The sequence below is a fragment of the Almyronema sp. genome (genome assembly GCF_052168255.1).
GTDB classification, from domain to species: Bacteria; Cyanobacteriota; Cyanobacteriia; order Phormidesmidales; family Phormidesmidaceae; genus Sphaerothrix; species Sphaerothrix epifaneia.
This window is the reverse complement of the sequence record NZ_JBQLZL010000016.1, coordinates 1-56,936: the sequence shown is the minus strand read 5'-3', so window position 1 is coordinate 56,936 and position 56,936 is coordinate 1. Positions and strand designations below refer to the sequence as shown.

The 56,936-nt window shown below is 50.7% G+C and carries 57 protein-coding genes and 2 tRNA genes (1 of these 59 running past the window's edge); 36 read left to right on the top strand and 23 right to left on the bottom strand.

Annotation, left to right across the window (positions count from 1 at the left end):
• From ACTS3T_RS02945 to ACTS3T_RS02925, 5 genes are all read left to right on the top strand, one after another.
• On the top strand, positions 1–942 hold the 3' portion of the coding sequence (locus ACTS3T_RS02945) for a M16 family metallopeptidase (protein WP_377967340.1). Its footprint begins 312 nt before the window's first position; 942 of the gene's 1,254 nt are visible here — the last part of the coding sequence; its start codon lies beyond the left edge, outside the window; its stop codon occupies positions 940–942.
• A 68-nt stretch (positions 943–1,010) separates the two neighbouring features.
• Positions 1,011–2,285, top strand: coding sequence for a M16 family metallopeptidase (locus ACTS3T_RS02940; protein WP_377967342.1), 1,275 nt, complete (start codon positions 1,011–1,013; stop codon positions 2,283–2,285).
• 78 nt (positions 2,286–2,363) lie between these two features.
• The gene (locus tag ACTS3T_RS02935) at positions 2,364–2,639 is read left to right on the top strand and encodes a hypothetical protein (RefSeq protein WP_377967344.1); all 276 of its coding nucleotides are present in this window, start codon (positions 2,364–2,366) and stop codon (positions 2,637–2,639) included.
• 87 nt (positions 2,640–2,726) lie between these two features.
• Entirely contained in the window at positions 2,727–3,698 is a 972-nt protein-coding gene (locus tag ACTS3T_RS02930) for a CobW family GTP-binding protein (protein WP_377967346.1), read from the top strand.
• Positions 3,695–4,762 (top strand): WD40 repeat domain-containing protein, encoded by a 1,068-nt coding sequence (locus tag ACTS3T_RS02925; RefSeq protein WP_377967348.1) that lies wholly within the window; start codon positions 3,695–3,697, stop codon positions 4,760–4,762. The genes ACTS3T_RS02930 and ACTS3T_RS02925 overlap by 4 nt, the downstream gene beginning before the upstream one ends.
• A gap of 40 nt (positions 4,763–4,802) precedes the next feature.
• Here ACTS3T_RS02925 and ACTS3T_RS02920 read toward each other — a convergent pair whose 3' ends face one another.
• Entirely contained in the window at positions 4,803–5,705 is a 903-nt protein-coding gene (locus ACTS3T_RS02920; protein ID WP_377967350.1) for a ferritin-like domain-containing protein, read from the bottom strand.
• A gap of 112 nt (positions 5,706–5,817) precedes the next feature.
• Here ACTS3T_RS02920 and ACTS3T_RS02915 point away from each other — a divergent pair, with 112 nt between their 5' ends.
• Positions 5,818–6,504: a transaldolase family protein gene (locus ACTS3T_RS02915; RefSeq protein WP_377967352.1), complete on the top strand. Its 687-nt coding sequence runs from the start codon at positions 5,818–5,820 to the stop codon at positions 6,502–6,504.
• 5 nt (positions 6,505–6,509) lie between these two features.
• Here the strand turns inward: ACTS3T_RS02915 and ACTS3T_RS02910 are convergent, their stop codons facing one another.
• The 3 genes from ACTS3T_RS02910 to ACTS3T_RS02900 are packed head-to-tail and all read right to left on the bottom strand — an operon-like array spanning position 6,510 to position 8,925.
• The gene (locus ACTS3T_RS02910; RefSeq protein WP_377967354.1) at positions 6,510–7,928 is read right to left on the bottom strand and encodes an AAA family ATPase; all 1,419 of its coding nucleotides are present in this window, start codon (positions 7,926–7,928) and stop codon (positions 6,510–6,512) included.
• Positions 7,918–8,358 (bottom strand): VOC family protein, encoded by a 441-nt coding sequence (locus ACTS3T_RS02905; protein ID WP_377967356.1) that lies wholly within the window; start codon positions 8,356–8,358, stop codon positions 7,918–7,920. Before ACTS3T_RS02905 ends, ACTS3T_RS02910 begins: the two co-directional genes overlap by 11 nt.
• A gap of 57 nt (positions 8,359–8,415) precedes the next feature.
• On the bottom strand, positions 8,416–8,925 hold the full coding sequence (locus ACTS3T_RS02900) for a TIGR02652 family protein (protein WP_377967358.1): 510 nt from the start codon (positions 8,923–8,925) through the stop codon (positions 8,416–8,418).
• Between the two features lie 124 nt (positions 8,926–9,049).
• Between ACTS3T_RS02900 and ACTS3T_RS02895 the strand changes: the two genes are divergently transcribed.
• On the top strand, positions 9,050–9,598 hold the full coding sequence (locus ACTS3T_RS02895) for a gamma carbonic anhydrase family protein (protein ID WP_377967450.1): 549 nt from the start codon (positions 9,050–9,052) through the stop codon (positions 9,596–9,598).
• A 104-nt stretch (positions 9,599–9,702) separates the two neighbouring features.
• Positions 9,703–9,828 carry a photosystem II protein Y gene (locus ACTS3T_RS02890; RefSeq protein ID WP_377967360.1) on the top strand — a complete coding sequence of 42 codons (126 nt, stop codon included), beginning with the start codon at positions 9,703–9,705 and terminating at the stop codon, positions 9,826–9,828.
• 81 nt (positions 9,829–9,909) lie between these two features.
• Here the strand turns inward: ACTS3T_RS02890 and pheS are convergent, their stop codons facing one another.
• Positions 9,910–10,911, bottom strand: coding sequence for a phenylalanine--tRNA ligase subunit alpha (pheS, locus tag ACTS3T_RS02885; RefSeq protein WP_377967362.1), 1,002 nt, complete (start codon positions 10,909–10,911; stop codon positions 9,910–9,912).
• A 263-nt stretch (positions 10,912–11,174) separates the two neighbouring features.
• On the opposite strand from pheS, the gene surE reads away from it, so the two are divergent.
• The 7 genes from surE (at position 11,175) to ACTS3T_RS02850 (ending at position 18,186) form a co-directional block, all read left to right on the top strand.
• Positions 11,175–12,059 (top strand): 5'/3'-nucleotidase SurE, encoded by an 885-nt coding sequence (gene surE / locus ACTS3T_RS02880; protein ID WP_377967364.1) that lies wholly within the window; start codon positions 11,175–11,177, stop codon positions 12,057–12,059.
• 210 nt (positions 12,060–12,269) lie between these two features.
• Positions 12,270–13,139 carry an MBL fold metallo-hydrolase gene (locus ACTS3T_RS02875; protein WP_377967366.1) on the top strand — a complete coding sequence of 290 codons (870 nt, stop codon included), beginning with the start codon at positions 12,270–12,272 and terminating at the stop codon, positions 13,137–13,139.
• A gap of 275 nt (positions 13,140–13,414) precedes the next feature.
• Entirely contained in the window at positions 13,415–14,491 is a 1,077-nt protein-coding gene (locus tag ACTS3T_RS02870) for a bifunctional riboflavin kinase/FAD synthetase (protein WP_377967368.1), read from the top strand.
• Between the two features lie 42 nt (positions 14,492–14,533).
• Entirely contained in the window at positions 14,534–15,445 is a 912-nt protein-coding gene (locus ACTS3T_RS02865; protein WP_377967370.1) for an AAA family ATPase, read from the top strand.
• A gap of 117 nt (positions 15,446–15,562) precedes the next feature.
• A complete protein-coding gene (locus ACTS3T_RS02860; RefSeq protein WP_377967372.1) occupies positions 15,563–16,336 on the top strand; it encodes an HAD-IA family hydrolase in 774 nt (257 codons plus the stop codon).
• A gap of 17 nt (positions 16,337–16,353) precedes the next feature.
• Complete coding sequence (locus ACTS3T_RS02855) at positions 16,354–16,974, top strand: TenA family protein (protein ID WP_377967374.1); 621 nt, start codon at positions 16,354–16,356, stop codon at positions 16,972–16,974.
• 81 nt (positions 16,975–17,055) lie between these two features.
• Positions 17,056–18,186: a histidinol-phosphate transaminase gene (locus ACTS3T_RS02850; RefSeq protein WP_377967376.1), complete on the top strand. Its 1,131-nt coding sequence runs from the start codon at positions 17,056–17,058 to the stop codon at positions 18,184–18,186.
• Between the two features lie 68 nt (positions 18,187–18,254).
• Here the strand turns inward: ACTS3T_RS02850 and ACTS3T_RS02845 are convergent, their stop codons facing one another.
• Positions 18,255–18,830: a hypothetical protein gene (locus ACTS3T_RS02845; protein ID WP_377967378.1), complete on the bottom strand. Its 576-nt coding sequence runs from the start codon at positions 18,828–18,830 to the stop codon at positions 18,255–18,257.
• 271 nt (positions 18,831–19,101) lie between these two features.
• The gene (locus ACTS3T_RS02840; RefSeq protein ID WP_377967379.1) at positions 19,102–19,692 is read right to left on the bottom strand and encodes a GNAT family N-acetyltransferase; all 591 of its coding nucleotides are present in this window, start codon (positions 19,690–19,692) and stop codon (positions 19,102–19,104) included.
• A gap of 247 nt (positions 19,693–19,939) precedes the next feature.
• Here ACTS3T_RS02840 and ACTS3T_RS02835 point away from each other — a divergent pair, with 247 nt between their 5' ends.
• From ACTS3T_RS02835 to ACTS3T_RS02820, 4 genes are all read left to right on the top strand, one after another.
• On the top strand, positions 19,940–23,416 hold the full coding sequence (locus ACTS3T_RS02835; protein WP_377967381.1) for a response regulator: 3,477 nt from the start codon (positions 19,940–19,942) through the stop codon (positions 23,414–23,416).
• Positions 23,417–23,423: 7 nt separating this feature from the next.
• Positions 23,424–24,485, top strand: a complete 1,062-nt coding sequence (locus ACTS3T_RS02830; RefSeq protein ID WP_462934745.1) for a hypothetical protein — start codon at positions 23,424–23,426, stop codon at positions 24,483–24,485.
• 68 nt (positions 24,486–24,553) lie between these two features.
• Positions 24,554–24,624 (top strand) — tRNA-Gly (locus tag ACTS3T_RS02825).
• Positions 24,625–24,684: 60 nt separating this feature from the next.
• On the top strand, positions 24,685–25,119 hold the full coding sequence (locus ACTS3T_RS02820; protein ID WP_377967385.1) for a GAF domain-containing protein: 435 nt from the start codon (positions 24,685–24,687) through the stop codon (positions 25,117–25,119).
• 142 nt (positions 25,120–25,261) lie between these two features.
• On the opposite strand, the gene ACTS3T_RS02815 is transcribed toward ACTS3T_RS02820, so the two are convergent.
• The 4 genes from ACTS3T_RS02815 to ACTS3T_RS02800 form a co-directional block, all read right to left on the bottom strand.
• A complete protein-coding gene (locus ACTS3T_RS02815) occupies positions 25,262–25,513 on the bottom strand; it encodes a hypothetical protein (RefSeq protein WP_377967387.1) in 252 nt (83 codons plus the stop codon).
• A 140-nt stretch (positions 25,514–25,653) separates the two neighbouring features.
• A complete protein-coding gene (locus ACTS3T_RS02810) occupies positions 25,654–26,109 on the bottom strand; it encodes an HNH endonuclease (RefSeq protein ID WP_377967389.1) in 456 nt (151 codons plus the stop codon).
• A 19-nt stretch (positions 26,110–26,128) separates the two neighbouring features.
• Positions 26,129–26,554 carry a hypothetical protein gene (locus tag ACTS3T_RS02805; protein ID WP_377967391.1) on the bottom strand — a complete coding sequence of 142 codons (426 nt, stop codon included), beginning with the start codon at positions 26,552–26,554 and terminating at the stop codon, positions 26,129–26,131.
• Between the two features lie 12 nt (positions 26,555–26,566).
• Entirely contained in the window at positions 26,567–27,151 is a 585-nt protein-coding gene (locus tag ACTS3T_RS02800; RefSeq protein WP_377967393.1) for a hypothetical protein, read from the bottom strand.
• A gap of 259 nt (positions 27,152–27,410) precedes the next feature.
• Between ACTS3T_RS02800 and ACTS3T_RS02795 the strand changes: the two genes are divergently transcribed.
• Together ACTS3T_RS02795 and ACTS3T_RS02790 are read left to right on the top strand one after the other, a co-directional pair.
• Positions 27,411–29,156 carry a hypothetical protein gene (locus ACTS3T_RS02795; RefSeq protein WP_377967395.1) on the top strand — a complete coding sequence of 582 codons (1,746 nt, stop codon included), beginning with the start codon at positions 27,411–27,413 and terminating at the stop codon, positions 29,154–29,156.
• A gap of 258 nt (positions 29,157–29,414) precedes the next feature.
• Positions 29,415–30,182, top strand: a complete 768-nt coding sequence (locus ACTS3T_RS02790) for an ABC transporter ATP-binding protein (protein WP_377967397.1) — start codon at positions 29,415–29,417, stop codon at positions 30,180–30,182.
• Positions 30,183–30,382: 200 nt separating this feature from the next.
• Here ACTS3T_RS02790 and ACTS3T_RS02785 read toward each other — a convergent pair whose 3' ends face one another.
• Together ACTS3T_RS02785 and ACTS3T_RS02780 are read right to left on the bottom strand one after the other, a co-directional pair.
• The gene (locus ACTS3T_RS02785) at positions 30,383–30,853 is read right to left on the bottom strand and encodes a DUF6714 family protein (protein ID WP_377967399.1); all 471 of its coding nucleotides are present in this window, start codon (positions 30,851–30,853) and stop codon (positions 30,383–30,385) included.
• A 127-nt stretch (positions 30,854–30,980) separates the two neighbouring features.
• Positions 30,981–31,943: a glutathione S-transferase family protein gene (locus ACTS3T_RS02780; protein WP_377967401.1), complete on the bottom strand. Its 963-nt coding sequence runs from the start codon at positions 31,941–31,943 to the stop codon at positions 30,981–30,983.
• Positions 31,944–32,159: 216 nt separating this feature from the next.
• Here ACTS3T_RS02780 and ACTS3T_RS02775 point away from each other — a divergent pair, with 216 nt between their 5' ends.
• Complete coding sequence (locus ACTS3T_RS02775; RefSeq protein WP_377967403.1) at positions 32,160–33,224, top strand: c-type heme family protein; 1,065 nt, start codon at positions 32,160–32,162, stop codon at positions 33,222–33,224.
• A gap of 4 nt (positions 33,225–33,228) precedes the next feature.
• Here ACTS3T_RS02775 and ACTS3T_RS02770 read toward each other — a convergent pair whose 3' ends face one another.
• Entirely contained in the window at positions 33,229–33,870 is a 642-nt protein-coding gene (locus tag ACTS3T_RS02770) for a chorismate lyase (protein ID WP_377967405.1), read from the bottom strand.
• 291 nt (positions 33,871–34,161) lie between these two features.
• Positions 34,162–34,243: transfer RNA gene (locus tag ACTS3T_RS02765), tRNA-Leu, on the bottom strand.
• A gap of 36 nt (positions 34,244–34,279) precedes the next feature.
• Between ACTS3T_RS02765 and ACTS3T_RS02760 the strand changes: the two genes are divergently transcribed.
• A complete protein-coding gene (locus tag ACTS3T_RS02760; protein WP_377967407.1) occupies positions 34,280–34,462 on the top strand; it encodes a hypothetical protein in 183 nt (60 codons plus the stop codon).
• A gap of 46 nt (positions 34,463–34,508) precedes the next feature.
• Positions 34,509–35,858, top strand: a complete 1,350-nt coding sequence (gene accC, locus ACTS3T_RS02755; RefSeq protein ID WP_377967409.1) for an acetyl-CoA carboxylase biotin carboxylase subunit — start codon at positions 34,509–34,511, stop codon at positions 35,856–35,858.
• Positions 35,859–35,863: 5 nt separating this feature from the next.
• Here the strand turns inward: accC and ACTS3T_RS02750 are convergent, their stop codons facing one another.
• Entirely contained in the window at positions 35,864–36,145 is a 282-nt protein-coding gene (locus ACTS3T_RS02750) for a YggT family protein (protein WP_377967411.1), read from the bottom strand.
• A gap of 391 nt (positions 36,146–36,536) precedes the next feature.
• Between ACTS3T_RS02750 and psbX the strand changes: the two genes are divergently transcribed.
• The 5 genes from psbX to ACTS3T_RS02725 all read left to right on the top strand — a co-directional run bounded on the left by psbX (position 36,537) and on the right by ACTS3T_RS02725 (position 43,784).
• Positions 36,537–36,656: a photosystem II reaction center protein PsbX gene (psbX, locus tag ACTS3T_RS02745; protein WP_377967413.1), complete on the top strand. Its 120-nt coding sequence runs from the start codon at positions 36,537–36,539 to the stop codon at positions 36,654–36,656.
• Positions 36,657–36,790: 134 nt separating this feature from the next.
• Complete coding sequence (locus ACTS3T_RS02740) at positions 36,791–37,558, top strand: Ycf66 family protein (protein ID WP_377967415.1); 768 nt, start codon at positions 36,791–36,793, stop codon at positions 37,556–37,558.
• 320 nt (positions 37,559–37,878) lie between these two features.
• Complete coding sequence (gghA, locus tag ACTS3T_RS02735; RefSeq protein ID WP_377967417.1) at positions 37,879–40,395, top strand: glucosylglycerol hydrolase; 2,517 nt, start codon at positions 37,879–37,881, stop codon at positions 40,393–40,395.
• A 295-nt stretch (positions 40,396–40,690) separates the two neighbouring features.
• Positions 40,691–42,748, top strand: coding sequence for an excinuclease ABC subunit UvrB (gene uvrB, locus ACTS3T_RS02730; protein WP_377967419.1), 2,058 nt, complete (start codon positions 40,691–40,693; stop codon positions 42,746–42,748).
• 223 nt (positions 42,749–42,971) lie between these two features.
• Entirely contained in the window at positions 42,972–43,784 is an 813-nt protein-coding gene (locus ACTS3T_RS02725) for a mechanosensitive ion channel family protein (protein ID WP_377967421.1), read from the top strand.
• A 434-nt stretch (positions 43,785–44,218) separates the two neighbouring features.
• Here ACTS3T_RS02725 and ACTS3T_RS02720 read toward each other — a convergent pair whose 3' ends face one another.
• A complete protein-coding gene (locus tag ACTS3T_RS02720) occupies positions 44,219–45,577 on the bottom strand; it encodes an acetamidase/formamidase family protein (protein WP_377967423.1) in 1,359 nt (452 codons plus the stop codon).
• 111 nt (positions 45,578–45,688) lie between these two features.
• Positions 45,689–47,113, bottom strand: coding sequence for a septal ring lytic transglycosylase RlpA family protein (locus ACTS3T_RS02715; RefSeq protein WP_377967425.1), 1,425 nt, complete (start codon positions 47,111–47,113; stop codon positions 45,689–45,691).
• Positions 47,114–47,400: 287 nt separating this feature from the next.
• On the opposite strand from ACTS3T_RS02715, the gene ACTS3T_RS02710 reads away from it, so the two are divergent.
• The 5 genes from ACTS3T_RS02710 to ACTS3T_RS02690 all read left to right on the top strand — a co-directional run bounded on the left by ACTS3T_RS02710 (position 47,401) and on the right by ACTS3T_RS02690 (position 50,880).
• Positions 47,401–48,264 (top strand): M28 family peptidase, encoded by an 864-nt coding sequence (locus tag ACTS3T_RS02710; protein ID WP_377967426.1) that lies wholly within the window; start codon positions 47,401–47,403, stop codon positions 48,262–48,264.
• 250 nt (positions 48,265–48,514) lie between these two features.
• A complete protein-coding gene (locus tag ACTS3T_RS02705) occupies positions 48,515–48,907 on the top strand; it encodes a response regulator (protein ID WP_377967428.1) in 393 nt (130 codons plus the stop codon).
• A gap of 129 nt (positions 48,908–49,036) precedes the next feature.
• Positions 49,037–49,741: a Crp/Fnr family transcriptional regulator gene (locus ACTS3T_RS02700; RefSeq protein WP_377967430.1), complete on the top strand. Its 705-nt coding sequence runs from the start codon at positions 49,037–49,039 to the stop codon at positions 49,739–49,741.
• 169 nt (positions 49,742–49,910) lie between these two features.
• Positions 49,911–50,291, top strand: a complete 381-nt coding sequence (locus tag ACTS3T_RS02695; RefSeq protein WP_377967432.1) for a response regulator transcription factor — start codon at positions 49,911–49,913, stop codon at positions 50,289–50,291.
• A gap of 322 nt (positions 50,292–50,613) precedes the next feature.
• Positions 50,614–50,880: a hypothetical protein gene (locus tag ACTS3T_RS02690; protein ID WP_377967434.1), complete on the top strand. Its 267-nt coding sequence runs from the start codon at positions 50,614–50,616 to the stop codon at positions 50,878–50,880.
• An 86-nt stretch (positions 50,881–50,966) separates the two neighbouring features.
• Here the strand turns inward: ACTS3T_RS02690 and ACTS3T_RS02685 are convergent, their stop codons facing one another.
• Positions 50,967–51,206: a ferredoxin-thioredoxin reductase variable chain gene (locus ACTS3T_RS02685; protein ID WP_377967436.1), complete on the bottom strand. Its 240-nt coding sequence runs from the start codon at positions 51,204–51,206 to the stop codon at positions 50,967–50,969.
• 127 nt (positions 51,207–51,333) lie between these two features.
• Positions 51,334–53,157, bottom strand: coding sequence for a PP2C family protein-serine/threonine phosphatase (locus ACTS3T_RS02680; RefSeq protein WP_377967438.1), 1,824 nt, complete (start codon positions 53,155–53,157; stop codon positions 51,334–51,336).
• 242 nt (positions 53,158–53,399) lie between these two features.
• Between ACTS3T_RS02680 and ACTS3T_RS02675 the strand changes: the two genes are divergently transcribed.
• Together ACTS3T_RS02675 and ACTS3T_RS02670 are read left to right on the top strand one after the other, a co-directional pair.
• On the top strand, positions 53,400–53,762 hold the full coding sequence (locus ACTS3T_RS02675; RefSeq protein ID WP_377967440.1) for an NfeD family protein: 363 nt from the start codon (positions 53,400–53,402) through the stop codon (positions 53,760–53,762).
• A gap of 15 nt (positions 53,763–53,777) precedes the next feature.
• Entirely contained in the window at positions 53,778–54,755 is a 978-nt protein-coding gene (locus tag ACTS3T_RS02670; protein WP_377967442.1) for an SPFH domain-containing protein, read from the top strand.
• Between the two features lie 199 nt (positions 54,756–54,954).
• On the opposite strand, the gene ACTS3T_RS02665 is transcribed toward ACTS3T_RS02670, so the two are convergent.
• From ACTS3T_RS02665 to ACTS3T_RS02655, 3 genes are all read right to left on the bottom strand, one after another.
• Entirely contained in the window at positions 54,955–55,266 is a 312-nt protein-coding gene (locus ACTS3T_RS02665; protein ID WP_377967444.1) for a carbon dioxide-concentrating mechanism protein CcmK, read from the bottom strand.
• 30 nt (positions 55,267–55,296) lie between these two features.
• On the bottom strand, positions 55,297–55,884 hold the full coding sequence (locus ACTS3T_RS02660) for a hypothetical protein (RefSeq protein WP_377967446.1): 588 nt from the start codon (positions 55,882–55,884) through the stop codon (positions 55,297–55,299).
• A gap of 71 nt (positions 55,885–55,955) precedes the next feature.
• Positions 55,956–56,891, bottom strand: coding sequence for a nucleoside hydrolase (locus ACTS3T_RS02655; RefSeq protein WP_377967448.1), 936 nt, complete (start codon positions 56,889–56,891; stop codon positions 55,956–55,958).
• Positions 56,892–56,936 lie beyond the last annotated feature (45 nt).

The window sequence follows — 56,936 nt, the reverse complement described above, 5'->3', positions numbered from 1 at the left end:
TTGCCCTATTTAGCCGATCTGCTGCTACATGCGGCGATTCCGGCGGATGAATTTGTGCGAGAACGCTGTGTGGTGTTAGAAGAAATTCGACAGTCGATGGATGATCCCGACTGGTTGGGCTTTCAGGCGATGTCTGAGCTGATTTATCAACAGCATCCCTATGGTCGCCCTATTTTGGGTACAGAAGCTATTCTCAACCAGCGATCGCCCGAAGAAATGCGGCATTTTCACCAAGCTTATTACCAACCAGAAAATATGACGGTGGTGATGGTGGGGGGAATTGCCTTGGAAAAGGCGGTAGAAATGGTGCTACACGCCTTTCGTCCCTTTGCCCATCAGGTAGAGCATCCGGTGAAAGAAACGGTGGCGCTGCCCCAAATCAAAGGCATTCAACGGCAGGTGTTGCAGCTACCCCGGCTAGGACAAGCCCGTTTGACCCTGGCTTGGACGGGGCCTGGTGTTGATCAGCTCCGTCAGGGCTATGGTCTGGATTTATTGTCAGTGCTGCTGGCAGAGGGGCGATCTTCGCGGCTGGTGCGAGAGCTTAGAGAAGAACGCCAATTGGTTCAAGACATCAGCAGTAGTTTTTCGCTACAGCGTGATGGCAGCCTGTTTACGCTCAATGCTTGGCTGTCGCCTGAATATGTCGCCACCGTTGAGGCGATTATTCGCGATCGCTTGGCTGACTTAGCAACAACGCCAATTGGCGAAGCTGAACTCAGCCGCTGTCGCCGTTTGCTATGTAACGACTACGCTTTTTCAACCGAAACGCCAGGGCAGCTAGCCGGACTGTATGGCTACTACAGCACCATTGCTCAGCCAGAAGTCTGCGTTACCTATCCGCAAGCGATTCAGGCTTATACGCCTGCTGATTTACAGCAGTTGGCGCAGCAGTATCTCTCTCCTGACAATTATGTCGCAACGATTCTGCAACCAGCCTGAACGTTGAGATCGCTCGTTCGCTATGATGCTTCCTGAGTGCTAAAATCTCTATCCCTCTTTTTTTGCGAGTGACTGTATCAACCTCTATCAGCCAACCTTTGACCCATCGCACTGTTTTATCCAATGGTTTAACTGTTCTCGTGGCAGAAAACCCGGTGGCTGATATCGTCTCAGCCCGGATTTTTGTGAGAGCCGGAACCGGATACGAAGCGCGATCGCAAGCCGGACTGTTTAACCTGCTGGCCGCGCTGCTGACCAAAGGAGCCGCCGATCTCAGCTCTATGGATATTGCCGAGCAAGTCGAGTCAGTCGGCGCTAGCTTAGGCACCGATGCCTCTGCCGATTACAGCTTACTCAGCCTCAAAACCGTTTCTAGCGACTTTGCGGACATGTTGGGGCTAGCCGGAAAAATTCTGCGTTTTCCCAGTTTGTCACAGGCTGAATTTGAACTAGAACAGCGGTTGGCTCTGCAAGGCATTCAGTCCATGCAAGAGCAGCCTTTTACGGTAGCTTACAATCAGTTGCGCCACCTACTTTACGGCGATCATCCCTACGCGCTACCCGCCATTGGCACCGCCGAGAGCTTAGCAGCGCTCAAGCGCACTGACTTGCTGCAAGCGCACCAAACCTATTTCCGCCCCGACAATATGGTCGTGAGCATTGCAGGGCGCATTACCCGCAATCGCGCTGTTGACCTAGTCAGTGCCGTTTTTGGCGACTGGTCAGCCCCGACTGAACCCATTCCCGCTTTACAGTTTCCGCCGCAGCCCACCCAACCCACTCGCTCTATTTTGGTACAGGAAACACATCAGTCAATTGTGATGTTGGGCTATCAGGCGGCTGCCGTCAAACATCCGGCCTATGCTGCCCTTAAGCTTTTAAACACCTATCTAGGTAACGGACTTTCCAGCCGTTTGTTCGTTGAGCTGCGAGAAAAGCGCGGACTGGCTTATGACGTTTCGGCCTTCTACCCCACGCGAATTGGCGGTTCTCAGTTTGTCGCCTATATTGGCACAGCACCCAGCAACACCGCGATCGCCCTCGAAGGACTGCAATTTGAGCTAGCCCGCCTGCGAACCGTATCGCTGCTGCCGGAAGAACTGCAAACTGCGAAAAATAAGCTGTTGGGGCAGTATGCCCTGGGCAAGCAAACCAATGCCCAAATTGCTCAACTGCTGGGCTGGTATGAAATCATTGGGTTAGGGATGGAATTTGATCAGCAGTTTTCCCAGGCGATCGCTGCGGTCACCCTTGAGCAAGCCCAAGCGGCAGCCGCCGACTTTTTTACAGTGCCTTACGTTTCAATTCTCGGTCCGGCTGAAGCGGTTGAACCGCTAAAGTAGCGATGATAGACTGACGCGTAACTGGCTCTGCTTTAGCTCAACCTGATGGCGCTCTCCCAGTAGCGCTACATCCCCGCCATGAACCTGTTCAAACAGCAACGTCCTCAGGCTGATTCTAGCCAGATTGGACAACTCAAGACTTGGACACAAGCAGCGCTCGATTTGTCTGCTGATATTCCGGTTTCTATCAGCCAGCTTCAGTGCCAAGAGCCAGGTTGTCCGCCGCTGGAAACCGTCATCACCGTTATGACCCAGCCGCCGCAGATGTTCAAAATTCATCGAGCCGCTAGCGAAATTACGTTTGCGGAAGTTCAACACGCCATCAGGTCAGCCCCCCAGCACCCGCCTGACTAAACTGTTCGTGGCAAACTTTTCTGGGGAAACGGCGTCAGGGATAATGCCGAAATTCTGAGGTTCCCAAAGTTTAAAGGTAAATAGAACGTGATCACGACAGCAGCAACAGCAGGCGTACCCGTCACGGTGCTGACCGGATATTTAGGTGCTGGCAAAACCACTTTGCTCAACCGCATTTTGACTTACGAACACGGAAAGAAAGTGGCCGTCATTGTCAATGAATTTGGTGAAGTGGGGATCGACAATCAACTGGTGATTGATGCTGACGAAGAAATTTTTGAAATGAACAACGGCTGCATCTGTTGCACCGTACGGGGCGACCTGATTCGCATCATTGGTAACCTGATGCAGCGGCGCGATCAGTTTGACCATTTAGTTATTGAAACGACTGGATTAGCCGATCCGGCTCCCGTCATTCAAACCTTTTTTGTGGATGAAGACGTTCGGGCCCAACTGGCTTTAGACGCTGTGATTACTGTCGTCGATGCCAAGCATATCTGGCAGCATTGGGATAGCGACGAGGCTCAAGAGCAAATCGCTTTTGCCGATGTCATTTTACTCAACAAAATCGATCTGGTGGCTGAGGAAGAACTGGTGGAGCTAGAGCGACGCCTTCTCGACATGAACGCAATGGCCAAAGTTTACCGCACTCAAAAGGCGGAACTGGCGATCGAATCGATTTTAGGGGTTCAGGCATTTGATTTAGACCGAGCCTTACAAGTGGATCCAGAATTTCTCAACGAAGCTGCCCACGAGCATGACGAATCGGTCTATTCGTTTGCCATTGTGGAAGAGCGTCCTCTCGATAGCGATAAGCTCAGCACTTGGGTTAACGAGCTGTTACAAAGCAAAGGCCCCGATATCTTTCGGATGAAAGGCATTCTCAATCTGGCAGGTGAAGCCAATCGCTATGTGTTTCAGGGGGTACACATGATTTTTGATGGCCGCAGCGATCGCCCCTGGAAAGCGAACGAAACCCGCCGCAGCGAACTCGTCTTTATTGGCCGCAACCTGAATCAAGCTGAGCTGCGCGAGGGCTTTCGGACTTGTCTAGCGTGAGATCAACGGCCTCGATCACTGCGACCGCCACCTGGCAAACAACCCTCGCTGATTATGTAACGGCGATCGCCTGGTCGCCCAACGGTCACTGGCTAGCAGCCGCATCGGCGGCTGGTGAGGTTATGATGGGTAGCCCCCCCGGTCAATTAATCGCGCTGCGATCGCCTCAAAATGCTGCCATTAGTAGCCTAGCTTTTTCTGCCGATAGCCAATTTTTAGCCGCCGTAGGACAAGCGGGTGAAGTAACTGTCTGGCAGGTAGCATCATCTGCGCATCGCATCCAATGGCAGCAGACGTATGCAGGGGTTTGGCTAGATCAGCTGGCGTGGCATCCGCAGCAAAACCTTCTGGCTGTTGGCGTGGGTTCTCAGGTTGAGCTTTGGCAAATACCAACGGGCGATCGCTTGGCATCGCTAGACTTTCAGGCTTCGTCTGTCTTGAATTTAGTCTGGCATCCAAGCGGCGACTCCTTAGCGGTGAGCGGTCATGGGGGCATCAAAGTCTGGCAGACTCACCAGTGGCAAAAAGCGGCACAGTTAATCCAGGTGCCGGGGGCTAGCATTGCCGCTGCTTGGTCGCAGGAGGGGCGTTATTTGGGGTCTGGCAATTTAGATCGCACCTTAACGGTGGTGGAATGGGGTAGCCCTCCCCCCTGGCTGATGCAGGGGTTCCCCGGCAAAGTGCGGCAGGTTTGCTGGTCAATGCCTCCTACGAGCGGCTCAGCGCCGCTGCTCGCGGCGGCCTGTGCTGAAGGCATTACGGTATGGGAGCGAGAAACGACGCAAAGGGGATGGCGATCGCGGGTTTTACAACATCATCAAGACACAGTTATCGCGATCGCGTTTCAACCCCATTCCCAACTCCTGGCATCCGCTAGCCGCGAAGGACAGATTGCCCTCTGGCAAAACGGCAAGCAGCTAGCCCAAACGCTGAAAAATTTCCGCCAAGGCGTCTCCTGTTTAGTCTGGCATCCTGCTGGCGATCGGCTGGTAGTCGGTGGCTCAGCTGGCAAATTACAAATCTGGCACCTGACTCAGCGACAAGCCAAAGGTTTTGGCGCTTAAGCGATCGCTTCACGGCCTGATCAGGGCTGTAGCGGTGACGTTACGCCACTTTAGAGCCTTTTTCAGCCGACTTGGCAGGATTCAAGCCACTTAAAAACATCGGAACTAGCTTTTCAACAAAAGCCTGCGGATCACGCTGCCAAACTCTTTGAGCCGCAGTCAGGCGAGTTTGCTGCAAATCAGGGGCTAGCAAAGTCAGCGGCAATCGCTCCATCAAATACTGAGGACGCTGCCAAACAGGTAGCGTGTTGGCAATTTCAACCAGCTTGCTAACGCGGCGCAGTTCAGCCCCCAATGTAATATCCATCCCTGATTCATAAGCGGCTTGCTCAATGGCTGCATATTTCAGCCTTGCCTGCTCTACCTGACGCCGATGCGCCGGACTTTTCTTAGCAATTTCAGCCAAACGACGGGTACCCCAGCGCACATGTCCAGCCTCTTCTGGCAAAATTTGCTCAATGGTTTGGCGAATTTTGATATTTTCTTCTGTCTGCGGTGCTTGCTTTAGGGCGTGAATATGGGCTGAAAAATACTCGCAGCCGCGCTTTTCCGTAACGTTAATTGCCGCCAAAGCAGCGATAATACCCGCTTCTTTTTGCTCAGCAGAGCTGAACTGATCTTGGTCGAGTAGCCGCTCAAACTCGTCAATATAAGAGGATCCAGGGGGCGTGTTGACCTCGGCACCCAATTCAATCAGTAAGTCGGTTAGCCAAAAAGCATGACGCGCTTCATCAGCAACGTGGTGAGACAAATCTTGTACCAGGTCGCGGGGTTCGCCATTGAGTGATTCGATTAAATCAGTTAAGTCTTTGCAACTGCGCTGTTCGTTGTAGCGGTAGCGATTGAGCGTGATGAGGTGAATTTCGCGATCGCTGACGACGCGGCTGAGAATATCACGAGCACTCAAGGCGTTTTGCAATTTGCGGGGATAAACGACAGTCATGGGGATATTTCAGTTTGTAAATCATTATTTCTGATCGTAACGCACTTCTTTTTTTCGAGGGGTCGGCGGCAGGCGATCATTGAAGAACCGTTAACACCGCGCCAGCTTACCTATGTCTGTCTCGACAGTACCTCCAACCCTACGGCTATTTTTAGACTGTGCTGATCCCCCGCAGTGGACTGACTGGTTAGCCACGGGTCTGTTTTATGGCATAACCACCAATCCGCTGCTGCTAGCCCGCTCAGGAACGGCTTGTAGCCTAGATAAGCTCCATTCTCTGGCAGAAACCGCTTTTGCTTTAGGGGCACAAGAGGTGCAGTTGCAAACCTGGAGAGACACGGTTCCAGCCTTGGTGGAACGGGGGCAACAGCTTGCTGCTGGCGATCGCCGGATTGTCGTCAAAGTTCCTATCACCCAGCTTGGTACCCTAGCGGCCACAAAGCTGATTCAGCAGGGCATCCGCGTCACCTTGACGGCAGTTTATGCCCCCCAGCAAGTGTTGATGGCGGCGGCGTTGGGAGCCGACTACGCGGCTCCTTACCTAGGGCGCATCAACGATCTGAGCGGACAAGGACGCGAGACTTTAGTGACAATGCAGCAAGCGATCGCAGCGTTACTGAGTCCGACTCGGCTATTAGTAGCCAGCATTCGCAGCATTGAAGAAGTGACCTTTTTAGCGACGCAAGGGTTGAACACTTTTACGCTTGCACCTGCGATCGCCGCCGAATTTTTTAATGTAGCCGCTACTCAACAAGCCACGGCGGATTTTGAACGGGCAGCTGAGCAAATGAGCCAATAGCGCTGCTATAGCCGCAGCGTTTTACCCCGCAGCGCTGCCGCCTGTCGCAGGTGCTTTGCCTGCAGCCGGGATGGCTCAGCTAGGCGAGCATAAGCCAGGGCTGCCTGGGCGATCGCTTGAATTTCACCCCCGGTTAGCGCTAATCGCGCCACCTTTGCCCAATCAACTTCATCTGCCACTTCGATATCGTCCGGCAACATTTGCTGCCAGAGCTGCCGTCGCTGCAACTGATTGGGTAAGGGAAATTCTAAAACCCCCTCTAGCTGATAGCGCCAGCGAGGTCGAATCGATTGCATAAAATGGGTGGTCAATAGCGTCAGACTCGGCACCTGTCGCCGCTGCGACAACCAACGGCTAATCAGGTTGTCGTTAGTTTCTTGCCGTCCTAACCACTGCTGGGCGGCTCGAATTAGAACCAAAGGAGCTGTTTGCAGCGCCGGATGGCTGAGTAAAGCCTGACACTCTGTTGCAGAGCGGTGGGTTAAGTCAACTAGCGTCAAAGGTTGTTGCAGCGCTTGAGCGATCGCTTTAGCTGCATAGGTTTTACCCGTTCCGGCTGCGCCAGCAAACAAAACGACCTGACCCAATGCCGTCTCTGCTCCCGTAGCTGACAGACTGAGGTTAAACTGCATCTGCTGAACTAATCCCTGCAAGCTTTGCAGAAGCGGACGTGGCAAAACAACCTCGTGCCAGTGCGGAGCGCTATAAATTTGCGGTTGAGCGATCGCTTCTGTGACGACGGCAGCAGGCACCAGCCGATGAAGCTCGTCGCCTTGCGGTGCTTCGGCCAGCAGATAATTAACCAGTTCGGGCGATAGTTGCAGATAGCGATCGAGTAACGGCGCTGGCTCCGCTTCTAGCGTATGCAAAAGCTGATGGATAAAAGCACTTGGCTTGGCCAGTTGTGCCCTCAGGCGACGCCATTCTAAATCGTTGCGGCAAAAAAGCCTTAGACCCAAGTCTACAGTCGGTATCCCCATCAGGCGGCTGGTGTCGGCCTGCAAATAACGATACAGCCGACTATAGCGCCGATTAATTTCCGGGGCGAGAGCCAACAGCACCAAATTTTTTTCTGGAATGGAAAGCTGAAAGCGATCGCATAGTAACGGTAGCGCTAGCACAATGCCCTGAGACTGGCTAGCTTGAATGCGGGCAGCTAAAAGCTGCTGATAGCTCTGCTTGTGAGACTTGATCGCTTTGGGCGGCACGCGGCAGTCGTCTTGAAAAGCAGGCGGAGTGAGGGTAATAATACCTTTCCACCAGTGGCTTGTAGCTCGATCAGCCGGAGACTGGGCAATCTGGTTCACCTCACGATTGTCTTGCCGTTGCTTGGCAACTGCAGCTAACAGCAACCGTTCCAGCCAGCCCAGTTCTGTTTTTAAATAAGCCCAGTTATCGGCAAAGGGAGCCACCTTAGCTGACATGACCTAGCATCCGCATAAACTCCAAGGGCAAACCATCCGCATCGGCAATAAACATCACTTCATAAACGTGATTACCAATCATTTGCTGCTGAGGGGGTAACAAAATCTTGAGCGGGTCTACTGGCACTGAAGCTTGGGCGGCTTGCTCAAAACGCTGCTGTAAGGCTGCTAGCCAACTGGGCAAATCTGTGGCCACCTCAGTTAAGTCAAAAGACAAATGGTAATATCCGGTGTAATGTTCGTCAGTAAACGCATCTGCGGCGGGTCGTGGCTCAGGAATCTGAAGTAGCTCAATGCGACCATTTAGACCTTCCATCCAGCAGGCTAAGGTAATGCCGGCTGTAAAGCGCTCGGTTACCGCAAAGCCTAGCTGCTCATAAAAGGCGATCGCTCGATGAATATTAGCGGTTCGGATAGAGGTATGATGCATAGCTAACCTCAAGACTTAGGTCATTAAGTCTCACCCACCCAGTCATCAGGTCAAGACTCACTCAAAAAGACGAAAATAGGGATAGCGCACCGGAGCGCCAGGTTCCTTTTCTAAATCGAAATTGATCACGTCCCAGCAGGGTTCATCCTCAGAAGGCGGGCTAAACTCAACGGGCAAACCATACAGTCGTGGAGACGCTGTTTCTGCTTTGCCTCGCCAAGGCGTACTGCGCTCAAGGTAGGCACTGACTAGGTCTTTATAGCGGCGGGCAATAATAACACGGGTGGCCCGATATCCCTGAGTATACAAGCGGTCTAGAGCCTCGTGAATTTCAAAGCGAATGCCGTCTGGGTGAGTATGTTGCCGATACCATTCTTCTTGCCATTGCCGCCAGTGCCGCCCCGACTGTAAATGCACCAGTTCCCGCGTTTCTGGATCCGCTTCAAAAGCGCCATGACGAGTACACAGATAAGTATCGGTGAGCGTCAGGGCTGGAATGGTTTGACGACAGTGGGGGCACTGAATTTCAGGGCCAAAGATGGGATATTGTAGGGCTGGATTCACCATTGAGTCTTAAACGAGACGGTTCTACACAACACCAGTCCCACATGTTCTGGTGGCCTTATTATAACTGGGAGGACTCGGTCACTTGCGGTTTCTCGGCTGCATTCTGTCATAACTTTAAGGAACTATCGTGGATTATGCCCAGCCCTTGTTAGTCACCCCTGGAAAATTTTGGCCTGCGCCTGATATCACAGCAGCCACGTTTGTAGCTCCAAACGCCACTGTAGTTGGCCAAGTCACCCTAGCGGCAGGCGCTAGCATCTGGTATGGTGCGGTGCTGCGAGGCGATGTTGAGCGGATTCAGGTAGGCGGCTATAGCAACGTGCAAGATGGAGCCGTGCTCCATGGTGATGTCGGTTTTCCAACGGTTTTAGAAGATTACGTTACAGTCGGTCATCGAGCAGTCATCCACGGTGCTTGGGTGGAGCGAGGCAGTCTTATAGGGATTGGCGCAACGCTGCTCAACGGGGTGCGTATTGGTACAGGCAGTATCGTGGGGGCTGGCGCTGTTGTCACCAAGTCGGTACCACCGCGATCGCTGGTGATGGGTCTACCGGGTAAAGTCGTGCGATCGCTGACTGACCTAGAAGCCACCGATCTAATTGAACATGCCCAAAAGTATTGTCAACTCGCAGCAGTCCACGCGGGTACAGGGCAACAGCTCGGTTTTGCCTGAAGCCTGAACTTTCGCCTAGAACCTGTGGGAAATAGAATTAATTATGAGAGAATTATTACACCGCTTAAAGTTACAAGATTTTTTAGCAATAGGAGGATTCGGAAATGGATCTGGATTTCCGCGTTTTGGCAGTGCTAGCTCCCATCATTTTGGCCGCTAGCTGGGCGGTGTTCAACATCGGTCGGGCTGCCATTGGGCAAATACAAGAATTCCTTAATCGGGAAGCTTAATATTTTCAGGATTTTAGGATACAGGGGTAAGGAGCGCGATCGCGCTCCTTACCTTATTTTTGTAGGCTTTTTAGCTCACCCTTAAAACTGGCGCAAAAAGCGTAAATCACTACTGTAAAGACGACGAATATCGTCAATCTTGTTTTGCACCATAGCTAGCCGCTCAACCCCTAAGCCCGCAGCAAACCCCGAATAAACCTCTGGGTCATAGCCGACAGCCTGCAAAACATTGGGGTCAATCATGCCACAGCCTAAAATTTCGAGCCACTGCCCTTGCCATTGCACATCGACCTCAGCAGACGGTTCCGTAAACGGAAAAAAGCTAGGGCGAAAGCGAACTGGAATTTCACCAAACAACGCCTCCAAAAACACCTTAATGGTGCCTTTCAGGTCGCTAAAAGTTAGGTTTTTATCTACGGCAAAAAACTCAATCTGGTGAAACACAGCGGCATGGGTAGCATCTACCGTGTCGCGTCGGTAACAGCGCCCTACCGCCACAACCCGCATCGGTGGCTCATGCGCCTTCATGTAACGAATTTGCACATTTGACGTGTGCGTACGCATGAGTTGACCATCGGTGAGGTAAAGCGTATCTTGCATGTCTCTGGCCGGATGGTCAGGCAAGAAATTCAGCGCTTCAAAGTTGTAGTAATCTGTTTCAACTTCAGGGCCTTGAGCTACGGTATAGCCCAAACCCACAAAAATATCGACGATTTGGTCAATAATGCTGTTGATCGGGTGTATCCGTCCCTGAGAGACAAAAACCCCCGGCATCGTCACATCTAGCGCTTCGTCTGCAAGCTGAGCGGCAATTGCCGCCGTTTGTAGCGTTGCTTTCTTCTCCTCTAAAGCTGTTTGCAAAGCCGTTTTGGTGGTATTGGCTAATGCCCCAATATGGGGACGCTCGGCGGCTGGTAGCCGCCCCATTCCCCCTAATACTTTAGAAAGCTGGCCTTTTTTACCCAAGTAACCAACTCGCAGTTGTTCTAACTCGTCTAAGGTCGCTGCCTCAGCGATGGCGGCTTGAGCAGACTGCTCAAGCGACTGTAGCTGTGTCTCCAATTCGGTTGGTAATGTGGTCATGCTCGTAAACTTCGGCTAAACAATACAGTAAAAACAGAGATAGCGCCCCTTTTGCTGATCAAAATAACTAGCCAAAGCAGTTAAGCTATGCTGACTAGGTACCTTAAAACGGGTCTTGCCTAGCCGTCATGGGGCTGGCTCCAGCGCTGATAGCAGCACAAAGCTTTGATTGTAATTTCACTACCCAGTGTATTGGGTTCAGGGTCAGCGCCATAAACTTTTCCAAGCTTTTTCGCGCTAACCATGTCAACTTACCGACGCCTATGAACATTTTAGTCAGCAATGATGACGGTATTTTTGCGCTGGGAATTCGTACGTTAGCTAACACGCTAGCCGCTGCCGGACACACCGTTACTGTGGTTTGCCCAGATCGCGAACGCTCGGCAACAGGTCACGGGTTGACGCTGCATAAGCCTATTCGAGCCGAAGTGGTTGAGTCGGGCTTTCATCCAGAGGTACAGGCTTGGGCCTGTTCGGGCACCCCTTCTGACTGTGTCAAGCTAGCACTAGGAGCACTTCTAGAAACGCCGCCAGACTTTGTGCTTTCTGGCATCAATCACGGAGCCAATTTAGGGACTGATGTCCTTTATTCGGGAACGGTTTCAGCGGCCATGGAAGGGGTGATAGAAGGTATTCCGGCTATTGCCTTGAGTTTAGCCAGCTTCAACGAGCGCGAGTTTCAACCAGGCGCTAACTTTGCTCGTGCGTTGGTAGATCATCTAGGGAATAATAGCCTTACCTCTGGCGTGCTTTTGAATGTCAATATTCCTGCCGTCAGGGAGGCTGACATTCGGGGTGTCAAAATTACTCGTCAAGGGCTGCGTCGCTACGTCGATCTCTTCGAAAAACGGGTTGATCCGCGTGGCAAAACCTACTATTGGTTAGCCGGAGAAGTGATGGAGGAGGTAAGCGATCCTCTGGATACCTGGGGCGGCGATGGTGTGCTAGAGTCGGCGATGACTGGGGTAAAAGCAGGGGTGTCTCTATTGCCAGCGGACGTTCACGCTATTAAGGAAAACTACATTACTATCACACCGCTGCAGTATAATTTGACCTCTCCCTCCGGTCTTACCCTTCTGGGCCAATGGCTAGCTAAATTGCCAGGACTAACCGCTAGCCTGGAGCAGACTCACCCAAACGAGCTTTAGCAAAAATTACAAATCTCTGAAAGTCTGTTTGTTTGCTCTAAGCTAACGTATGAAAAGCTTGTGATATTTTGATTCACCCTTACTGCTGACAAGTATTAACTCCACTTGCAAATGCAGCTATCTCGATGGATCTTCATTAAGATGGGAAATACGATAAAAAGGGTGGCGCTGTTACCAGATTCGTTGACCAGTTGGCGCAAGTAAAGGCTCATGTCTAACGTGCAGAAGCAGTTTTTAGTTAAGTTTTGGGGCGTAAGAGGTAGTATTGCTTGCCCAGGTTCTCAAACAGTGCGTTACGGTGGCAATACTTCTTGCGTTGAAATGCAAATTGCAGGTCAGCGCCTGGTGTTTGATGGTGGCACTGGGCTACGAGAACTGGGGCAAACGCTTTTGTCAGAAATGCCGATTGAAGCCCATATGTTTTTCACCCATTCCCACTGGGATCATATTCAAGGCTTTCCCTTTTTTGTGCCAGCTTTTGTGCCTATCAATAAGTTTTATATCTACGGTGCGATCGCACCCAATGGCTCTACCATTGAGCAACGCCTCAACGACCAAATGCTTCACCCGAACTTTCCCGTGCCGCTACAAATCATGGGAGCCGATTTGAAGTTTTGCGATCTTGAAATTGGCGAAAAGGTACAGCTTGGGGATGTCATCATCGAAAATGCTTTGCTGAATCATCCGGGAGAAGCTATTGGCTACCGGGTGAGTTGGGGCGGGCATTCAGTAGCATATGTTACTGATACAGAGCATTTTCCCGATCGGCTAGACGAAAACGTCTTATGGTTGGCGCGAGAAGCCGATTTGATGATCTACGACGCCACCTACACCAACGAAGAATATTACGACAAAAAATCCAGCAAGATCGGCTGGGGGCACTCGACTTGGCAAGAAGCGGTGAAAGTGGCTAAAGCAGCTAAGGTTAAACAGCTTGTCATTTTTCACCATGATCCGCTGCATGATGATGACTTTATGGATGAGATTAGCCGCCTTACTGTAGAGGCTTTTCCAAACAGCGTCGTGGCTTACGAAGGGATGACGATGGATTTACTGGCAACAGCGAAGACAGCCGCCTGATCTTGCTTCATCATCGACAAGGTTAACTGCCCGCAACGGTGGCCCTTAACTACAACAGCTTGCTTCAGCGATCTGACACTGTTGCGTAAAGACAGACCCAGCCAGCTATAGCTGTAGTCACAAGCGTTGAGAGGTTTCAATTGCCGCAAGCCGTTGATAGAAAAGCTTTCTTTCTGCTTTGGGCCTTTAGCCATAAAAGCCGACTGTTTCTCCTAAAGTCTTCTATTCCCCTCCAAATAGCGGTACGCTGATGCTAATGTGTCAAAATGTAAAGCGTGTGGGTTACTTCTTCAACAAGCACGGCTAAAACGCCAACAGCGATCGCGTTGGGAAATTTCGATGGCGTCCACTTAGGTCATCGTCAAGTCATTGAACCGATTTTGCCTCAAGCCGCCCCTCCCCCAGGGGTGAAGCCCCCAGAGGGGTCGCCATCCCACCCGGCTACTTTTGCCTCAGTGCAGGGCTACAGCGATGTTTCCTCACAAGCCTTTAGTCAGGATAACGCCGCCGCTGGCTTCTCTGCTGGTCAGCTTCGTCCTCCCTACGCTACGGTATTAACTTTTTTTCCTCACCCGCGCGAGTTTTTCTCTGGACAATCGCGCCCGTTGCTGACACCACTTGACGAGAAAGCAGACCAGCTTAAGCGCATGGGCGTTGAGCAACTGATCCTTTTTCCTTTCAATCAGCAACTCTCTGAGCTGACGCCGGAAGCTTTTGTTGAAGAGGTGCTGCTTCAGCAGTTACAAGCGCAGCGCATTAGCGTTGGGGTTGATTTTCGCTTTGGCTGTCGGCGAGCAGGAACAGCCGAAGATCTTAAAGCGATCGCTGCTCGCCAGGGAATTCCGGTGAACATTGTAGCGCTGAAACAACTGGGGGGTGAGCGTATTAGCAGTTCAAATATTCGACAAGCATTGCTAGCAGGGGATCTCGATCGAGCCAAAGCGCTTTTAGGCAGAGCCTACAGTTTGACGGGACGGGTTGTAATGGGCCAACAGCTCGGGCGAACGTTGGGATTTCCAACGGCTAACTTAAAACTTCTGGCCGACAAGTTTTTGCCCCGTCAAGGGGTTTATGCCGTTAGAGTGCAGGGCGATAGGCTCGCTCAAGCTGTAGAGCCGTTGTTAGGGGTGATGAACATTGGCTATCGGCCTACGGTTGCAGGTCAGCAGCAAACCGTTGAAGTGCATATTCTCAACTGGTCAGGCGATCTCTATGACCAAAATCTCACGGTTAGCTTAGAAGCCTTTTTACGGCCAGAGCAAAGGTTTGACTCTTTAGAAGACCTCAAACGTCAGATTCAGGCAGATTGTGAGGCGGCCTTGGGCATGCTATCGAGGGGCGATCGCCGCTAAGCTTAAAAAACTTTCAGCCGACATTAAGATTGATCCTGTGCCATGAGAGAGCGTGTTGACCAGCTAGTTCAAAATCTGAATCGCACTATTGTGGGCAAGACGGATGCTATTCGTTTAGTGTTGGTCGCCCTGATTTCTGGCGGACATGCCCTTTTAGAAGATGTTCCTGGCGTGGGTAAAACGCTGTTAGCTAAATCTTTAGCCCGTTGCCTTGACGGCAAGTTCCAGCGCATTCAATGTACGCCTGATTTACTCCCTACTGACATCACTGGCACCAACATCTGGAACCCCAGTTCGGGAGAATTTCAGTTTATGCCGGGGCCAGTCTTTACCCATATTTTGCTGACAGACGAAATTAACCGCGCTACTCCGCGTACCCAGTCAGCGCTTTTGGAGGTGATGGAAGAACATCAGGTGACTATTGACGGCATTTCTAGAGCCGTGCCTAATCCATTTTTTGTCATTGCCACTCAAAACCCGGTTGAATATCAGGGTACCTTTCCCCTGCCCGAAGCCCAAATGGATCGTTTTGCCCTTTCGTTTAGCCTGGGCTATCCTACCGCCGCAGAAGAGTTGAAGATGTTGCAACGGCTGCAAACAGGTATCCGCCCTGATGATTTGTCTCCTTGCTTGAGCCTAGAAGAAATGCAGGCTCTGCGGCATCAGTGTTTGCAAGTACGGGTTGAAGCCTCTTTACAAGAATATATTTTGCGGCTGGTGCGGGCGACCCGCAGCGATGAAGAAATCACCTTGGGGGCTAGCCCGCGCGGCAGTGTGGCTCTCTACCGGGCTGTGCAAGCGCTGGCTTTTATCGAAGGGCGAGACTATGCTATCCCAGATGACGTAAAATACTTGGCTGCCCCTGTTTTGGCTCATCGGTTGATTCCGGCTGCCGGACAATCAGGGATGACTATTATCACCAGATTGCTCAATTCTCTTCCGGTTGGCTCTTAGAAGCTGGATCCTGGCCGGAAGCTTTGGGTCACACATTAACCGCAGACCTCAAAGGCTTAAAGGTCATTGGTGCCAGATTCTGCCCCCGTTTGCTCCTCTTTGCGGATGGCTTAGCTTATGTCTGATTTGAAAGCCCTAATTTTTGATGTAGACGGTACCCTAGCTGAAACAGAACAAGACGGCCATCGGATTGCCTTTAACCAGGCGTTTGCAGCACTGGGTTTAGATTGGCATTGGTCAGTTGAGCAGTATGGCGAATTGCTTGAGGTAGCCGGAGGAAAGGAGCGGATTCGCTATTACCTGCAGCAATATCACCCCAATTTACCCTACGATCAACGTAGCCCTGCGTTCGTAGCCCAGTTACATGGCTTAAAAAATCAGTATTATCAGCAGCTTTTGCAACAGGGTAAAATTGCGCTACGACCGGGTGTCCAGCGTTTAATTTTAGCCGCCCGCCAAGCCCAACTGAGACTGGCGATCGCAACGACTAGCGCCCCCCACAACGTGATGCCTTTGTTGAGAAAGACTATCGGAGCTGATAGCCCCAACTGGTTTGAGGTCATTGCCGCAGGCGATATAGTGCGCCAAAAGAAACCTGAGCCAGATATTTATCATTATGTGTTGGAGGCTATGGCGATCGCCCCGGCTCATTGTCTGGTGATTGAAGATAGCCCCCAGGGGCTAGCCGCTGCAACCCAAGCCGGACTTAAAACGGTGATCACGGTGAATCGCTACACCTGCCGCTATACCTATCCTCAGGCGGCTCTGGTACTCGATCATTTGGGCGAACCGGAAAAGCCCTTTATCGCGATCGCCGGAAATCCTGAAGGCGATCGTTACTTTACGCTTGATTTAGCTCAGCGATTACTGCGATCGCCCGTTCACCTGTAAGCGCTAGCAAGGTCAGTATGGCTCTTTCTCAATCTCTCTGGCAGTCTAATCAAGACTTGGCCTTGTCTACTTTGCACCATCCCTTTGTGCAGGGAATTGCAGATGGCTCTCTCGCCAAAGAAAAGTTTGCCTACTATGTGGGGCAAGACGCATTTTTCTTAGAATCCTTTGCCCGCGCCTACAGCATTGCTGCGGCTAAGTCGCCGGATTGGCAAACGTTTCAGCTTTTTCATGCGCTAACGGCGGGAGTGCTGGCAGAGCTAAAACTGCACGCTACTTATGCCCAGCACTGGCAGGTTGATCTGCAAACCGTCCAACCCGGTGCAGCAACCCGACGATACACAGACTTTTTGCTGGCCACAGCTTGGAGTCAAGACATTGGCTTTACAGCAGTGGCCATGTCACCCTGTATGCGTCTCTATGCGTTTTTAGGGCAAACCTTGGCTCAAAACGGCATCCCTAACCACGCTTACAGCGAATGGATTCAAACCTACAGCAGCGACACTTTTGAACCACTCGCCCAGCAGCTAGAAACTTTGGTAGAGCAGTATGCCCAAAACACGCAGCCAGTGCAAGCAACCTATCGCTATGCCATGCTGTGTGAGCAAGCCTTTTTTCAAGCAGCGTGGGAAAGCTAATTGATTTAACTGGCTGCTGAGGGCGATCGAGGAGAGCCGCCTTAACTGCCATAATATTGCTGTTGTCTGTTTTAGCCTGTCATGCTGCCTTTTATTCGTGCCGATCTGGCTCAGCTCACTGCGTATACTCCCCATCCAGGAGGTGAGATGCAGACAACAGGGGCTTTAGATCATCTAGATACCAACGAAAACCCCTACGACTTACCCGCCGATTTAAAGGAAAAGCTAGCCTGGACTTATCAGCAGGCGATCGCGGCTAATCGCTATCCTGATGGCGGCCATGAGCCATTGAAGCAAGCGATCGCAGCTTATGTGAGCGAATCAGCGCCCGGTGCCGGAGCGGCTTTATCTAGCCAGCACATTTCTATCGGCAACGGCTCTGATGAACTCATCCGCGCTTTGCTCATCGCGACTTGTCTTCAGGGCAGTGGCGCTATTCTGGTAGCTCAGCCCACCTTTTCGATGTACGCTATTTTGGCGCAAACGCTCGGTGTTCCAGTGGTCAGTGTCAATCGTCACCCAATCAATTTTGCTGTCGATTTAGAGGCTGCTCAGCAGGCGATCGCTACGGCTACTTGTCCGGTACGAGTGGTTTTTATGGTGCATCCTAATTCACCCACCGCTAACGCCCTTACGCCTGCCGAACTCAACTGGCTCCAGAATTTACCTGAGTCAGTGTTGGTTGTGGTGGATGAAGCCTACTTCGAATTCAGCCAGCAGACGACCTTAGCCCTGGCTTTGCAGCGTTCTAACTGGGTCATTCTACGCACCTTTTCTAAAGCCTTTCGTTTGGCGGCTCATCGGGTTGGCTACGCGATCGCCCAGCCGAGGCTAACTCAGATTCTTGAAAAAGTCAGGCTACCCTACAACTTGCCAAGTTTTTCTCAGGCAGCGGCGCTAACAGCGCTGAGACATCGCCAAAGCCTGCTTACGGTCATTCCTGATTTGCTAGCAGAACGCGATCGCCTCTTACAAGCCTTAACTGCTATGGCCGATTTACAAGTCTGGCCTAGTCAGGCTAATTTCATTTATGTACGGCCTCAGCCGCAATCATCAGCTACGTTAGATCAGCTTTTTACCCAACTCAAAGCACAAGGTACGCTCATTCGACAAACCGGAGGTGGGCTGAGAATTACGGTGGGCACCCCTGCCGAAAACCAGCGAACGCTAGACCATTTAGCGCGATCGCTAAAAGCCATTGTCTCTGCCTGAGTTTTGTCCAGCTAGCTGCCGCTGCCAGATTATCTGTTCTGATGGGGGAGGCTTCGTCCAGAACTCGATTAACTTAACGTGCGGGCTAAGCGAATGGTATAAGGCAAAACGCCCACCAGCAAAGCAAAAGCTTCATCGGGAACTTGATTGACCATCTCAGCGTCAAAATAACTCTTGAACTGCTCTAAGATCATCCGCGCCCGCTCGGCTGGCACTGGCTTATCCGTAAAATTCTGCGTCAAGCGAATCCACTGCAACCGAATGCGCAACGCTTTTTGCTGTTCCTCATGAGACTCAGGAGGAATCAACGACAAATTACCCAAAGGAATAATTTTTTGACAACCTAAATCAAACGAACCGCCCACAGCAGCCCCTGGCCCTGCAAATTCGGCATGAAATTGTTTGACCACAATAATGCCATTGCGTCGCCGACTATTCACGACCCAAAACTTATCGTTGTTAAGTTGGGTCAGAATTTCCTCAGCCTCCAAGTTCTGATTCACAGATTGATGGGCAATGGGATCATTACAGCGAGGGGCAGTGCTTTCAGACACCAACTGTGACCGCGTTAACGGCACGGTGCGGTTATGCTTGGAACCCGCAACTAAGCCAATAGAGTTTTGCGTATAGTTGCCTACATCCATGTAAGTTGGCAATTAATTCCAAGCTGAGAATCAGAATTTGCACTCACCTATTCTAGGGTACTGACTCTACAGATATGCGTGACCTCTGTTAGAAATCTCTGAAGCAGACATAAAGATTTGACAAAACGTAAACTCCTTCAATGGGGTAACTGACCCCAATCGCAGCCTTAGCCTAGCTTTGCTCCGTTGCCTCAAACTCAGCCGTTAACAAGTAAATTTTGCTTTACACAATTTTAAGCTATTCGTTCTCGTTGCCTATGCCCTTTAGGCGCTACGGCAGGGGTTTGTACAGCAATAGCCGCTGTGGCTTTCCCCACAAAGCGCCCCAAGGGTTCCATTCCGCTTGCTTAAGCTGATACCCCATTTTGGTGTATAGATGGCGCGCCTGCTGATTATCTTCCATCACATGCAAGTACAGCGATCGAAATCCCCAGCTTCGCGCCGTCTGTTCGCAAGCTTGTAGCAGTTGACGGGCTACACCACGTCGGCGAAACTGCTGGTGAACCGCTAAGTTAGAAACGTAGGGGTATTTTGTCAGGCTAAACGGCCAAACCTGGGCAGGACGACACGAAAGTTCTACTGTTCCGATCACTGGCTGCTCGCTTGACAGCGTTGCCTCTGCCGATTGCACCGCAAAACAGGCATAACGCGCAGGCTGGGAACGAAATCGATGCTTCAAATCTTCATAGATACCTAAGCGTAAAAGGGGGTATACAAAATACATCCAGCCCGTCTGCGGATAGAAGCTGGCAACTAAAATATCGGCTAGCTGATTTAAGTCCTCAAGGCCCGCAGTTCTCACTCGAAACGAAATCGATTCACCGGAATATGTGAAGGACAAGTAAGGATGGGAAATAGACATAGTGGAAATCTTAAGCCGAATGGGAATGCTGGATAGCAGCCTGATGAACAATATCGTGACGAGTTGCCCCCAAGGAATCTTTGACTAGCTTACTCAAAGTCAGTTTAGATTACCCAAGTTATCTGAGAACCTTTGTTACGGTTGGCGCTTTTGCTTGTGATGACGTCACCAATAACGCAGCGAGGGGCAGCTCTGCCAACCCACTTACGCATGGATAGACTGCTCCCCTACATTTGCGCTGTAGTTCATGGTTATTCCTCAGTCGGGTTCTGCTAAGGCAGCCGCTAAAGCCAAGATTTTGGTTGTTGATGATGAAACAGACAACCTGGATCTGCTCTATCGTACTTTTTTCCGCAACTTTCAGGTACTTCGAGCCAGCAGCGGAGCAGAAGCGCTAGAAATTTTAGCAGCCCAGCCTGAGGTAGCCGTGATCATTTCTGATCAGCGTATGCCCGGTATGAGCGGTACTGAGCTACTTAGCCAGGTGGCGGCACAGTATCCCAACATCATTCGCATCATGCTGACGGGCTACACCGATGTGGAAGACCTGGTTGAGGCTATCAACGCGGGTAAGGTGTTTAAGTATGTTACGAAGCCTTGGGATGAAGATGATTTAAAGGCGATTGTGCAGCAAGCCGTCGAAACCCACAGTATCCTCGAAGCTCGTACGGCTGACCTCGCAAGGGTGCTACGTCAAGAAACGTTACTCAATGCAGTAACCAATACAATTCGTAGCGCCCAGAGTTCTCGGCAAATGCTACAGACCATTGTGAATACAGTTGGCCCCATCATTGAGGTTGACTGGTGCATTTTGCTGACTTTTGATGTCACTCGCGATTCTCCTTATTTTGTCTATAGCTCTCCGGCGCAATTTGCCAAAACTAAACCATCAGACTTCAATCGGCTGCAGCATACGATTTGGCAAACCCAAACGGTACAACAAATTAATCGATCTGATCTGCTGTGGGTCGGCTCTGAAACTATTGATGCGAGTGTTTCGCAAACTTATGATGCGCTAGATATTCAATCGAGTCTGCTGATCCCGCTAATTTTTAAGCAAAACCTGGTGGCTGTGTTGGCACTGCATCAGTGTGGCCAGGTGCGAAGCTGGAGTAGCGATGAAGTTCAGCTCTTGGTGACAATGGCTGACCAGGCTGCTTTGGCCGTTGCTCAAATGACCACGTATGAGCAAATTCAATCACTGGCTCAGCGTGAAGTTTTAATTAACACCATTACGCAGGCGATCCGCTCTAGTTTAGACCCCAAAGAAATTTTTGCGGCCATTACGCAAAAGCTTTGTCTGGCGCTAAAGACGAATAACTGCGCCCTTTCGCTTTGGTTTGCTGAGGCGGGCTATGTGCGCTGTGTTAGCCGTTATCGAGCTTTGGATCAAGAGTTGGTGGCTGTGCCACCCTTTGCCATATCGGATTTAGAAGTTGAGCTAGAAGGGTTGGCTGACGCATCGTCTGAGGCTGAGGTGATGACAGCGCCGATCGCGATCGCAGATGACCCTATTTTGCAGCAACTCGCAGCGACCCAACGCCCCGTCGTAATTGATGCGACGGCTCCCCCTACGGCTAGTCCACCGCAAATGCTGGGTGATGCCGGGGCAGAGTGCGCCATGCTGGCAGTACCCCTGCTGGCGGAGGGGCAGATCATCGGTAGTATTTATCTAGAGCAACCGGGATTTCGGGTATGGCGACAAGACGAAATTGATTTAGCTCAAGCGGTGGCGGCTCAAGCGGCGATCGCCGTACAGCAAGCTCGGCTCTATCAAAAAACTCGACAACAGGCCGAAAGCCTATTAGAACTCGATCGCTTGAAAACAGAGTTTTTTCAAAACATTTCCCATGAGTTTCGAACACCGCTAACGTTGGCAATTGGGCCATTAGAAACCGCGATCGCTCAAGAGCAAGGGCTGAGCTACGAACAGTCTCAGGTCATGCTGCGTAATGCTCGACGACTATTGCGCTTGGTGAATCAGCTTCTAGATCTACAGCGTTTAGATGCAGGTCGGATGCAACCCACCTTTAGACCCTGCGATCCGGTGCCTTTTATTAGCAAAGTGATTGAGGCTTTTCGACCTTATTGCGATCGCAAAGATTTGCAGCTTGTAGTTGAGTTACCGCCCACCTGCTCAACGCTCTACCTAGATTTAGAAAAATTTGACAAGGTGGTTTACAACCTGCTTTCAAATGCAATGAAGTTTACACCGACTGGCGGCAGGATTACCGTCAGCCTTAAAACTGAAGCTGAGCAGGTTTGCCTGCAGGTGCAGGATACAGGCATTGGCATTTTAGCAGAGCAGTTACCTTATCTGTTCGAACGGTTTCGGCAGGCGGATGGTTCAGCCAGTCGTCACTCGGAAGGGACAGGGCTAGGTTTAGCGATCGCCAAAGAGTTGGTCGATTTGCATGGAGGAGACATCACCGTCAGTTCTCAGTATGGTCAGGGTACGACGTTTACCGTTTGGTTACCGCTGGGCAAAGCCCATCTGCCCAGCCAGCACATTACCGAAACCAGGGCTGACTTTATCCCGCAACGAGCCACGGTAGAACTGGCCGATATTGAAGGGCTACAGACATCGGAAGATCTGATCTGCGATCTCGCAGCGACCGAAGCGGCTAAAGCGGTCAGAGGACAACCCCAAATTTTAGTTGTAGACGATCATCCTGATTTGCGGGCTTATGTCACGAGTATTTTGCGGCAGGCAGGCTATGGCGTGCAGGCGGTAGCTAACGGCGAGATAGGGTTAGCAGTTATGCGCCGTCAGCCACCCAGCTTGGTGGTGACAGATTTAATGATGCCGGGTATTTCTGGCTTAGAGCTAATTCGGCAGGTGCGGGCTGACGAAGCGCTACAAGGAATCCCGATTGTTTTGCTAACGGCTAAAGCGGACGATGCCACCCGGATTACAGGAACCGAAGAAGGAGCAGATGCTTATCTGTCGAAACCTTTTAGCGATCGCGAATTGCTGGCTGAAGTTCGTAACCTGCTAGCCCTCAAGGCCAATGAGCGGCGGGTGGCAGAACTGAATACCTACTTGACAGAGTCGGTGTTAAAACGCTTTTTGCCCCCTGCGCTGGTGCAAAAAGCGGCTCAGGGTAACTTACAGCTCGATTTGCAACCCGAACCCCGGCTCGTGACTATCCTTTTTAGCGATATTATTGGCTTTACTCAGCTATCGACCCGATTGCAGGCTAAGCGCATTGCCGAAGTGCTGAATGAATATTTAGCAGCCATGAGTCAAGCCATTTTTGACAATGGAGGCACGGTTGATAAGTTTATGGGAGATGCCGTGCTGGCGCTGTTTGGCGCACCTGAAGACCTGAGTTCTGAGCAGCAGGCACAACAAGCGATCGCCGCAGCGCAACAAATGTATCGGAATCTTCATCAACTTAACCAACGCTGGCAAGCTCAAGGGGTTGGCACTATCCAGTTTCGCTGCGGTATTCACCAAGGTCGAGCGGTAGTCGGCATGTTTGGCAGCGCTGAACGGACGGACTATACGGCTATTGGCCCTAGCGTCAATATTGCGGCTCGTCTCCAAGAGGCGGCGGAAGCAGATTGCATCCTAGTTTCGGAATCGGTAGCGCGTTTCTTGCCAGAGGCCGATACTCGCCAAATAGGTTTGCTTCAACTCCGAGGAATTGACAAAGCAGTGCTAACGTTTGGAGTAAAGGTAAATTCTCAAGCAGAGTCATCTACGCTGCTGTCTCACTGACTATGTTATGGCTGTGTCCACCCCTGACGCTCTGATCTGGCTACGACACCGAGATCCGCGTCGTCTGTGGCCTAAATTAATTGCTTTAGCGGTTTTGCTACATGGGCTACTCTGGCTATTGGGCTGGCCGATTTGGTTGCGATCGCAGCAGGCTTTGACCCAGTCTACTCAGACGGTAGTGCCCATTGAGCTAGTGGCAACCGCAGAGGGGGCAAGTTCAGAGGCGATCGCAGCGGCAGGTTCTGCTGAGGAAGCCACTGCTGCCGCTGCGACCGAGTCAGCCGCTTCTCCTGACTCCCAAGCCAACCAGTCAGCGTCGCCTAGCCCTTCACCCAACGCAACAGAACCTCCCAGCGATCGCAGCCCAGCCGTCGTCTCTGGCAATGAAACATCAGGCACTAGCCCAGAACGTGGCGGCAGCACGGCGGCAGGCAATACACGCAACAGCAGCAATACAGGGGCAACTGGTAACGATCAGGGGGGGACATCGGCTAGCGGTGGCGATCGCGGTAGGCAAACCCAGGAAGAAACAACGGCTGGGGGCAGTTCAGCCGCAACCGGACGCGAGACTGAAGGAACCGAAGGCACTGAGGGAACGACTGGCGACGGTGCAGAAGTCACCGAAGAGGCCACCGGAAACGAAGACGGCCTAGGGACGGTGAGTGTCAATTCAAATCCCACAGGGCAAAATACTCGCTTCACCACCCAGCTTGCGGTAGCGCCGTTGCCAGACGGCAATGATATTCCTGATATATTGCCTGCTCTGGTGAATGAAGGGAGGCAGCAAATTGTGCTAGACCCGCTGCAGGGTACCTGTGATTTGCCCAGTCCAGAGGTGACTCAATTTATTCAGACGGGGGCGTCGGTAGCGCTACAGGTGGTGGTAGAAGCGGATGGCCGTGTTTCAGGTGCCTTTGTCAAAAACACAAGCGGTAGTTTTGGGTTTGACACGTTGATGCGCTGTTTGCTGGTCGAGGCTCAGGTGTTTGAGTTTTATCCGGCTCAAAGTGGTGGGGCAGCGGTGCCCACAGATCAGATAATTTTGCAGGTTAGCGTAACGCCTAATTGAGCGCCAATGGAGCCGCCTCATTTGCTGGCAAATTGTGTTAACCTAGCATATGCTCAAGCAGCCAGTCTGCGGGTGTAGTTTAGTGGTAAAACCTTAGCCTTCCAAGCTAATGATGGGGGTTCGATTCCCCCCACCCGCTTAGTGCGTTTTTTGGCGGCTGAAAACCGATTCAGCCAGTTTTGGTTTTGAGGTGAGATCTTTGACCTTAGAGCAAATTGCCCAACAGGCTCAAACGCTGACCCAGGCTGAAACAGCAGTATTGGCCTGGATTGAAACAGAAACGGCAACTGTTTACTATGTGGCAGCCGTCGGTAAACAGGCGGCGGCGATCGCTGGTAAGCGGGGTCAAATCGCTACTTCTGGCTTGTGCGGTGTGGTCTTTCAGCAAAGCTGTCCAATACTGGTTGCTCAAACACAAGGAGACAACCGGGTCAGACAAGATCAGGTGGCAGCACTGGGAATTGAGACGGCGTTAGCGGTACCCTTGCGGCAAGCCGATCAGATTGTGGGTGTGCTGATGGTACTCAATCGGCAAGATGGCAGCCTATTTGATGCAGCGGCTCAACAGCAGCTAGAGAGATATGCGGCTGAGATTAGCCAAGCGGTGGCAACGCTCGTACAGACAGACAGCTAGCAGCGTCAGATAGTAGCTGTAGCCACCAGCGTTGAAACATTGCCAAAAACCGCAAGCGGCTGACAAAACAGCCTTCCTTCTGCCCTCTGCCCTCAAACTTCTGCTGCCTTTCGCTCTATCAGCCGCTTGACGGCAAGAGTGGCTATAAAATTGCTGAAATTTGCTCGATCAGGTTGTCAAGCTTATCTTCACAAATTTGCTCGGCGGCTTCGAGTGGCAAGCCTTGTTCGAGGGCATAGGTTTCAAACGCGTTGTAAATCATGGCGATCGCGGTTTCTTTTTCTTCTGGGCCAAGCGCCCAACGCAGTTCAAGACAGCCGCGAATCATTAAATTCACCAAGTGGCTTTCACGATGGAGGTTGTTGAGAAGCTGATCGGCAATGCTATCTGGCACAGGCAGAAACCTATTTGAACGTAGTTGGGCAATTGGGTCTGATCATAGCCTGCTGACGCTGTTGAGAAGAACGCATCAACCTCAGCCCTTAGAGCGAAGCCAGAGACGGGCTTGAGCACTTGTCCACCTCGCCGATCACGCTATTTTCTAGCTTTTAGTGATTTGAGTAATTCTCTGGGGCGAAATAGCTGAATGTCTGCGTAGCGATCGCGATGATAGATAAACATATAGTGCTCATATTCATACCAATGTCTTTCACCCTTTTCCTGGTTGCACGGTTGGCAAATAACCCAGAGATTTCTAAAGTCTAGAGATAGCCAAGGATATTGCGCCCGGGGCAGTTTGTGGTCAATGGTGCGGCCACCGACTGTTGCAAATTTTGCCCCACAGACAGGACAATGCCAATCAGAATTTTCTCTGGCCCACTGCTGGCTCACTGCCGTTGTACCGCATTTGTAGTTGCCGTCAATATAGCGCCAGCGATCAAACTGGCGATAATCCTCAAGATCTTGAGGCGTCAGTTTGTGATATCGCTTTTTGCCAATTTCGTCAGCTAAGGCAAAAAGATCTTTTAAGTCTTTGTTGTCAAGGTTCATGGCAAGTTTGTTCAGCTTTTTATCGGCGTCTTCTCAGTCCGGGCTTTTTCTTAGGAGCCGATCTGTTAGTGCTGTAGTCAACTACTTCAAGCTCAACTTCTGGAAACTGCTGATCAACCATATCTGAAATCGCATTGACTTCAGCAGAAAGCTGCTGATTAAAAGCGGCTATTTCTGCGTCAGTTTGATATTTTTGGCCTATGCGATCTGCTTGCAAAAATAAGTCTTCTAAACTGGGTTCGTCGGCTTCAGATGGAGCAATGAGTTGCTCAATTTTTTGATAAAGCTTGATGACATTGTCCCATCCAACGTTTTTGTAGCTATTTTCTTTTAACCAGGTTTGCTGCTCTTGTGGAAGCTGGCTTTTGCGAGTTGTGTTAGAGCGCTGAATTGCTCGATAGCTCAGGCCGCTAAAACTTCTTTTTTGCCGTTTTTGGGTTGCCATTGCGCTTAGCCTCTAGCCTAATGTCCATTGAAACAGCCGGATCAAGGCTTTGCGAATCTCACTGTCTTCGTACTCCAAAAGCATTTTGGTATCGCGGGCTAGTCTCAATCGCACCTGATCAACAATGTTCTTGAGATCTTTGTTATCTTTTTTCAGCACTTCGTTAGCATCAATTAGCTGGTCATTTTGTGTAGTGAGAGTTTGCACTTTGCTAGACAAACGCTGATTCTCAGATGATAGGCTCTGGATTTGAGCTTCTAGTTCTTGCTGTTCTTTCGACAAATTTTCTTTGCGATCGCGCGATGAAATATTAGCCTTTTCTAGATTTTCTATTTCTTGTGCTAATTTTTGGTGTTCTGCTTGCAGAGATTTCAGTCTTTTCTCGGCTTGACTTCGCTGTTGACCAAAGGTGCGGTTGTTTTTGCTGAGTTCTTCGTTTTTAGTGGTAAAAGACTTAACTAGCTTGGTGGCGATCGCTTGACTTTGCATCAACCTTAACAGTTCACCACATTCCTCCGCACTTAGGGGTTGGCTAATGTTCTTATTGATACCATATTGATCTTTTAACTGATTTTGTAGCTCATGCTTGGTTGCCATTCACCGTCTCCCCTAGGGGCTTTTTTTAATTATGCCTATGAGCAGGTGAGAAACTGACATTTTTATAATCGATGTTTGCCAACCGAGTCAGCCGCAACTTCCCGGACGATTCAAAGAAGTCAGGCCAACTCTGATACGGTTGATTCTGCCGATGGAAGCCAAGCCAAAGCAGGGCGATCGTCTGGGTAATCCTTAGTAGGATCTAATTAGGCGTTAGAGGCGCTTACTATTAACTTACGAGTTTAGTGCTGGCGGTATTTTGACGTTTTTAAAAAAGCTAGGGCAATCTTCGGCTACTCAACTGCTCACCCCATATTACGGCTGGCTGGGACTCAGTTTGACGGTGGCCTTGTTTTATGGTTGGCAGTCATGGCACTTTGCTATCAGCCGTGATTTTTTCATTCAAGATGATGCTCGACAGCACATTTTTTGGATGCAGCGGTTTATCAACCCGGCTCTCTTTGCCAACGATTTAATTGCTGATTATTTCCAGTCAGTCGCACCACCGGGGTTCACCGCGTTTTACCACTTGTTTGCCAAAGCTGGCGTTGATCCCTTATGGCTCAGCAAGCTACTGCCTGCTGTTTTAGGCATTCTAACGACGCTGTACTGTTTTGGCGTTAGTCTGCGGTTGTTTCCCGTACCTGCGGCAGCCTTTCTTTCTACGCTGCTGCTCAACCAGGCACTATGGATGGAGGACGATTTAGCCAGCGCTACCCCACGGGCTTTTTTGTATCCACTTTTGCTGGCCTTTTTGTACTATTTGCTGCGCGGTTGGCAATGGGCAGCCCTGGCGGCTTTGGCCTTGCTGGGATTGTTTTATCCGCAGATGGCGTTGTTGGCGATCGCTCTTTTGACCCTACGCCTGTTTCGCTGGCCGCTCCCCCCCCTGCGGTTGAAAAAAGCTAGCGCTGACTATCAGCTTTGGGGAGCAGCGCTGCTGGTTTTAGCGCTGATTTTGCTACCATATAAGCTTGGCTCGACAGAATTTGGCCCCTTAATTACCGTGGCTCAGGCTAAAGCACTGGCTACTTTTAATTATGTTGATGGGTACTATGGTCGCTCATTTTTCTTTTCAAGCAATCCGCTGATTTTTTGGCTGTTGGGGCCGCGCAGTGGTTTGTTGTTTTGGGGAATTTTGTCGCCGCTCTGTCTATCAGGTTTAGCCTTGCCGTTTTTGCTTAAACAACCGCAGAAGTTTCCTAGCGTCAAACAGGTTTCGGCGGAGATTAAACTACTCGCTCAACTGGTTTTAGCCTCCCTTATATTGTTTGGCTTGGCTCATTTGTTGCTGTTTCAACTGCATTTTCCTAATCGCTATGTCTATCACAGCTTTCGCATTGTACTGGCGATCGCCGCAGGTATTAGCTTATATATCTATTTTGCAGCTTTTCTCAAGGCACTGCCGCGCTGGTCGCTCAGGCAAAAAGGAGCGATCGCCTTGCCCCTCAGCCTGGTAGTTTTGCTACTTGTTGCCCCCTTTTTGCCGCAGCTTACCTTAGCCAATCAGCTGTTTAAACCAGCTAGAGAACCTGCCCTACATCAATTCTTGCGCCAGCAGCCTATTGCTAGCCTGGTCGTTTCTTTAGATAAAGAAGCTGAAAATATTCCTACCTTTTCGCAACGATCAACCCTAGTCGCCAGAGAATATGCTTTTCCTTATCACTGGGGATACTACACCCAATTTCGGCAGCGGGTTTTAGCCCTCACAGCCGCTCAGTATAGTAACCAGCCTGAGCAAATTAGCCAGTTCATTCAGCAATTTGCAGCCGATTTCTGGCTGTTAGATAAGCAGTCCTTCACCTCCGAATATGTGATCAAAAATCGGCTTTTACGAGAGTTTCAAGCGACAGAGATGGTATTGCAAGCTTTAGAAAATCCAGAGACGCTGGTACTACCCAAGCTGATAGAGCGCTGTACAGTTTTAGATATGAATAGTCGCGTTTTGCTCGCTGCTAGCTGTGTCGATCAAGCTGCCCATGTAGCGATTGAACAGTCAAACTAATCAGCAGGTTGGCCTTTAGCAGAACTGTTAAAAATTGCCGCCTTGCCCAATATTTGCTGAAGTTCAGCCTTTCTGCCATTGAGATGGCTTGCCATTACCCCTGATACTGTTTATACATTCATCATTACAGCAATACGCTAAAATCCGCTCATAATCTGTGCGATCGCGTCTCTTAGCCAGCCAAATTCAACCGAGAGACGTGTCTGCTAGTGGGTTTATCGTTCTCGGTTTTGCGCTCCCTACCCAGACTTTGCTCTCATGCACCTAGAAGTTTCTCAACTCTACAAGCAGTTTTCTACCCAGCAAGGGGCGTTAGTCGCCCTCAAAGATGTCAACCTTCATGTTGAAACAGGCGAATTTGTCTGCGTTGTAGGCGCTTCTGGCTCTGGCAAATCTACCTTGTTAAGGCTAGTAGCCGGACTGGATCTACCCACAGCAGGCACAATCACCGTAGACGGGCAAAAGGTGAATGGGCCAGGAGCCGATCGCGGGATGGTGTTTCAGCGCTATACCCTGTACCCCTGGATGACAGTGCAAAAAAATGTGGAGTTTGGGCTGAAACTGCAAGGCGTTGAACCCCGTAAACAGCGCGAAACGGCCTCTTATTATTTGGAAGTAGTGGGGTTAACTCAATTTGCCCAAGCCCTCCCCAAAGAACTTTCTGGGGGGATGAAGCAGCGGGTGGCGATCGCCCGCGCCCTGGCTTCTCACCCTAAAATCTTGCTATTAGACGAGCCGTTTGGGGCTTTAGATGTACAAACCAAAGAACGGATGCAGCAATTTTTGCTAGGGCTATGGAAGCGAACGGGCATCAGTATTTTGATGATTACCCACGATGTTGAAGAAGCCATTTTTCTGGCTCAACGCATTTATGTCTTGACGGCTCACCCCGGTACCGTACAGCGGGAATTACAGCTAGATTTACCGGGCGATCGCAACTATCACGTTCGGCGAGAACCTCAGTTTCAAGCCTACCGAGAAGAAATTATGGACTTGCTACGAGGCGTTGAAACAGCGGTTGTCTGAAGTTTGCCAAACTGCCCTGTCTGTAGGGTCAGCAAAGGTTAGATCCATGCTTTGGGTCAGGGCACAAACCGATAGCCAAAGGTAGAAGGCTCAAGCAGAAGGCAGAATGAAAAGCTTTTTGTAAAAGGCTTTCAGTACAGCTCAGTGGCTCAACCCCAATCGCTACAGCTATAACAGGCGGCTAAAACTGTTTTTATCGCCTACGGCGACTCGGCTGACCAAATTTCTAAGGCATCAAATGCCATTTCAGTACAGCCATTGACTTCAATCAGGTCTGTGCGGGTTTCAATCAGGTATTCAATTAAGCCAGCGATCGCTTGCCGCTGCTGGGGAGTACAAAACTGCCAGCGTCTATTCTCGCTACCGTCAACGACTAGGTGAAAAAATAGCTGTTCACCATACCAGCCCCAGTCAGCATCGGGGGCAGACAAGGCTAAACGGGCTAGGGCAGGAAAATAGTAGGCAAAGCCCTGCGGTGTGATAAAGCAAATTGGATCCCAAGCAGGGCTACCCACATCTGCGATCGCCAGCGTTTCGAGATCGCGCGATCGCAGAAGCTGATCATGCTCAAAACACTCGCAGCAATGTTGATAGTTAGTAAAGTGAGCCGGACGGGGACAGCTAGCAAAGGCTTGATAGAGAAGTGCCCAGATCTCAGCATCGGTTGCCATGAGAATGAATTTAGCTAAAACGCTACTTTTCAGTCTGCCCGAACCCGTTCAAACCTCCTCGGCTGAGTCTCCCTTCAACCGCAGGGCCAACGGGCAACCCTTGTTAGCGCCATTGTGCAAATAGCGGCTAAAAGCGATCGCGATCGTGCGGCGCTTCAAAATCAATCATCGGCCCTACAGGCACAATACCCGTGGGGTTAACGTTGGGATGGCTGCGGTAGTAATGCTCTTTAATATGGCTGAGATTGCAGGTTTCTTTTACCCCCGGGTGCTGGTACAGATCTTTGAGGTAGTTCCACAAATTGGCATAATCTACAATTCGCTGTAGGTTGCATTTGAAGTGGCTGTAGTAAACCGCATCAAAGCGCAATAGCGTGGTAAACAGACAAAAGTCAGCTTCAGTTAAGCGATCGCCACAGAGATAGCGTTGTTGGCTCAGAACAGCTTCCCAATGATTGAGCGCTTCAAAAAGTTCACTAAAGGCGCTTTCGTAAGCACTTTGCTGCGTAGCAAACCCAGCCCGATAAACCCCGTTGTTGATTGGCTCATAGATTTGGTCGATGGTTTCATCAACCTGGCGCTGTAAGTCTTCTGGATAAAAATTGGTATCGTGAGCCGCTATCTGCCCAAAGGCCGTATCCAACATGCGGATAATCTCACGGGACTCATTGTTAACAATGCGACTGGTTTGCTTGTCCCACAAAACAGGTACCGTTACCCGCCCGGTAAATTTGGGTTCTGCTTTGAGATACACGTCTCGCAGATAGTGAGTATGGTTGACATTATCAGGCAAGCACTCAGGCCGATTAGAAAAGGCCCACCCCTCTTCGCCCATGTAGGGATCTACCACCGACAGCGAAATAGCCGATTCCAAGCCCTTGAGGCTGCGCATCAGTAACGTGCGGTGAGCCCAGGGGCAGGCATAAGACACATAAAGATGATATCTACCCGCCACTGCTGGGTACCCACTCGCACCGTCTGCCGTAATCCAGTCGCGAAACGTGGTAGAGGGTCGTAAAAATCGACCGTCTTTGTCTTCCTGATCACGCTTTTTTTGCCACTGACCCTCTATCAACATGCCTAAGGCCATCTGCTTAATCTCCCAAAGTTGACGCGATCGCTAGGTTAGCGAAACTTCGGTCAGTTTAACTCCCCCAGCCGTGAGAAAAGAGAACCCAGCCAATCACAGCCATAGCCGCTAAACGCACTGCTTTCATTGCCGCCGCCCTTTGCCTGGGCAGCCTCCCGACTTCTCCCCTTTCTTTGCCTAGGTTCAACTTAGGTTCTCAAAAGATTAAACATAGGCATGATTAAGCGACTGCGGCTAGGACTGAAGTTTTCCTGCATTCTAGGACTCGTCTTTGTGGTGAGTTCTCTTCTAAGTGGACTGTTGTTGTCTCGTACGGCTAATCTCAGCGCTCAGCACCAGGTTACCGACCAGGCCATGCTGATGATGGAAACAATGAACTCCATTCGCGATTACACCAATAGCCGCATCAATCCGCTGATCACCGCCAAATACGACACCGAACAAGACTTTATCCCCGAAACGTTGCCCACCTTTTCGGCCAGAGAAATTTTTGAGCGCGTCCGCACCGAAAAGACTTATCAAAATTTCCTTTACAAAGAAGCTTCCCCTAATCCAACCAATCTACGCGATCGCGCTGATCGTTTTGAACTGGGCGTTCTAGAGCGGTTTCGCCAACAGCCAGACCTCAAGGAAACCGAAGGATTTCGAGGCGTAGGCCAAAACTCGCTCTTTTACGTCGCTCGGCCCATGCGGGTTGCCCAAGAAAGCTGCTTGGTTTGTCATAGCACCCCGGATCGCGCTCCTCAAAGTCTGGTAGATACCTACGGCGATCAAAATGGGTTTAACTGGCATATCAACGAACTGGTAGCTGCTCAAATTATGTATGTTCCGGCTACCACAGTTTTTAGCAGCTATCGCCGCCAGTTTACGTTGATGATGGGGGTGTTTGTCAGCAGCTTTTTAGGGGTCATCTTACTGATCAACTGGCTGTTGAGACGCAGCGTTATCCAGCCGATTATTCCTATGGCTCGAGCGGCTCAGCGGCTCTCGAATGAGCAAATTGATACCGAAGCCGATGAAGCCCAAGAAATTGCCCAACTTAGCAAAATTACCCAACGGCACGACGAAATAGGTCAGCTAGCTCGCCTTTTTCAAGATATGGTGCAGTCTATTTGCAGTCGCGAGCGCACCTGGCGACAAACGTTGCAAAAGCTACACTATGAAACCGACGAAGGCAAACAGCTAGAAATGCTGCAACAAATAACGGGCGAACTCAACTGCAAGCGCCTGATTGAAAGGTCACGTCAAGTCCGTAGTGATTCGTCGCCCCTGAGGGATTGAGCGGCTACTCACCCAAATCCAGCCGAGTAGTGGGTGTTTCAATTTGAGTTGGGCCTAGATAGCGCGTTAAGTAAGGCGAAAACACTTCGTAAATCAGTGTCAGGGGTTTGCCATCGTGCCAAAACAGGTAATGGCGTCCCCAAAATGGCCCCCGCTGCCCAAAGGCAATCTCTAAAGGGCGTGAATGGCCATAATGAATTCCTTGAATATCGCGGTAAAGCTCAGTTCGCAAGCGGGCTAGACTGGCCCAAATTGGCAGAGAGCGGTTTTGCAAATACTCATCTACGTGGCTGGCTTCCCACCATGAGGTTGCATAGGCCAAACGCTGGCCAGAAGCCGTTCTCAGCCAGACCTGACGCCGTAAGCGCGGCCCTGGCACCATCCGAATCAAAGCAGGGGCATCGTCTAAATGCATGCCCACTGGCGACATATCAATGACGTCTACTTCTGTGCGTTCACGCGTTAGCAACTGTAAATGGCGCGTGGGGGAACCATCGCCAAGCAGCAAAATTTGCCACGCGGGCGCTAGCTGCTGGTGGGGCAAACCTTTTTGCACCAGGGTTTCGCCGCCCTGCCAAATCGGCTCTAGGGCGTACCAGGTGGAAGGGGCGGCTGCGTCTTCTAATTGCTGATAAGCTGAAGTCAAAACAAATTGTTACAAAACTTCAATTACATCCATCATAATACGTCTCCTAGCCGCTGACGGTTGCCAGTCAACTCAGATATTGCAGACAAGCAACCATCTCTATAGCTAAAGGTAGAAAGCTAAAGGCAAAGGGTAGAATGAAAGCTTTTTGGTTAGCGGCTTTTAGCTGTTTGAGGGTTTTAACCCTAGTGTCTCCACCTCTACAGGACGGGTATAGGTGCGCTATGCCAAAACAAGAAGGACGAGGCGCACCCCGTCCTTCTATCAACCCCGACATAGCTACTCAAACAATGCGGATGGCGAGACTCGAACTCGCAAGGCGTACGCCACACGCCCCTCAAGCGTGCGTGTCTACCAATTCCACCACATCCGCCTGGAACGTAACCACAAGGATTGATTATAGATCGGCTTGCGAACATTTGAAACAGCGATCGCCAAAATATCGCCGTCTCGTCTGCGTGATAAAATCAGCTTCCGTCATATGATTCAAAATGTTGTCAGCAGGCGCGATCGCCTTAGTTTTGACTTTAGACTGAGTCAAGCTAGCATTACGCGCCTGCTAGCGATTCAGCCGCGATCGCAGGGTGCTTAGACAGTAAGCGGCCTGCTAATACCTTCAATTCAAACTGAGCTAGCAGATGCGCTTTTCCAAAATTTTGATTGCCAACCGAGGAGAGATTGCTCTACGTATTCTTCGCACCTGTGAAGAAATGGGAATTGCCACGGTAGCGGTACATTCAACCGTCGATCGCCAAGCCCTGCATGTACAGCTAGCAGACGAGGCCGTCTGTATTGGAGAAGCGCCAAGCGGTAAAAGCTATCTCAACATTCCCAATATCATTGCTGCAGCTTTGACCCGCAACGCCACAGCCATTCATCCCGGCTATGGCTTTTTGGCAGAAAATGCCCGCTTTGCCGAAATCTGTGCCGACCACCAAATCGCCTTTATCGGCCCGACACCAGCCTCCATGCTAGCCATGGGAGACAAATCAACGGCCAAAGAAACCATGCAGCGGGTGGGTGTGCCCACAGTACCGGGTAGTGATGGCTTGCTCACAGACGAGGCAGAAGCCGCCGCGATCGCCAAAGAAATTGGCTATCCCGTCATGATCAAAGCCACAGCAGGCGGCGGCGGGCGCGGCATGCGCTTAGTTCGAGATCCAGAAGACCTCAACAAAGCTTTTTTAGCCGCGCAAGGAGAAGCAGAAGCAGCCTTTGGCAATCCCGGTGTTTATCTCGAAAAGTTTATTGAACAGCCGCGCCATATTGAATTTCAAATTTTGGCAGATAGCTACGGCAACGTCATCCATTTAGGAGAGCGCGACTGCTCAATTCAGCGACGCCACCAGAAACTTTTAGAAGAAGCTCCTAGCCCCGCCTTATCCCCCAAATTGCGACAGGCTATGGGAGAAGCTGCTGTTCGAGCTGCCCAGTCGATTAATTATGTGGGTGCGGGTACGGTTGAGTTTCTTCTCGATCGCTCAGGCGAATTTTACTTTATGGAAATGAATACGCGCATCCAGGTCGAACACCCCGTAACCGAGATGGTAACGGGGCTTGACCTGATTGCCGAGCAAATTCGCATTGCTCAAGGTGAAAAGCTGTCGCTGAGTCAGGCAGAGGTTGAGCTAAGAGGGCACGCGATCGAATGTCGCATCAACGCCGAAGACCCTGAGCACAATTTTCGGCCTAATCCAGGACGCATCAGCGGCTATTTAGCCCCTGGCGGTTTGGGCGTGCGCATGGACTCTCACGTCTATACCGACTATGAAATTCCGCCCTACTACGACTCTCTCATTGGCAAGCTCATTGCTTGGGGACCAGATCGATCAACCGCGATCCGCCGGATGAAGCGGGCATTGAGAGAGTGTGCCATTACTGGACTTCCCACGACCATCAGCTTTCACCAAAAAGTCTTAGAACGGCCTGAGTTCCTCAAGGGCGAAATCTATACCAATTTTGTTAATCAGGTAATGATGCCCCAGTGAAGCGGCTAAAACATTTTAAGCAAGCCTTGCTGACCCACTAATAGCTCTCGCAGCAGGCTGGTTACAGCTACCCAAATCACCGGAGAAATGTCAACCCCGCCTATCGGTGGCACCACTTTGCGAACCGGAATCAAAAAAGGTTCTGTCGGCCACGCCACCAGGTTAAAAGGTAAGCGGTTGAGATCGACCTGAGGATACCAGGTCAAAACGATGCGAAAGATAAACAGCAGGGTCATTAACCCAAGCATTGGCCCAATAATCCAGCCAGCAATGTCAGAGAGGCTCATAGTCGCGTTGAGGTAAATTGCGGCAAAAATGCCGTTGTCGATTTAAAGCTTTGTAAACTTTTCTAGTCTTATCTTAGCGGACTGTTTGGCTAGCTTTTCACTGGCTTGGCTGTTGGGGCGGGTAAGCCACTGACAGACGAAACGCATAGCCAGCCAGATAGCCCAAGACCTTAGCGCTGACAAGGTTTGAGACAGACAAAAACCAGCTCAAAAGCCGATTTAACCCTCTTTTTGCCTCTTTAGCTTAAGGCTAAAAATGCCACCTTTGGCTTGCTTTTGAGGACGGGTGGGGTGTTTTTGTTAATCAGTCAACTTCCCAAGGCCAAGGCAGCCAGATAAGATAAGTTACAGAAATAATATTCTTCAATTTTTCTCCGAACAGGTAGAAACTATGACACCATCTCTAGCTAATTTTCTCTGGAGCCTTGTTGCCGGGGCTGCTATCGTGGTTATTCCCGTAACGGTAGCGCTTGTTTTTATCAGCCAGCGGGATAAAATTCAGCGCTCTTAGTTACCTAGCTGACTGAGTTGCGTCAATCAAAGGGGCACATTTCGGTGCGCCCCTTTAAACTATAGGAAGGCTTAAAAAAATTGAGGCCTTAGCGAAAGACCCGCTAAAATTTAGGCTCAACCCTGGAGAAATCAATGGTTAATGTCGGTCTATCATTTGCCAGCCTTATTGGCATTGCCCTGGCGGTGTCAGGAGCGGCCTTATACTTTTTGCGATCTTTTCGCCCCAATCTAGCGCGTGACCACGATGTCTTTTTTGCCGCCGTGGCGTTAGGGGCAGGCGGTATTCTCTTTTTTAACGGCTGGCGATTAGATCCTATCTTGCAATTTGGGCAGCTCATGTTGGGCGGTTCGGCGATTTTCTTTGCTGTCGAAAGTATTCGTCTACGGGGAGTGGCGACAGAACAAGCTAAACAACGAACGCCTGTGGTGGATGATGATCGACCCGTTAGCCGGGTTTACCGGGCTGAGCTAGATGATTTAGAGCAGCTTGGCGATCGCGAACCGCGTACCCGTCGTATTCCCGCTTCTCGCGATCGCTACCGGGATGAGTACAGCGACGACTATCGGCGTCCAGAGCGCAGTGAATCCATTGGTCGTCTCAATCCTAGCAGTGAGCGCATTCGCCGCCGTCGCCCTCGCCCTGAGACAGGTGCCCGCGATGAAGCTTTTTCCGCGTGGGGCGATGAAGCCGCTTCACGGCGTCCTCGACGAAATGTACCGCCTGCGAGCCGTGAGGGGGGGCGTCCTTTACCAGGCGATCGCGTTCCACCCCGTCGCAGTGGGCCAGCGAGTCGTCCGCCCCAAGATGAGCGAGACGCCGACTACGTCGATTATCGCCCTGCTAACTATCCCGAAAATCAGCCAGAAGGCTCCTCCGACTATCCGTATCCAGGCGTTTAGCCTTTTCGATTACGCTTATCATTTTCAGTAGTCAGCCGCAGTTAGCATAAGCTCTGCGGCTGGTTTTGTTTGTGCTGTTTTTATTCTGCTCTCTACCCTCAGCTTTCTGCCTTTAGCTATCCATATCCCTCAAGAGAGGGTTTTAGGACGAGACAAAGCTGCTCATAATCGATCCGAAATTCAATTGACAACATCAAGCTGCTCATCTTAAACAACGCTGAGTCAGCAGAGCCGTTATCGTATGGCCGCGGGTGAACAGTTGATCAAGCTCGTTGGCCTACGGCTTCACCTTGTGCAGATTAGAAAATTTCGGACGCGTTATGGTTGCTACCGTCTCTCAAATTCAACTGGTTACTGATGAAACCCAAAAATTATTGAACTGGGCTAGCCAGGTACACAGTTCTGAGCGTTCTGTTTTTGAAAAAGCTCAGCTTTTAGCCACTCGTTTGGGCGCTCACTATCGTCCGGATGACGGCTTTACCGAAATTGGCTTTTGGGCACCTGAGCTAGGGGCTGACATGGTACAGCCCAAAAACATTTATTTAGAGTTATTAACCCCTAAGCAGTCAATTGAGCCTACCCGATCAGTACAAACCATTCGGTTTCATCGCAGTGCGGTGCAGCTAGAAAAACAAGGTGAATACTTTTGGGGCGTTTTGGCTGGTGTCAAAGCCGGAACACCCCAAAGCTTCGGCTCGTTTTACTGGCTGCGCTATTTGGACATGACGACGAATGAGGTTAAGGTAATCGGCGATTGCCTTGCTTATTCTTTGCCGTATGGCGTCTATGCGCCCGCTGAAGTTTACGACATGGTTAGCATGCAGCGCGATCGCGCTGATCTAGCCTACTTTGCCCAAGGCGAAACTTCACCCGATGGTGTCATTCAGGTACAGCCCCCCAGCCACATTTTGCAACTGCACGTAAATACCGCTTCACCCGATGGCACAATTGCTGGCCTGACTGAGTTGTATCAGCGGCTAGCCAAAAAAATGCGCCAGCAAGAACCGCTTACCCCCGCTGAGCAAAACTTTGTGGGCTATGATGCCATTCAACCGTTACCGATTGAACCCACCGTTGAATACCTGGGCAAGCATGAGCTAGGGCATGGCTTTTTCATCTTCAACACTGCCGATGAAGCTGAAATGGATCCGGAGACAGAAGGGATTGAACCCGAAGTCGGTGATATCAAAATCACGCTGAAAAAGCCAGATACGCAAAACTGGGGTTACGACATTGTGATCTATGGCTGTTCAGCGACAAATCCTGCCGTGCTGCGATCGCTTAGACCGCACGAACTAGTGGAATTTATTGAGACGCTGCACAATTTTCCGACAGGGCCAATTCAAATTATTTACGACATTGTTTACGGCCATGCCGACAACCAGGCGCTCAACTTGCTCAATGGGCGTTTTCTAAAAGGCCCCAACATGTACGGCCAGGATGTAAACCACCAAAACCCCACCGTACGGGCAATTTTGCTAGAAATGCAGCGGCGCAAAAACGATACCGGGGTAGACGGCATCCGGGTAGATGGCGCTCAAGACTTTAAGTTTTTTAATCCGCTATCGGGTCGTGTAGAGTATGACGACCAATACCTGAGCGATATGGCCGAAGTGGTGCAAACGGTGGGGGCACAGCAGCGACGATTGTTTGCCATCTTTGAAGATGGCCGCCCCTGGCCAGCCGCAGGCTGGGAAGAGATTTCAACCTATCGCAGCATTGTTGAATTCAAACCCGACGCTTTTCAATGGGGGCCGTTGATTTTTGCCCACAACACGCCCAGCTTAAAAGGCTTTTGGGATCAAAAGTGGCGACGGGTTAAGGAAGTGATGCAGTTTGGGGCAAATTGGATTACGGGCTGTGGTAATCACGACACCCTGCGGCGCGGCACTCAGGTAGATCCCACCCTTGAGATTAACTGGAATCTGGGTCGCATCTTGCCAGAGGTGTTGCACCACGCCTACGACAACCCAGCCATTACCCTACTCACCTATGGGTTCAGTCCGGGCTTACCGATGGACTTTATCAATTGCACAATGCAAGCGCCCTGGGGCTTTTTGCGCAACACAGACGATCGCTACGGGGTAAAAGTGGTTGCTGAAGAAGCAGGCGGCTTTCTCGACTGGCAGATCATTCCAGAAACCTATGACTATCCAGAACTGTTTCCCCGAGTGAAAGGTATGGGCTTCACCCAATTAGCCGAGTTGCGCCAGTTTGTTCGCGGGCTTGATGATGCGATCGCCGAAACAAATTATGACCTAGATGAAGTTGCCCAGCTTTGTCAGCGATTTTTAGGAGCAGAGGCCGAAAGCGAAGCCGTTCAGCAAGAGGCGCAAAAGCGCAAGTCAGCGGCTGAACTGCAAAAGCTCAACATTCCAGGCAAATCTAAAATTTTGACAGAGCTAGATGTGACCAAGCTCAAGCAGTTTGCCAAAGCCTTTATGGAAGATGCCCATGAAATCTGCAATGTTTGGCTACAACAAGCTGTGATTGACCCGGAACAAAGCGCCTTTAACCTATCGCTGCGTCAGTTTCGGCAGGCTCATCCCTGGCTGAGCGATAACCTGACTGAGGGCGATCGCTTTGAGCGCATAAGTAACGCCGATCACACCCTTTTTTATGGGCTACGTCAGGCACCAGACGGCACCCAGTCCGTCGCCATGGTCGCCCACATGGGGGGTGAACCCTTAACCGTATCGCTAGCCGACTGGCTTGCACTCGACTTGGCAAACTGGCATATTGCCATCGCTTCTCCTGGCGTCGTTGTAGAGCGTTTGACCGCGTTTGAGCTAAAAGACAGTCAGGCGCTGTTGTTAACCCAAGCAACTGAACCCTAAAGCGATAGCTTAGCCCCAAGTGCTAAGCCCCTTCAATGGCTGCAAGCCTCTGACAGCAAAGCTTTTCTCCTATCTTTAGCTATATCAGCAGCAGCGAGACTAAACATTGGGTGCCTACCGAGACAGCAGCCTAGGGCAGATCATGGCATCGTTCAGGCAAGTTCGGTTATCTACCAGGATTTTGATCGTGAGGTAACCAGCGATCGCGTCAAGATTCGTCATCATAGAAGAGTACAAACTTTCTATTTTTAGATCCTGCTGGCTGCGTCTCAGTTTCTTTACCCCAGAAGCTTCTATGAATTTCAACATTCAAGCGCCGTTTGAGCCAAAGGGCGATCAGCCAAAGGCGATCGCTCAGTTGTCCCAATACCTCAGCCAAGGTCACCGCTACCAAACCTTGCTAGGTGCAACGGGTACTGGCAAAACCCACACATTGGCGCGGGTAATTGACAAAATCGGCAAGCCCACGCTGCTACTGGCTCACAACAAAACCCTGGCAGCCCAGCTCTGCAACGAGCTACGAGAATTTTTCCCCGACAATGCCGTAGAGTATTTCATCAGCTATTACGACTACTATCAGCCAGAAGCTTATATCCCCGTTACCGATACCTACATCGCCAAAACCGCTTCCATCAACGAAGAAATTGACATGCTGCGGCACTCGGCCACGCGATCGCTGTTTGAGCGCAAAGACGTGATCGTTGTCGCCTCCATTAGCTGCATCTATGGATTGGGTATTCCCTCTGAATATCTCAAAGCCTCCATTCCGCTGCGTGTCGGCATGGAGGTTAACCAGCGGCAGGTACTACGCGACCTGGCCTCAATTCAATACGATCGCAACGACCTAGATTTAGGACGTGGTCGCTTTCGAGTCAAAGGCGATGTGCTAGAAATTGGCCCCGCCTACGAAGACCGGGTAATTCGAGTTGAGTTTTTTGGCGACGAGATTGACGCTATCCGCTATATTGACCCGATTACGGGTACGACCATCCAAAGCATGGAAGCGCTAAATATTTATCCAGCGCGGCACTTCGTCACCCCGGATGAAAAGCTAGAGCAGGCTTGCCACAACATTGAAGCCGAGTTAGAAACCCGCTTAGAAGAACTCGAAACCGAAGGCAAACTGCTTGAAGCCCAGCGGCTAGAACAGCGCACCCGCTATGACTTAGAAATGCTGAAGGAAGTAGGCTACTGCAACGGCGTCGAAAACTATGCGCGTCACCTAGCGGGGCGAGAACCCGGTTCTCCGCCGGAGTGCTTGCTAGATTATTTTCCCCAAGACTGGCTACTGGCTATTGACGAATCGCACGTTACCATTCCACAAATTCATGGCATGTACAATGGCGATCGCTCGCGCAAGCTAGTGCTTATTGATCATGGCTTTCGCCTACCGAGCGCCGCCGATAACCGCCCTCTCAAGGCGGAAGAATTTTGGCAAAAGGTGAACCAGTGCATTTTTGTTTCGGCGACACCGGGCGTGTGGGAGCTAGCCCAATCGGGCGGCCAGATTGACACCATCGCCAAAGGTAAAGACGAGAAAAAAACCTATGTAAACGGCACAGGGCGCGTAGTTGAGCAAGTCATTCGGCCAACGGGGGTTGTTGATCCAGAAATTTTTGTCCGCCCAACCGACGGGCAAGTCGATGACCTGCTAGGTGAGATTAAAGAGCGCGTGCTGCGCCAAGAACGAACGTTGGTTACCACCTTAACCAAGCGCATGGCCGAAGATCTCACTGAATACCTTGACGAACACGGCGTCCGAGTGCGCTATTTGCACTCTGAGATTCACTCCATTGAGCGAATTGAGATTTTACAAGATCTGCGTGAAGGCAATTTTGACGTTTTGGTTGGCGTAAACCTGCTGCGAGAAGGGCTAGACTTACCGGAGGTTTCGCTAGTAGCCATCTTAGATGCCGACAAAGAAGGCTTTTTGCGGGCAGAGCGATCGCTGATTCAAACCATTGGTCGGGCGGCTCGTCACGTCCAGGGGCAAGCCATTCTCTATGCTGATAACCTAACAGACAGCATGGCTAAAGCGATCGATGAAACTGAACGTCGCCGCGCTATTCAAATTGCCTACAACCAAGAACATGGCATTACACCCAAACCGATTATTCGCCGCAAACAAAATGCCATTCTTGCTTTTCTAGAAGTTTCTCGTAAGCTCAACGCCCAAGAACTAGATCAGGTTTATGAACAAAGCGACGAACTACCGCTTGAAGACATTCCTGAACTGATCGGCCAGTTAGAAAAACAAATGAAAGAAGCAGCCAAAAACCTGGAGTTTGAAGAAGCCGCTAAATACCGCGATCGCATTAAAAACCTGCGGGACAAGTTAATTGGTAAACGCTAATTTCACCAGCCCCAAACCTGACCCATCAATAGACCAAAGACGCTTGATAAATCAGCCATCATTCGCTTGACAAAAACGTTAAGCTACACGAACTGAGTTTTTGGTCAGTCAAATTCTAAAGTTCTGATGAAGTTTGAGCAACTTTTTCAAGACTTATAGTGAAATCAGCTCTGTGAGGTGATCTGAAATCATTGTTGGGGATTTCCCTCAAGGAGCCATATTGATGGACTTTAATGTAGTTCTCACCAATACGATTGATGTCGTAGTGGCTTTGGGCCTCAAAATTTTGGGGGCCATTGTTTTTTGGTTTGTAGGCCGCTGGCTAATTGGCTTAGCCATGAATCTACTCACCCAAGCTTTTCGTCGCAGTGGTGTAGAAGAAACGCTCCTGGTCTACTTAAAAGCGACGTTGGGCGTTTTGCTCAATGTTGTCTTAATTGTGGCAATTTTGGGCTTTTTTGGCATCGAAACGACTTCTTTTGCAGCGCTGCTGGCGGCGGCTGGTATTGCGATTGGAGCCGCTTGGAGTGGATTGCTGGCTCACTTCGCCGCAGGTGCTTTTCTCATTATTTTCCACCCCTTCAAAGTGGGCGACTTTGTCACGGCAGGGGGGGTAACGGGTACCGTGAAAGAGATTGGCTTATTTGTTACGACTATCGACACAATGGACAATGTACAAACCATTGTGGGCAACAATGTGTTGTTTTCAGACACGATTCAAAACTTTTCCGCCAATCCTTTCCGTCGGGTTGACCTCGTCGCTCAGCTCAACCATGATGTGAACCACAAACATGCGATCGCTTTGTTTAAAGAGCGCGTCAGTCAAATTCCCAACGTACTGGTAGAACCCGCTCCAGACGTAGAAATATTAGAGTTCACGCCGATGGGGCCTGTGTTAGCGGTACGGCCTTATTGCCACAACAATCACTACTGGCAAGTTTATTTTGATACTAACCGCGTTATTCGGGAAACAGCGGCTGAGGCAAATTTCTCCGTTCCTGAACAGCATTTTGCCGTGTCTCAAAAGGCTGCTTAAAGCGTTATTGGCTATAAAAAAACCAGAGAAATTAAACGTTTTTATCTTTGATTTTTCTGCTGAAAGTAACAAAAACAAGTGAGCGCACCCTAGTCGTCCTGTTGGCTCTGATCAGCACCCATTTATAGCTAAAAGCAGCCAGCAGAGCTATAGCAGTAGCACCCCTGTTAAGCTGCTTTAGTGGCTGCAAGCCGCTGACAGAAAAGCTTTGCTGCTGCCCTTACCCTTTGGCTAGAGTGACTACAACTGTAGGCTATGAAAATAAAAACAGTGAAGGATTCTGACTATCTGTTTGTTGGGTCAGAATCCTTCTTCTTTATTTGAGGTTGATAGCCCTTTCTACGGGATGGGCATGCTTAACTCAGGAGAATGACTTTAACCCCCAGCTTGTTAGCACACCCTCATGCTGCTGTGACTGCTGGGGTTTTTCGTATTTAAACGTTTGGCGGCAAGATTGACTTTTTCAAAATGCCGTGAACCCCCCAGTTGCCATCAACGACCTGGGTAATGCCAAAGTCAGCCGCTACAGACATCAGCGTAATCGCCTCATCTTCACTCATCCCTTGAGTGGTCATTAAGAAATGGCGCATTTTGCGAAAAGCATCGCGCATAGCTTTATCGACTGAAGACTGGCCATAAATATCTTGCTGGGCTGACTCACCCAGTTCTTCTAGATAATTGGCATAGCTAAAGCCGTGGACAACGTATTCGTCGTCGGTTTCAAGGAGAGGATAGTAGAGATCTTCGAGAACGGTACCGCTCAACTCCGACTGCTTGTGCACCGTTACTTTAATCGTCCCCGTAAGCGAAGTTTCAATGGCGGTACCTGCCAGTTCCGAGTCGCCCTGGGCTGCGTGGGGATCTCCTAGCGACAGCAAAGCGCCTTCTACGGCTACCGGGTAGTACATTGTGGCACCTTCACCAATTCGCCAGTTATCAATATTGCCGCCAAAATAGCTCGGCGGAATCGAATCGACAATATCGGTTTCGGCAGGGGCCAGCCCAATGACGCCAAAGTGAGGCCGAACCGGAATTTGCACACCTTCCAAAACCTCAAAATTTTCGTCAACGGTACTGTGGTCAACGGGGACGCCCGGATAGTCAATCACTTCATGAACAACGCCATAAGGATCGCTTTGGGGTACCCAGCGATAGCTATAGAGAGCCGTGGCATAATCTTCAGACTCTGTCGCGTCTAGTTCGTAGATGGTGATAACTTCGCGAGGTTTAGGCTCTTCAATCAGGTCATTGTAGTGGAAGCCCCACCAGGCAGCGGCATTGCTGCCAAAAGTCCGGCCAGAATAGTCAGGGTTGCCGCTAGGACGCGGTTTAACATCTAAAATTTGGACTTCTAAAACATCACCCGGTTCAGCGCCATTGATATAGATGGGGCCAGTGAGAATATGCACGCCAGCCCCTTCGCCAGCGCCTTTGGTATAGACTGCTGGATCAATAGAACCCGCCCCCCGGCGATCGACCGCTTTAAAGTCTGCTGTCCATGCGTAGACGCTTTCAGCCCCAGCATCGCCCGCTACCATACGAGCCGCATCGTCGTTAGCATGGTGAGTCAGCGTTTCTACGGTAATGGTATCGCCAGAGTTAACGGTGAGTTTAGGCGCGATCGCCTGACTAAAATAGCCCCAGTGAACGGTATCTGCATTGGCGGGTAGGTAGTGCGTTTGGGATTCTTGAGCGCCGACACGCCCTAGCCAACCCCCACTGGCACTGAGTATCCCTAGCAAAGCCACCATCCCCACACTCAAAAGCCCATACTGCCATCGTCGCAGCATCATCTATCTCCTCACACACGATTGAACACATTCGAAATGTGGTTATCGTATGGGAACCTGAGGCTAGACTTTGTAGCTTTTCAGACGATGTGGGGTGGATTTGTGCTGAGACACCTAACGATGCGCTTGCAGGTCACGACGCCGTTTGGACGCATCAAGGGTATCGTCAGTGCCGACGGTTTCCGGAATTGGCTGTAAAATGACAGCTTCATACGGAATAACCCCCGTACCTTCACTCCCCAAGCAGCGAGCCGCCGCTCTTGACAGGTCAATCGATCGCTGGCCAATATACGGGCCACGATCATTAATGCGAACTACAACGCTGCGATCGTTCAAGCGGTTGGTAATTTTTAGGCGGGTGCCAAAAGGCAGCGTTTTGTGGGCAGCAGTGAGCGCCTCTTGGTTAAAGATTTCTCCAGTAGCCGTTTGGCGACCGTGAAAATAAGGGCCATACCAAGAAGCAGTACCGTAGAAGCGCTCTTGGCTTTCGGTTAGGCCATAAAAGAGGGCTTGAATTGAACCTAAATCTAGCGGTTCACCCCCTAAAGCTAGGCGCAACTGATCGATCCACTTAATCGTTACCCACTGCTGCTGCCGCTCAGACTGGCTGCTGGTTAAGTTGCTGGCCACAAACAGAATTTCGTTGCCCACTTGAGCGGCTGGAACGCCTTGTACCTGGGTCAGTTTTAACAACTCTGCCCGCAAAACCTGTTCTTGCAGTAGGCGGCGTAGCTTGTTAGCTAACTGATGGGCAAAGGCTTTGTCCCGGAGGGTGCCAATTAAGCGACCTTTCACCCAAACCTGTTGGCTGGCCTGCGGTTCGGTGCCGCTGTCGCTGACGGGTTGCCAATCAGAACACTGCTTAAGCAATGCTAGCTGCTGTACCTTAGCCTGGGGCTGGCTAGTTTCGGCGGCTGACTTGGCCGCAGCTTGAATTACCTGAATATCCGCCACTGAAGACCAGCGCTGAAAGCTCGACGCTTTGACGCTTGAAATTTGGCTCAGCATGTCAGCCAGCAAAATATCACCCTCAGCCGCCGGATCCGGATTGAGCGGCAAGTCGCTGTCGGTAGCAAATAGGGCATTGCGATTTTCGACTAAGGCTGAAAGCTCTGGCTCAAGGCCAAGTTCGCCACCATGAAGCAGCTTAGCGCGAACCACTAGCTGCTCAACCCCTTGAAACCAAGCCTGCACAGGCGGCGAATAGTCTTCGCCTCGGCTTAAGAAAGTCGAAAAGTTACCGGATGAAGGGGAATCTGCTTGTACAACGTAACTGGAAGCGGCAGAAGACTTTTGAGAAAATGCTTTAGAGCTACCGAGTAAGCTTCCGTGTGGCGTGTAGGAGCTATAGGCGGCTGCAGGACGGAGTGCAGAATCGCTAGGGCTAAGATGTTGCCCTACAAGGGTCAGAATATGACCGATAGAGGTGGGAATAAAAGGACGCTGAGGGGCTTCCTTGTTGGGCGGTTGTGTCAACTGTTGCGGAGTGAAAAAACTCCCCAGCAGAGACGCTAACCAAACAAATCCTAAAAAACTCATTGCTATTATTTGAAGTTCGATCTCACTCAGGACTGTTTAAACAACTCACTTTTGTAATCTGTGATGCAGAATCAGAGATTAGCTAGTGTATCAACTTTATGTCAGCTTGGGATCGGTGCCACTAGACGGGGGCTGCCTAGCCAATTTAGACTTTATCGGTCTTTTAGCGTTTGCTTTGTGAGTATAAAGTGTTGACTAGTGTGACTTAAAACACAGACCAACAGATCTCCCTGATGATAGACATTGAGTTTAGCGGTTGGGGTCAGCCAATTTACGTAACTTAGTAATTGACCAGTCAAGCGTCTCTTACAAAACTTAAGGAAAACCTGCGATCGCATCTACAGCAGCTTAGCCACCCCCGCGATCCGTTTTTAGCCACAGCTCACTATCAGTTGGCGCGGCAGTATGTACAGCAGCAGCTATCCCAGTGGGGCAAGGTTGAAGCGCAGCGGTTTACAGTCCGCCGTCAGCTCCATGTCAACTGGCTATTGCCTTTATCGCCTGCGGCTCAAAAACCAGTAGCGCTACCGATTTTAGCGGGTGCCCACTATGATACGGTCGTGGGTTCGCCAGGGGCAGACGACAATGCTTCGGGAGTAGCGGTGTTGCTAGAGCTAGCCCGTTTGTGGTCTGAGCAGCCAGGGCGATCGCCGTTGATCTTAGTCGCCTTTGATTTAGAAGAATACGGGCTAGCTGGTAGCCGATTTTGCGTGGAGCAGTTGCAAAAAGCCAACCAGCGCTTACGGCTGATGCTCTCGCTAGAAATGCTGGGCTACTACGACGATCGCCCCGGTTCTCAGCACTACCCGCCAGGATTGAAATACTTTTTTCCTCAGAGCGGTAACTTTGTGGGGCTAATTGGCAACTGGCGATCGCTGCCGCACCTCATTCACCTGTCTAAACACCTTTCGCAGGCGGGGATGCCCGCCCCGTGGCTACCCGCAGGGCAGCGAGGAAAGCTAGTCCCCGATACCCGCCGCAGCGACCACGCGCCTTTTTGGGACGCAGGCTACCGGGCTATTTTAGTGACCGATACGGCAAATTTGCGCAATCCCCATTATCACCAACCGAGCGATCGCTTAGAAACGCTGGATTTAGACCGCCTCACGCAGGTCTGCTGGGGGCTGTTTCAAGGCATTCGCTTGCTTTGAAAATTTTTACTACGCACAGGTATTAATTTTATTTAGTTTCTTTGACTTTTACAGAGAGAAGTACGGTTTCGTACTGAATTCTTGCAAACGGCTAAACTACTATCGCGAGTAGTTGTTATTTAGTTACGGCTATTAATGTGTTGAGCCGATGTTTGGGCTTACAGAGTTTCGCCCAAACCTAGACCGCTTCCTGAAAAACGTCATGCGTCCCCTTAAACCAGCAGTGAAGTAACGCATAATTACTTGGCTTATGAGTAACGATTTTGCCGATTTAAAGGGTGTTCGGGTAATGGCAGTAGACAGCGATCCAGATTCGCTGTATTTACTAAAAGTCATTTTTGAACAATGTGGTTGTACGGACGTAACAACTGCCACAACCGCTCAAGAAGCGCTGCACCTGCTCAAAAAATCGCAACCACATATTTTGATCAGTGAACTCCGCCTTGCAGATGCCAATGGCTACTCGCTAGTACGCCAGATCAAACAGCAAAAGTCTATTCCTGCCATTGCCCTCACGGCTTCTGTATGGCAACGCGATCGCGATCGCGCCATAGCCGCAGGCTTTTGTCAGCATTTGCCCAAACCGTTCGATTACGACGAGTTAATTTCTATTGTTGTAGCGTTAGTTGGCAAGACTGCTTAATTTTTTTTACTCAGCCCATACGGTAGAGCCATTGTCAGCTTAACCGATAATCTAAAAGCATTACTCGATTTAGCTGCCCCAACTACTACTTCTGATATCTGCATGGAAAACTCTAGCAGCAGAAACGGATTGGCTCATCGCAATCGACTGCTATCGGTCATGTCACCCCAGCTTTATCAAAAGCTAAAACCACATTTGACGGAGATTTATTTAGAACAAGGGACTATCTTGCATCGGCCTACCAATATTATTGAATATTTGTACTTTCCAATTGATTGTCTCTTGTCGATTACGATCACAACTGAAAGTGGTAATACGGCAGAAACGGGGCTTGTGGGTAATCGTGACTTGCTAGGCATCAACGCTTTTATGGGAAGTGCAGAAACAACTCAAACAGAATACATTGTCCAGATTTCGGGTCAGGCGATTCGGGCTGATGCGCCGCCGCTTTTGGCAGAGTTTGACACTAACAAAGAAATGCGAGATATCGTGCTGCGCTACACCCAAGCGCTGATTGCTCAGATTTCTCAAACCACGGCTTGCAATCGTTTACACGTTTTAGAGCAACGCCTAGCCCGGTGGCTTTTAGAGTCGAGCGAGCGAATAGAAAAAGACGAATTGTATTTAACCCAAGGCTTTATTGCCGATATGTTAGGGGTGCGGCGAGCCGGGGTAACGCAATCCGCTCAGGCTCTACAAAGGCAAGGGTTGATTCAGTATCGCAATGGCTATGTCAAAATTGTAGATCGATCGGGTTTAGAATCGGCTGCTTGCGAATGTTTTAGGGTTGTTATAGACGAATACGATCGTTTATTGGGAGTTCATGACTATTGAAAATGAATGCTTGCTGAAACCTGTTGATTCGTTAAAGCATTGTTTTTGAATTAAAAATTATCTGGCGATAAACTGTCTTTAACGCTTTAAGTTTTAGAGGGTAATTTTTAGGTGATTTTAGAGCCGAAAAGTAAGATAGAGAATGAGTGATTTGCAGACAAATCAAAAGATGCAAAAGCCCGAAATTTTGCTTGTAGAAATGGATGACGAAACTCGGCCATTGCTACGACAAAACTTGATGATAGCTGGCTTTGAAGTCATCATTTCACTAGACGAAGCCGATGCGATCGCGCGGATGCAAAACCAAACAAAATATCCTGACCTAATTTTGCTCAACCAGGTGGGGGATTCTATTGAAAACTTTCTCAAAATGGGGTTACGCCTGCGATCGCAGCTAGCGTTTCCAGCGCAAACGCCGATCGTGGTGATTGCCGATCGCTTTGAAGAAGCGTTATCAGGTCAAAATCAGCAAGTAGGGGCTAATGAATATGTCACCTATCCGGCAGACGCCCAGCAGCTAATGGATTTGCTCCACCAGCTTTGTGATTAGCGGCTGATCGGGCTACCGCCCTATCACCCATACGTTCCGCAACGGTCGAAGCAAACTTTTGCTGAAAGTTATCACAACAACTTGACTTGTTTTGCCAAATCCGATAGCGTTTTGAGCTATAGCTGTTTACCCGCAGCTGGTTTTGTCCCAAAAATTTGGTCAGCGGTACCGGGAATTGCGCCAACAACGCCCGATACCTTACCCCCACGACTGAAATCACCAGTCTCGGAGGCTAGAGTTATTTTAGCCGTCCCGACTTGTCTTACTGTCTGGGCGGCCAAATTTTTGGGATTCCATCCACACCTTTTTGGAGGAATCCCTCATGTTTTTGGCTTATACGGCTTCGCCCATCCCTAGCGGTGGGGCGAACAGCCCCCTTTGGCTAACGCCCCCGGCTGCACCCGGCGATCGCGAACCGCTGCGTCATCTGTTGCTGGGTTCTGCCGCCCGCGTGCAGCAAACCATTCACCTGCTGCATGTGCTCAACTACACAGAGCAGTTTCGCTGGAGCCGACAGATTGTGGTGCCGGAAAGCGGCCTTTTGCTCACCCCGGCTCAAGGCGAAGTGATGAGCTATTTGATTCGCTAAAACTGCCGATAGGTGCAAAAAATCCCCTCAAATGAGGGGATTTGCCCAAGCTAGCGTTAACCAACTCGATAATGTGACTGAGGAGGCTATTCAACCGCTTCTAGTTCATCTTCTCGCAGGTGAACTTTGAAGTTTTTCTTAGACGCTTCAACCGGAAATTCCACACAAATTGGAAAATTAGGGCTAATTTTTCTCCCCTGCCAGTCATCTAAAACTTGCACGACCGTACCTTCTAATCCTTTGGCATCGAAGGGCTGGTTGCGATGGAGGGGATGGTTATAAAACGTTATTGAGCTTTTAACGCGAACGCGATCGCCGACTTTCATAAGCGTATTGAATACTGACCTTCGAACCGCCTCTACAGCGCTAGTAGACTGATGGGCTTGCAACCTTATTATCTTTGCACAGGATTGCCCCATCCTAGCTTTAGGAATCATGAATCCTATGGGCAAATCACTCTAACGTTTCGACCGGACTCGGTGCCGTCTCTGGGGTCAACTGCCGACCGGAGCGATCGAGCCACCACCACAGCAAGCCCCCCGCCACAGCCAGCAACAGCACAATTAGCAACGCCATGAACCAGGTTTTTTGAGCTGAGGTTTCGGTTGGCACGGTTTGTAAATCGGGGATGACATCGCTTTGATCGTCTTCGCCATAGAGCAAAACTTTTGAAGCTTCGGTCATTTCGTAAGTGAGCGTATCTTGCAAGGTTGCCAGCCGTCCGGTGGGGTCTGTTACAGCAGAATCTGCCCCCAAATCGCAGCGCATCAGCACCACGGCTGTATTGTCGTGGCCGTTTTTTTGGTTAGCCAGTTCTAGCCAAGACTCTGCCGCAGCTTCTAGCGAAACAATATCTTTAACAATTAGGCCAATATAGTTAGCCCAAGAGTCTTCTACCCGCTGGCGATCGCTCAAACCATCGGTACACAGTAGCAACACGCCGCTTTCTTCAATTACAAACCGCTGAATATGAGGATGCAGCAGATTAGATTCACGGGTGCCAATCGCCTGCGTCAGGGCTGCTGCATTTTCTTGCTGAGAGGCGGTGACATACAAGCTACGAGCCGCCTGCACTTCTCGATTCGCCAAGTCATCATCTATGGTGAGCAGATGGCAATACTCTGGCGTAATCCAGTAGGCGCGGCTATCGCCCACATGAATAATATAAAGTTCGTTGGTTGCTTTCCAGCCTGTGGGGGTGCGGATGCGCTGAGGCAGTTGTAACGCCATCACCAGCGTGGTGCCCATGCGTTGGCGATCGGCGCGTCCCTGGCTGTCGTTTTGGCTAGCAATCAGGTTGTTGATAACGCGAATACCCGCCTCAAGCTGCTCGGCTACCAAATCGGGCGTTAAAATATCGTCTTGCTCTAGGGTTTCTCGCAAAAAAGCCTGTAGCTGTAGCTGTAGCGATCGCACGACAATCTGGCTAGCCACCTCTCCCCCTTCGTGGCCGCCAATGCCGTCGCAAACAATAGCGATGTTAGGCACAGGTGTTTGTCCCGAGCGCGATCGCTTGGCGTTGCTCAGATCGGGGTAGCAAGCATCTTCGTTGCGAGCCTGACTGGGGCCAGCGCTGGTCAACCCTGTGGTTTGCAGTTGCAGCGCAGCGGTAGCGGTCAAACTCAGCAGCAAACGGTTGAGCTGAACGGTAATGTCTGCTGCCACCACCTCTCTGGCGCGGAGTTGTTCAATCAGGCTGCGCAACCCCTCCACCAAAGGCGGACGCGCCCCTGCAATTAACCCTTGCCAAGCCGCCGCCAGGTCAGCCAGCGTTGGCGTCGGTACGGTCAAAAATTGCCGAATGCGAACGCGCCAACCTTCCGTTCGCACTTCTTCGTCTAGAGACAGCAAACTAGCCGCCACCCCTAACTCCGACAGCGGTTGCCAAAGCTGCCAGATCTGCCAGAGCCAGTAAACCTGTCGTTGCGGCGGCGTCAGCGGCCAAACCGTCTTTAGCGATGGGTACAGTTGCCCACCTCGATTAATTGGCGCATTGTCGAGCAAAAAGAGAGGACAGTCGGCGGTGGACGAGAGAATGTCATAAACGCCCGGAACATGCAGCCGATAAGGATGCGCCTTGAGATAGGGCAGCGCCAGATCGGGCAGTTCCGTTGGCGCTTGGGGAATGATCGCTGGCGTCAAGTCAAGCCATATACCCGGCGCTACCACCCGATAGCGATCGCTAAAGGTTTCACCCACAGCGATCGTATCTACCTCTGCTCCTACAGCCCAGAGATAGCGTTTTTTTGGTGTAGAGGGTAGCTCAGAAGGGGTCATAGGCTGAGAGGCGAGGGTCGGGTACCCTTACAACAAGTTAACCAAAGGCTTCACGACTTGGATGAAGAGGCTAGATTAATCCTAGAGGATTTTTGCAAAGAGGCTGTTGCAGTGAGGCGTGAAAATCTGCGGAATCGACATTGAATCTTTTGAATCACTTATTGAGAGAAATCGATTAAACCATGAGCCTTGCCTTGTTCTGGGTTTTAATAGGGGCAGCTCTCTGCTTAATGGAGCTGCTTTTGCCCACAGATTTTTTAGAGTCCGCTTTGGGAATTAGCGCTTTTCTAACAGCACTTTTGACTCCGGTTGTACCACAGTTTGAATTTCAGGTAGGACTGTGGATGGTTTTTTCGCTGGTGTTTCTCTTTCTGTTAAAGCGGCTTGTCCCCAAAAATACCCCCCGAATTTTGATGGACTCGACTGAAGCCCGCACCCTTACCTCTATTCCGCCGGGGCAAGCAGGCAGAGTTCTCTATGAGGGCAACTCCTGGCAAGCTCGTTGTGAAGACAGTCGGTTAGCGATCGCGGCAGATCAGCCCGTTTTAGTAGTTGGTCGCAATGGCAATACGCTGCTGGTTTTGCCAGAAAGCGAACTGCATTAATTAGGAATTTAAACTATGAATCCGTTTACGTTTTTGATTGTCTTAATTTTTGGTGGCTCTATTGCCGCTAGCTCCGTCAAAATCATCAACCAAAGTGACGAAGCCCTCGTCGAAACGCTGGGTAAGTACAACGGCAAAAAACTTTCTCCCGGCATGAATTTTTTGGTGCCGTTTGTAGACAAAATCGTTTACCGCCAGACGATTCGAGAGCGGGTTCTAGATGTCCCCCCGCAACAGTGTATTACCCGCGACAACGTATCGATCAGCGTTGATGCCGTCGTTTACTGGCGGATCGTTGATATTGAAAAGGCTTACTACAAGGTTGAAAATCTACAATCGGCAATGGTCAACCTCGTCCTCACTCAAATTCGCTCTGAGATGGGTAAGCTCGAACTCGACGAAACCTTTACCGCCCGTTCTGAAATCAACGAAATTTTGCTGCGAGAGCTAGATATCTCTACCGATCCTTGGGGTGTTAAGGTTACTCGCGTTGAGCTACGCGACATTGTGCCCTCTAAAGCCGTACAAGACTCCATGGAGCTACAAATGGCGGCAGAACGACGCAAGCGGGCGGCTGTTCTCACTTCTGAAGGCGAACGCGAAGCGGCTGTTAACTCGGCTAGAGGTCGGGCTGAAGCCGATGTACTGGCTGCTGAAGCGCGGCAAAAAGCGGCGATTTTAGACGCAGAAGCCGACCAAAAAGCGATCGTGCTGCGGGCGCAAGCTTACCGCCAAGAAGAAGTTCTCAAAGCCCAGGCCACCTCAGAAGCAATTGGAGTCATTGCTCGCACGCTCAAGAGCGATCCGGGGGCACGGGACGCGCTTCAGTTTTTGCTAGCGCAAAGCTACATTGAAACCAGCGAAGAAATTGGCACCAGCGGCAGCAGCAAGGTGATGTTTATGGATCCGCGCAGCATTCCGGCGACGCTGGAAGGGATGCGGGCGATTGTAGGCCACACGGATGGGCTTGCAGGCGATCGCGTAGGGTCTTAACCGTTTTTCTGGGACGGTTGCCCCACCCTGTTTCTAGAATATGGTGCGGATTTGTGGGGGCGGCCTATTGACCGCCCCCGACTGTTTGGGGCATAGCTTAGGATTAGCTATCGTCACCCTAGCGACCTTGAATGGCTAAAAATAGTTAAAAGCCGCTGACAGAAAAGCTTTCCTGCCGCCCTTAGCGGATAGAAAATGCCTATACCCAGAACGGTTCTGATTCTTCGCTAAAGGCAATCGGCAAGACGGCCTCCAAATTTTCGGGGGGGTTAGGCACAATATAGTGCGTAGTCACCTCAGCAAAGCCAGGGCAAGCATTGGCAGCAGTAATGCCTGCTTCTACCGCTCGCTTGACCTCTGAGAGGGGGCCGCGCACTGAGACAAACTGACGGCCACTTTCAGAGCGATCTTGCACCACAATGGTGACCCGGCCTGCTTTCACCATTGCATCTGCGGCGGCTAAAATGGCCGGAAAGGTTTGGGTTTCAATCACGCCCACTGCAATCGGCATACCCTTTGACTCCTAAGCTCTAGCCCCTAACTATACCTTGATCGAACTGGGTTCGGCGATCGCTGCAATAATTCGTTCGCACCCAGAATCAGGCCGCGCCCAGTCACAGCGACAGTCTTTGGGGTCGCCCCAGCACAGGCTCAAATACAGTTCGGTGCGGGTGGCGTCAATTTCGGCCCATTCGGTTGAATGAATCAGCCGTTCTACGTGCGCTAGGGTGGTCGGTTGCGGCGGACGTCCCGCCAGCCAAAGCCGCATTTCACCTAACGACTCGCGCCAAAAGGCAATGACTGCGGCTTTAGCAGCTATGAGTGTCTGTCGATCTTGGGCGATCGCCGTGAGCTGGGGATGCAACTCCGGAAAGCGAATTGAACGCCCCTGAAAGCGACAGGTATGCCAGACCAACCCCGAAACCTCATGTTCTCGTTGGTATTGGTGTACCTGTTCTCTAAAATCTTGAATAGCAAAGACCTTGCTGAGTTTTTCGGAACCCAGCGCTTTGGCCACCACCGAGTTGTTGAGGCGATCGCTGGAAGACAGCAGCACCCGTTCGCCTCTCCAGGCTGCCCGAAGTTCTTGATCGAGAATTTCCAGCAGTTGCTCGGTTGTATAGCTCATCGAGTTGTTCTGGTGAGCAAGGTGCCTTTATTCTATCAGGGGATTCGGGGGTAAGGGGGTTTTATGCCCCTCTAGCGATACGTGCTCAAACGGTCAGTCAACAATTGGTAAAACCTGGCGGCGTCAATGGTTTGTAATACCGTGGCATTGGCAGCCTGCGCCACCCCCGGCAGAAAGTCTACGACACTGCGACCCAGCGTCAACTGGCTCTGAGTTTCGATCGCCACGGCAGCAGCTTGGCCTGTAAACAAATCAGCGTTGAGCAAATAGGCAATCACGCAGGGGTCGTGCAACGGCGCACCGGGCAAACCATGATTGAGCGCATCCGCCACGCCATAGTAGGTAAGCAAATCAGCCGCCGCTTGGCAGACGGGGCAGGCGATCGCCCGAATTTCGGCTAGCCGTTCTGGCGTGGTCAATGCCTGATGAGTAACGTCTAAGCTAATCAAAGTCAGCTTTGCCCCTGACTCAAATACCACTTTGGCCGCATGCGGATCAACATAAAAGTTGAACTCAGCCGAGGGGGTGACGTTGCCTTGGGTAACAGCCCCTCCCATAATCACCAATTCTTTGAGGTTTACCAAAATTTGGGGTTGCTGAATCAGCGCCACGGCGATGTTAGTCAATGGCCCTAACGCCGCTACGGTAATCGGCTGCTGAGCCTGGGTGAGCTGCTCAATTAAAAAGTTAACGGCGTGTTGCGATCGCAGGGGCAAGGTCGGTTCTGGCAAATCTGCCCCCTCTAGCCCCGTACTGCCATGCACATGCTCTGCCGTTACCAAAGGTCGCATCAGCGGTCGCGGACAGCCAGCATACACCCCTATTTCTGTCCGTCCAGCGAGCTGACAAATTTTGCGGGCGTTTTTCTCGGTTAGGGCTAGCGGCACGTTGCCCGCAACGGTGGTGATGCCGAGCAGGTTGAATTCGGGGGAAGCGAGGGCAAGGAGAAGGGCGATCGCATCATCCACACCCGGATCACAGTCAATAATTAAAGGCAGAGCAGGCATGCTGTTATCGGCTCATACTCTCCCAAATATAGCGGTACCAATCCG

Coding starts and splice junctions, on each gene's coding strand:
- ACTS3T_RS02935 (WP_377967344.1), top strand. CDS start 2,364: ATGAACCTGTTCAAACAGCAACGTCCTCAGGCTGATTCTAGCCAGATT.
- ACTS3T_RS02920 (WP_377967350.1), bottom strand. CDS start 5,705: ATGACTGTCGTTTATCCCCGCAAATTGCAAAACGCCTTGAGTGCTCGT.
- ACTS3T_RS02915 (WP_377967352.1), top strand. CDS start 5,818: ATGTCTGTCTCGACAGTACCTCCAACCCTACGGCTATTTTTAGACTGT.
- ACTS3T_RS02910 (WP_377967354.1), bottom strand. CDS start 7,928: ATGTCAGCTAAGGTGGCTCCCTTTGCCGATAACTGGGCTTATTTAAAA.
- ACTS3T_RS02905 (WP_377967356.1), bottom strand. CDS start 8,358: ATGCATCATACCTCTATCCGAACCGCTAATATTCATCGAGCGATCGCC.
- ACTS3T_RS02900 (WP_377967358.1), bottom strand. CDS start 8,925: ATGGTGAATCCAGCCCTACAATATCCCATCTTTGGCCCTGAAATTCAG.
- ACTS3T_RS02890 (WP_377967360.1), top strand. CDS start 9,703: ATGGATCTGGATTTCCGCGTTTTGGCAGTGCTAGCTCCCATCATTTTG.
- pheS (WP_377967362.1), bottom strand. CDS start 10,911: ATGACCACATTACCAACCGAATTGGAGACACAGCTACAGTCGCTTGAG.
- surE (WP_377967364.1), top strand. CDS start 11,175: ATGAACATTTTAGTCAGCAATGATGACGGTATTTTTGCGCTGGGAATT.
- ACTS3T_RS02875 (WP_377967366.1), top strand. CDS start 12,270: ATGTCTAACGTGCAGAAGCAGTTTTTAGTTAAGTTTTGGGGCGTAAGA.
- ACTS3T_RS02865 (WP_377967370.1), top strand. CDS start 14,534: ATGAGAGAGCGTGTTGACCAGCTAGTTCAAAATCTGAATCGCACTATT.
- ACTS3T_RS02860 (WP_377967372.1), top strand. CDS start 15,563: ATGTCTGATTTGAAAGCCCTAATTTTTGATGTAGACGGTACCCTAGCT.
- ACTS3T_RS02855 (WP_377967374.1), top strand. CDS start 16,354: ATGGCTCTTTCTCAATCTCTCTGGCAGTCTAATCAAGACTTGGCCTTG.
- ACTS3T_RS02850 (WP_377967376.1), top strand. CDS start 17,056: ATGCTGCCTTTTATTCGTGCCGATCTGGCTCAGCTCACTGCGTATACT.
- ACTS3T_RS02845 (WP_377967378.1), bottom strand. CDS start 18,830: ATGGATGTAGGCAACTATACGCAAAACTCTATTGGCTTAGTTGCGGGT.
- ACTS3T_RS02840 (WP_377967379.1), bottom strand. CDS start 19,692: ATGTCTATTTCCCATCCTTACTTGTCCTTCACATATTCCGGTGAATCG.
- ACTS3T_RS02835 (WP_377967381.1), top strand. CDS start 19,940: ATGGTTATTCCTCAGTCGGGTTCTGCTAAGGCAGCCGCTAAAGCCAAG.
- ACTS3T_RS02830 (WP_462934745.1), top strand. CDS start 23,424: ATGGCTGTGTCCACCCCTGACGCTCTGATCTGGCTACGACACCGAGAT.
- ACTS3T_RS02810 (WP_377967389.1), bottom strand. CDS start 26,109: ATGAACCTTGACAACAAAGACTTAAAAGATCTTTTTGCCTTAGCTGAC.
- ACTS3T_RS02805 (WP_377967391.1), bottom strand. CDS start 26,554: ATGGCAACCCAAAAACGGCAAAAAAGAAGTTTTAGCGGCCTGAGCTAT.
- ACTS3T_RS02800 (WP_377967393.1), bottom strand. CDS start 27,151: ATGGCAACCAAGCATGAGCTACAAAATCAGTTAAAAGATCAATATGGT.
- ACTS3T_RS02790 (WP_377967397.1), top strand. CDS start 29,415: ATGCACCTAGAAGTTTCTCAACTCTACAAGCAGTTTTCTACCCAGCAA.
- ACTS3T_RS02785 (WP_377967399.1), bottom strand. CDS start 30,853: ATGGCAACCGATGCTGAGATCTGGGCACTTCTCTATCAAGCCTTTGCT.
- ACTS3T_RS02780 (WP_377967401.1), bottom strand. CDS start 31,943: ATGGCCTTAGGCATGTTGATAGAGGGTCAGTGGCAAAAAAAGCGTGAT.
- ACTS3T_RS02775 (WP_377967403.1), top strand. CDS start 32,160: ATGATTAAGCGACTGCGGCTAGGACTGAAGTTTTCCTGCATTCTAGGA.
- accC (WP_377967409.1), top strand. CDS start 34,509: ATGCGCTTTTCCAAAATTTTGATTGCCAACCGAGGAGAGATTGCTCTA.
- ACTS3T_RS02750 (WP_377967411.1), bottom strand. CDS start 36,145: ATGAGCCTCTCTGACATTGCTGGCTGGATTATTGGGCCAATGCTTGGG.
- psbX (WP_377967413.1), top strand. CDS start 36,537: ATGACACCATCTCTAGCTAATTTTCTCTGGAGCCTTGTTGCCGGGGCT.
- ACTS3T_RS02740 (WP_377967415.1), top strand. CDS start 36,791: ATGGTTAATGTCGGTCTATCATTTGCCAGCCTTATTGGCATTGCCCTG.
- gghA (WP_377967417.1), top strand. CDS start 37,879: ATGGTTGCTACCGTCTCTCAAATTCAACTGGTTACTGATGAAACCCAA.
- uvrB (WP_377967419.1), top strand. CDS start 40,691: ATGAATTTCAACATTCAAGCGCCGTTTGAGCCAAAGGGCGATCAGCCA.
- ACTS3T_RS02725 (WP_377967421.1), top strand. CDS start 42,972: ATGGACTTTAATGTAGTTCTCACCAATACGATTGATGTCGTAGTGGCT.
- ACTS3T_RS02720 (WP_377967423.1), bottom strand. CDS start 45,577: ATGATGCTGCGACGATGGCAGTATGGGCTTTTGAGTGTGGGGATGGTG.
- ACTS3T_RS02715 (WP_377967425.1), bottom strand. CDS start 47,113: ATGAGTTTTTTAGGATTTGTTTGGTTAGCGTCTCTGCTGGGGAGTTTT.
- ACTS3T_RS02705 (WP_377967428.1), top strand. CDS start 48,515: ATGAGTAACGATTTTGCCGATTTAAAGGGTGTTCGGGTAATGGCAGTA.
- ACTS3T_RS02695 (WP_377967432.1), top strand. CDS start 49,911: ATGCAAAAGCCCGAAATTTTGCTTGTAGAAATGGATGACGAAACTCGG.
- ACTS3T_RS02690 (WP_377967434.1), top strand. CDS start 50,614: ATGTTTTTGGCTTATACGGCTTCGCCCATCCCTAGCGGTGGGGCGAAC.
- ACTS3T_RS02685 (WP_377967436.1), bottom strand. CDS start 51,206: ATGAAAGTCGGCGATCGCGTTCGCGTTAAAAGCTCAATAACGTTTTAT.
- ACTS3T_RS02680 (WP_377967438.1), bottom strand. CDS start 53,157: ATGACCCCTTCTGAGCTACCCTCTACACCAAAAAAACGCTATCTCTGG.
- ACTS3T_RS02670 (WP_377967442.1), top strand. CDS start 53,778: ATGAATCCGTTTACGTTTTTGATTGTCTTAATTTTTGGTGGCTCTATT.
- ACTS3T_RS02665 (WP_377967444.1), bottom strand. CDS start 55,266: ATGCCGATTGCAGTGGGCGTGATTGAAACCCAAACCTTTCCGGCCATT.
- ACTS3T_RS02660 (WP_377967446.1), bottom strand. CDS start 55,884: ATGAGCTATACAACCGAGCAACTGCTGGAAATTCTCGATCAAGAACTT.
- ACTS3T_RS02655 (WP_377967448.1), bottom strand. CDS start 56,891: ATGCCTGCTCTGCCTTTAATTATTGACTGTGATCCGGGTGTGGATGAT.